This window comes from Aquisalimonas lutea (assembly GCF_030409225.1).
Taxonomy (GTDB): Bacteria; Pseudomonadota; Gammaproteobacteria; order Nitrococcales; family Aquisalimonadaceae; genus Aquisalimonas; species Aquisalimonas lutea.
Genome location: NZ_JAUFPK010000001.1, coordinates 1335428 through 1393098, shown reverse-complemented (window position 1 = coordinate 1393098; position 57671 = coordinate 1335428). Strand labels below are relative to the sequence as shown.

The 57671-nt window shown below is 62.5% G+C and carries 50 protein-coding genes and 2 pseudogenes (2 of these 52 running past the window's edge); 30 read left to right on the top strand and 22 right to left on the bottom strand.

Annotated elements, in window-relative coordinates; all coding sequences use genetic code 11:
* The 7 genes and pseudogenes from QWY84_RS06495 to QWY84_RS06465 form a co-directional block, all read right to left on the bottom strand.
* Positions 1–389: the 5' portion of a class II glutamine amidotransferase gene (locus QWY84_RS06495; protein ID WP_290201672.1), read on the bottom strand. Its footprint begins 361 nt before the window's first position; 389 of the gene's 750 nt are visible here — the first part of the coding sequence; it begins with the start codon at positions 387–389; the stop codon falls past the left edge of the window.
* A gap of 375 nt (positions 390–764) precedes the next feature.
* Positions 765–1049: pseudogene (locus tag QWY84_RS06490) on the bottom strand (type II toxin-antitoxin system RelE/ParE family toxin).
* A gap of 272 nt (positions 1050–1321) precedes the next feature.
* On the bottom strand, positions 1322–2152 hold the full coding sequence (locus tag QWY84_RS06485; RefSeq protein ID WP_290201671.1) for a hypothetical protein: 831 nt from the start codon (positions 2150–2152) through the stop codon (positions 1322–1324).
* Positions 2149–2601: a putative periplasmic lipoprotein gene (locus QWY84_RS06480; protein WP_290201670.1), complete on the bottom strand. Its 453-nt coding sequence runs from the start codon at positions 2599–2601 to the stop codon at positions 2149–2151. Before QWY84_RS06480 ends, QWY84_RS06485 begins: the two co-directional genes overlap by 4 nt.
* A gap of 17 nt (positions 2602–2618) precedes the next feature.
* Positions 2619–3842 (bottom strand): COG3014 family protein, encoded by a 1224-nt coding sequence (locus QWY84_RS06475; RefSeq protein WP_290201669.1) that lies wholly within the window; start codon positions 3840–3842, stop codon positions 2619–2621.
* Entirely contained in the window at positions 3826–4479 is a 654-nt protein-coding gene (locus QWY84_RS06470; protein WP_290201668.1) for an LpoB-related protein, read from the bottom strand. Before QWY84_RS06470 ends, QWY84_RS06475 begins: the two co-directional genes overlap by 17 nt.
* 108 nt (positions 4480–4587) lie before the next feature.
* Positions 4588–5976 (bottom strand): hypothetical protein, encoded by a 1389-nt coding sequence (locus QWY84_RS06465; RefSeq protein ID WP_290201667.1) that lies wholly within the window; start codon positions 5974–5976, stop codon positions 4588–4590.
* A gap of 357 nt (positions 5977–6333) precedes the next feature.
* Between QWY84_RS06465 and QWY84_RS06460 the strand changes: the two genes are divergently transcribed.
* Both QWY84_RS06460 and QWY84_RS20065 read left to right on the top strand, forming a co-directional pair.
* The gene (locus QWY84_RS06460; RefSeq protein WP_290201666.1) at positions 6334–6555 is read left to right on the top strand and encodes a hypothetical protein; all 222 of its coding nucleotides are present in this window, start codon (positions 6334–6336) and stop codon (positions 6553–6555) included.
* Between the two features lie 23 nt (positions 6556–6578).
* Positions 6579–6746, top strand: coding sequence for a helix-turn-helix domain-containing protein (locus tag QWY84_RS20065; protein WP_353959883.1), 168 nt, complete (start codon positions 6579–6581; stop codon positions 6744–6746).
* A gap of 72 nt (positions 6747–6818) precedes the next feature.
* On the opposite strand, the gene QWY84_RS06455 is transcribed toward QWY84_RS20065, so the two are convergent.
* A complete protein-coding gene (locus tag QWY84_RS06455; RefSeq protein ID WP_290201665.1) occupies positions 6819–8444 on the bottom strand; it encodes a methyl-accepting chemotaxis protein in 1626 nt (541 codons plus the stop codon).
* Between the two features lie 740 nt (positions 8445–9184).
* Between QWY84_RS06455 and QWY84_RS06450 the strand changes: the two genes are divergently transcribed.
* From QWY84_RS06450 to QWY84_RS06430, 5 genes are all read left to right on the top strand, one after another.
* Complete coding sequence (locus tag QWY84_RS06450) at positions 9185–10255, top strand: ABC transporter substrate-binding protein (protein WP_290201664.1); 1071 nt, start codon at positions 9185–9187, stop codon at positions 10253–10255.
* Positions 10252–12336 carry a putative bifunctional diguanylate cyclase/phosphodiesterase gene (locus QWY84_RS06445; protein WP_290201663.1) on the top strand — a complete coding sequence of 695 codons (2085 nt, stop codon included), beginning with the start codon at positions 10252–10254 and terminating at the stop codon, positions 12334–12336. The genes QWY84_RS06450 and QWY84_RS06445 overlap by 4 nt, the downstream gene beginning before the upstream one ends.
* A 56-nt stretch (positions 12337–12392) precedes the next feature.
* On the top strand, positions 12393–14123 hold the full coding sequence (locus tag QWY84_RS06440) for a DUF7125 family protein (RefSeq protein WP_290201662.1): 1731 nt from the start codon (positions 12393–12395) through the stop codon (positions 14121–14123).
* Between the two features lie 5 nt (positions 14124–14128).
* The gene (locus QWY84_RS06435; protein WP_290201661.1) at positions 14129–14422 is read left to right on the top strand and encodes a circadian clock KaiB family protein; all 294 of its coding nucleotides are present in this window, start codon (positions 14129–14131) and stop codon (positions 14420–14422) included.
* Positions 14423–14891: 469 nt separating this feature from the next.
* On the top strand, positions 14892–15989 hold the full coding sequence (locus QWY84_RS06430) for a GGDEF domain-containing protein (RefSeq protein WP_290201660.1): 1098 nt from the start codon (positions 14892–14894) through the stop codon (positions 15987–15989).
* A 403-nt stretch (positions 15990–16392) separates the two neighbouring features.
* Here QWY84_RS06430 and QWY84_RS06425 read toward each other — a convergent pair whose 3' ends face one another.
* The gene (locus tag QWY84_RS06425; RefSeq protein ID WP_290201659.1) at positions 16393–18237 is read right to left on the bottom strand and encodes a sensor domain-containing diguanylate cyclase; all 1845 of its coding nucleotides are present in this window, start codon (positions 18235–18237) and stop codon (positions 16393–16395) included.
* Between the two features lie 861 nt (positions 18238–19098).
* Here QWY84_RS06425 and QWY84_RS06420 point away from each other — a divergent pair.
* The 3 genes from QWY84_RS06420 to QWY84_RS06410 all read left to right on the top strand — a co-directional run bounded on the left by QWY84_RS06420 (position 19099) and on the right by QWY84_RS06410 (position 20261).
* The gene (locus tag QWY84_RS06420; RefSeq protein ID WP_290201656.1) at positions 19099–19374 is read left to right on the top strand and encodes a DUF5666 domain-containing protein; all 276 of its coding nucleotides are present in this window, start codon (positions 19099–19101) and stop codon (positions 19372–19374) included.
* A 351-nt stretch (positions 19375–19725) separates the two neighbouring features.
* Entirely contained in the window at positions 19726–19938 is a 213-nt protein-coding gene (locus QWY84_RS06415; protein ID WP_290201655.1) for an antitoxin MazE family protein, read from the top strand.
* On the top strand, positions 19935–20261 hold the full coding sequence (locus QWY84_RS06410) for a type II toxin-antitoxin system PemK/MazF family toxin (RefSeq protein WP_290201653.1): 327 nt from the start codon (positions 19935–19937) through the stop codon (positions 20259–20261). Before QWY84_RS06415 ends, QWY84_RS06410 begins: the two co-directional genes overlap by 4 nt.
* 177 nt (positions 20262–20438) lie before the next feature.
* Here the strand turns inward: QWY84_RS06410 and QWY84_RS06405 are convergent, their stop codons facing one another.
* The 10 genes from QWY84_RS06405 to QWY84_RS06360 all read right to left on the bottom strand — a co-directional run bounded on the left by QWY84_RS06405 (position 20439) and on the right by QWY84_RS06360 (position 29679).
* Positions 20439–20945 (bottom strand): TRAP transporter small permease, encoded by a 507-nt coding sequence (locus QWY84_RS06405; protein WP_290201651.1) that lies wholly within the window; start codon positions 20943–20945, stop codon positions 20439–20441.
* Positions 20946–20961: 16 nt separating this feature from the next.
* Positions 20962–22269, bottom strand: coding sequence for a TRAP transporter large permease (locus QWY84_RS06400; RefSeq protein ID WP_290201649.1), 1308 nt, complete (start codon positions 22267–22269; stop codon positions 20962–20964).
* A 78-nt stretch (positions 22270–22347) separates the two neighbouring features.
* Entirely contained in the window at positions 22348–23442 is a 1095-nt protein-coding gene (gene dctP, locus QWY84_RS06395) for a TRAP transporter substrate-binding protein DctP (protein ID WP_290201646.1), read from the bottom strand.
* A gap of 78 nt (positions 23443–23520) precedes the next feature.
* On the bottom strand, positions 23521–25149 hold the full coding sequence (locus QWY84_RS06390) for a class I adenylate-forming enzyme family protein (RefSeq protein ID WP_290201644.1): 1629 nt from the start codon (positions 25147–25149) through the stop codon (positions 23521–23523).
* Positions 25140–25973, bottom strand: coding sequence for a FadR/GntR family transcriptional regulator (locus QWY84_RS06385; protein ID WP_290201641.1), 834 nt, complete (start codon positions 25971–25973; stop codon positions 25140–25142). The genes QWY84_RS06390 and QWY84_RS06385 overlap by 10 nt, the downstream gene beginning before the upstream one ends.
* Positions 25974–26128: 155 nt before the next feature.
* The gene (locus tag QWY84_RS06380; protein WP_290201640.1) at positions 26129–27142 is read right to left on the bottom strand and encodes a zinc-dependent alcohol dehydrogenase family protein; all 1014 of its coding nucleotides are present in this window, start codon (positions 27140–27142) and stop codon (positions 26129–26131) included.
* A 59-nt stretch (positions 27143–27201) separates the two neighbouring features.
* The gene (locus QWY84_RS06375; protein WP_290201638.1) at positions 27202–27603 is read right to left on the bottom strand and encodes a type II toxin-antitoxin system VapC family toxin; all 402 of its coding nucleotides are present in this window, start codon (positions 27601–27603) and stop codon (positions 27202–27204) included.
* Entirely contained in the window at positions 27600–27836 is a 237-nt protein-coding gene (locus QWY84_RS06370; protein WP_290201635.1) for a type II toxin-antitoxin system Phd/YefM family antitoxin, read from the bottom strand. The genes QWY84_RS06375 and QWY84_RS06370 overlap by 4 nt, the downstream gene beginning before the upstream one ends.
* Before the next feature lie 536 nt (positions 27837–28372).
* Entirely contained in the window at positions 28373–28732 is a 360-nt protein-coding gene (locus QWY84_RS06365) for an XRE family transcriptional regulator (protein WP_290201633.1), read from the bottom strand.
* Positions 28733–29304: 572 nt separating this feature from the next.
* On the bottom strand, positions 29305–29679 hold the full coding sequence (locus QWY84_RS06360; RefSeq protein ID WP_290201631.1) for a type II toxin-antitoxin system Phd/YefM family antitoxin: 375 nt from the start codon (positions 29677–29679) through the stop codon (positions 29305–29307).
* 1309 nt (positions 29680–30988) lie between these two features.
* On the opposite strand from QWY84_RS06360, the gene QWY84_RS06355 reads away from it, so the two are divergent.
* The 3 genes from QWY84_RS06355 (at position 30989) to QWY84_RS06345 (ending at position 34833) form a co-directional block, all read left to right on the top strand.
* A complete protein-coding gene (locus QWY84_RS06355; protein WP_290201629.1) occupies positions 30989–32494 on the top strand; it encodes a peroxidase family protein in 1506 nt (501 codons plus the stop codon).
* 70 nt (positions 32495–32564) lie between these two features.
* Entirely contained in the window at positions 32565–33647 is a 1083-nt protein-coding gene (locus QWY84_RS06350) for an alpha/beta hydrolase (RefSeq protein WP_290201627.1), read from the top strand.
* A gap of 118 nt (positions 33648–33765) precedes the next feature.
* The gene (locus QWY84_RS06345) at positions 33766–34833 is read left to right on the top strand and encodes a lipase family protein (RefSeq protein ID WP_290201625.1); all 1068 of its coding nucleotides are present in this window, start codon (positions 33766–33768) and stop codon (positions 34831–34833) included.
* 807 nt (positions 34834–35640) lie between these two features.
* Here the strand turns inward: QWY84_RS06345 and QWY84_RS06340 are convergent.
* The gene (locus QWY84_RS06340; protein ID WP_290201624.1) at positions 35641–36627 is read right to left on the bottom strand and encodes a site-specific integrase; all 987 of its coding nucleotides are present in this window, start codon (positions 36625–36627) and stop codon (positions 35641–35643) included.
* Positions 36628–36885: 258 nt separating this feature from the next.
* Here QWY84_RS06340 and QWY84_RS20060 point away from each other — a divergent pair, with 258 nt between their 5' ends.
* A complete protein-coding gene (locus tag QWY84_RS20060; RefSeq protein ID WP_353959882.1) occupies positions 36886–37221 on the top strand; it encodes a type II secretion system protein N in 336 nt (111 codons plus the stop codon).
* Between the two features lie 86 nt (positions 37222–37307).
* A pseudogene (locus QWY84_RS20055) lies at positions 37308–37436 on the top strand (hypothetical protein); the annotation flags it as partial.
* Between the two features lie 57 nt (positions 37437–37493).
* On the opposite strand, the gene QWY84_RS06330 reads toward QWY84_RS20055, so the two are convergent.
* Positions 37494–37763 (bottom strand): acyl carrier protein, encoded by a 270-nt coding sequence (locus tag QWY84_RS06330; protein WP_290201621.1) that lies wholly within the window; start codon positions 37761–37763, stop codon positions 37494–37496.
* Positions 37764–37974: 211 nt separating this feature from the next.
* Between QWY84_RS06330 and QWY84_RS06325 the strand changes: the two genes are divergently transcribed.
* The 13 genes from QWY84_RS06325 to QWY84_RS06265 all read left to right on the top strand — a co-directional run bounded on the left by QWY84_RS06325 (position 37975) and on the right by QWY84_RS06265 (position 54920).
* Positions 37975–39537: an acyl-CoA ligase (AMP-forming), exosortase A system-associated gene (locus QWY84_RS06325; protein WP_290201620.1), complete on the top strand. Its 1563-nt coding sequence runs from the start codon at positions 37975–37977 to the stop codon at positions 39535–39537.
* Between the two features lie 2 nt (positions 39538–39539).
* Complete coding sequence (locus tag QWY84_RS06320) at positions 39540–40772, top strand: pyridoxal-dependent decarboxylase, exosortase A system-associated (RefSeq protein ID WP_290201618.1); 1233 nt, start codon at positions 39540–39542, stop codon at positions 40770–40772.
* Positions 40773–40956: 184 nt separating this feature from the next.
* Positions 40957–41862 carry a VanZ family protein gene (locus QWY84_RS06315; RefSeq protein ID WP_290201617.1) on the top strand — a complete coding sequence of 302 codons (906 nt, stop codon included), beginning with the start codon at positions 40957–40959 and terminating at the stop codon, positions 41860–41862.
* 136 nt (positions 41863–41998) lie between these two features.
* Positions 41999–43027 (top strand): XrtA/PEP-CTERM system-associated ATPase, encoded by a 1029-nt coding sequence (locus tag QWY84_RS06310; protein WP_290201616.1) that lies wholly within the window; start codon positions 41999–42001, stop codon positions 43025–43027.
* A 905-nt stretch (positions 43028–43932) separates the two neighbouring features.
* Complete coding sequence (locus tag QWY84_RS06305) at positions 43933–44550, top strand: XrtA/PEP-CTERM system exopolysaccharide export protein (protein ID WP_435372972.1); 618 nt, start codon at positions 43933–43935, stop codon at positions 44548–44550.
* Positions 44551–44642: 92 nt separating this feature from the next.
* Complete coding sequence (locus QWY84_RS06300; protein WP_290201614.1) at positions 44643–46220, top strand: XrtA system polysaccharide chain length determinant; 1578 nt, start codon at positions 44643–44645, stop codon at positions 46218–46220.
* Positions 46217–47146 carry a P-loop NTPase family protein gene (locus QWY84_RS06295; RefSeq protein ID WP_290201612.1) on the top strand — a complete coding sequence of 310 codons (930 nt, stop codon included), beginning with the start codon at positions 46217–46219 and terminating at the stop codon, positions 47144–47146. Before QWY84_RS06300 ends, QWY84_RS06295 begins: the two co-directional genes overlap by 4 nt.
* On the top strand, positions 47124–48722 hold the full coding sequence (locus tag QWY84_RS06290; protein ID WP_290201611.1) for a TIGR03016 family PEP-CTERM system-associated outer membrane protein: 1599 nt from the start codon (positions 47124–47126) through the stop codon (positions 48720–48722). The genes QWY84_RS06295 and QWY84_RS06290 overlap by 23 nt, the downstream gene beginning before the upstream one ends.
* Before the next feature lie 113 nt (positions 48723–48835).
* A complete protein-coding gene (locus QWY84_RS06285) occupies positions 48836–50368 on the top strand; it encodes an exosortase C-terminal domain/associated protein EpsI (protein ID WP_290201610.1) in 1533 nt (510 codons plus the stop codon).
* On the top strand, positions 50358–51446 hold the full coding sequence (locus QWY84_RS06280) for a GNAT family N-acetyltransferase (protein ID WP_290201609.1): 1089 nt from the start codon (positions 50358–50360) through the stop codon (positions 51444–51446). Before QWY84_RS06285 ends, QWY84_RS06280 begins: the two co-directional genes overlap by 11 nt.
* Positions 51447–51491: 45 nt before the next feature.
* Positions 51492–52637: a glycosyltransferase family 2 protein gene (locus QWY84_RS06275; RefSeq protein ID WP_290201608.1), complete on the top strand. Its 1146-nt coding sequence runs from the start codon at positions 51492–51494 to the stop codon at positions 52635–52637.
* Positions 52616–53782, top strand: a complete 1167-nt coding sequence (locus QWY84_RS06270; protein ID WP_290201607.1) for a DegT/DnrJ/EryC1/StrS family aminotransferase — start codon at positions 52616–52618, stop codon at positions 53780–53782. The genes QWY84_RS06275 and QWY84_RS06270 overlap by 22 nt, the downstream gene beginning before the upstream one ends.
* On the top strand, positions 53775–54920 hold the full coding sequence (locus tag QWY84_RS06265) for a glycosyltransferase (RefSeq protein WP_290201605.1): 1146 nt from the start codon (positions 53775–53777) through the stop codon (positions 54918–54920). The genes QWY84_RS06270 and QWY84_RS06265 overlap by 8 nt, the downstream gene beginning before the upstream one ends.
* A 10-nt stretch (positions 54921–54930) precedes the next feature.
* Here the strand turns inward: QWY84_RS06265 and QWY84_RS06260 are convergent, their stop codons facing one another.
* Positions 54931–55575 carry an arsenate-mycothiol transferase ArsC gene (locus QWY84_RS06260; RefSeq protein WP_290201604.1) on the bottom strand — a complete coding sequence of 215 codons (645 nt, stop codon included), beginning with the start codon at positions 55573–55575 and terminating at the stop codon, positions 54931–54933.
* A 45-nt stretch (positions 55576–55620) separates the two neighbouring features.
* Here QWY84_RS06260 and QWY84_RS06255 point away from each other — a divergent pair, with 45 nt between their 5' ends.
* Together QWY84_RS06255 and QWY84_RS06250 are read left to right on the top strand one after the other, a co-directional pair.
* Positions 55621–56781 carry a carboxylate--amine ligase gene (locus tag QWY84_RS06255; RefSeq protein ID WP_290201602.1) on the top strand — a complete coding sequence of 387 codons (1161 nt, stop codon included), beginning with the start codon at positions 55621–55623 and terminating at the stop codon, positions 56779–56781.
* Positions 56782–56812: 31 nt separating this feature from the next.
* A protein-coding gene (locus tag QWY84_RS06250) for a glycosyltransferase family 4 protein (RefSeq protein ID WP_290201601.1) crosses the window boundary here: on the top strand, positions 56813–57671 show its 5' portion. 422 nt of this gene lie beyond the right edge of the window; only the first 859 of its 1281 coding nucleotides appear in the window; its start codon is at positions 56813–56815; the stop codon falls past the right edge of the window.

The window sequence follows — 57671 nt, the reverse complement described above, 5'->3', positions numbered from 1 at the left end:
TGCACCGTACTTTCAAACGCCGGAGAGAGGGTACTCCTTAGCGGGCCGCGGACCGCAGTGCTGAAGTCCTCGATGAAACCGTTGTGCAGGAAAAGCATGCCGTCGCCGCTGAACGGTTGCGTATTAGCGTAGCCACTGGAGAGAGGGTCCGTGGCGCTACGGACGTTCGCCAGCCAGGTGCGGCTCGCTAGAGACCGACCAAGACTCTCCAAATTCGGCTCTGCCCATGCAGGCAGGAGGCTCCGATATACCGCGGGTTGCCCATCCTCCGGATACCATCCGAACCCGATCCCATCAGCGTTGACAGTTGCCGAAAGGGTCTCCTGTGGCGCGTGGGCCTGCTGAATGAGACTATGAGGCGGTGTCAGCAGGAACTCCTCCAGCCTCACCGATCTCCCCGTATAAGCGGCCAATCTGCACACGAAAATTTCCTAAAGTCATACAACAAAGCAAAAAAATAATACGAAACCTACGCACGGCCAAGTAGGCGCAAACAAGCGCTGAGGCCCCCGGATAACTGACCGGTCAAGAGTCGAGAATTCCGGTCTGTGCGTGGTCTCGTCGGAACTCCTCCGGGGTGCAAATTCCCAAGTAGCCATGCGGGCGGTCACACTTGTATTCGCATCGCGAGACGGCCTTACGGGTGTTTTACTTTGTGACCATCATCCGGATAGCAGACGTTGGTGCGACCGAAGTCATCGGCGGCATCGGGTCCGCATCAGGCCATGATGGGACCGGTTTCAATGTGAGTGTCACGTGAGGTATCAGTCGATATCCATGGCGCCGTGAAACACGCCAAGGATGTCGACGGCCTCGCTACGCTTGATCAAGTACGCGATCCGATAGTGGCCGTACTGGAGAATGCGGATCTCGCCGGCTGGCAGCGATTCTTAGCGGTGCCCCATCTCCGGGAAATCGCTCAACATCTGAGCTTTGCGATAGATGCCCTGTACTACACGGCCAGCGACCGCTGGATCATCGTGGGCAATGTAGTGGTGGATGTCCTGCAGCCAACGCTGTGCCTCCCTCGTCCAGTGCAGCTCTGCCACGACCGGATGCGCTCCTGCATCTCCTGATTGCTGACTGTGCGGCCAGCGTCTGAATCGGCAAGAACGCAGTCAATCATCCTCGCGAACGCCAGTTCGCGGGGGAGCTCCACGTAAGAGCTGTCCTCTGGCTGGGCTTCAATGATCCTAACCATGTGCTCTTTCGGAGTCGCCACAAGTCTCTCCTCGCCAGGACCGACCTTTTCAGTGTACTCCCGCGAGTTTGGGCGGCGAAAGCTGGTTGTCGCTGCAGAGCGAGGGCACGAGATCCCGAGCTATAGCCCACTCATGCCTGCCAGCGTGAGCAGCGCCAGCTCGCCGCCGATAGCACCCAGCGAGACCGGTCGTTCCCGACGCTCAAAACCCTGCGCCGTGGTGATCCACCGCGGCTCCGCATCGCCTTCCTCTGGCGGGACGCCATTGGACGAGAACAGCGCCTGCACGCTGCCGTCGGCCACTGAGAGCACGGTGATCCGGAAGCGGTCAGGCCCATCACGACGCAGCTCCACCACGAAGTCCGCGTGCTGGGCCAGCGAGCGCATTTCCAGCCGCGCCAGGTCGGGCGACAGGCGCGAGAAGCTGCCGTCTTCCAGGGCATTGTCGGTGATGCGCATCAGAGCGCGCCGATCGAGCACGCGGATCCCGGCGCCGCGCAGGCGCTCGACGAAGCCCGCTTCCAGCGCGAACGCGAGCCGCGCCGAACCGGAGTTATCCCTCGGGCCGCCCCGCGTCTCGGACTGGGCCGCGAGGCTGAGCTCCGTATCCTGACGGGTGGCGCCCTCCGGGCCGTCACTGCGCACCGATTCGCTGCCCACCACGACACTGCGCTGGGTGCTGGCCCAGTCGCTGACCCGGTCGCCGAAGGCGCGATTCCAGTACACCGCCATGGCCGGGGGCGCGTCACCGAAGCGCTCGGCGAACGCTGCGAGAATGGCCTCGGCGTCGCGGGTCCGCCCGGACGTCTGCTGCTCGGCGGCCCGGGCCTGGCTGGTCAGCGGCCCCTGGGCCGGCGCCATCATCGGCGCCGGTGCGTGATCCTGCTGGGCCAGGGCCGGGCTGCCGAGCAGCAGCACCATTGAGACTACGACGGCTGATCGACTCATCATCGCAGCTCCCGTACTTCCACCCGGTACTGCAGCGGCTGATCGCTGGTCGAGTACTCACGGTAGGCCGTCAGGCTGTTCGCCGAGGCAGTAAAGCGCTTCCATACGGCGTCGGCATCCGTGGGCACACCGTCTCGGTCGACGAAATGCGTGCGCGCCTCCAGGGTGTAGTCAGCGTCCGTGTGGTTGCGGATCACGGCGAACACCTCGGTGGTCCCCGTCTCGGTGCGCCGCTGGCCGTGCCGCTCCACGGACAGCCGATAGCGCCCGCCCTCCCCGAGCAGCCCGTCGCTCCAGGAACGCTGGAGGTTGTAATCGGTGAATACGACGCTGTTGTACTCAACCGGCTCGGTACGCTCCGTGAGGCGCTCGGAGTCGCTAGGCAATCCCTGGCACCCGACCACGAGAAGAAGGGCCGTGACCACGGCCGCGGTTTTCCGGATGATACGCATGCTGATCTCTCCTCGATTCAGTTGTCCTGGCGGGAGCTGATGTACGCCAGCCCGTTGCCCTGGTCGTCGAAGTGCACGGCCGCCTGCATCGGCGCGCCCACGGGCGTGCCGTCGTCGTCGACGAACCGCACGGCAAGCTCCTCGCCGGGGGCGACCTGCAGCGGCAGGATATGGAGCGTATCCGGGAGACTCGCCCAGTAGCGTGTGTCCGCGCGCACGTTTGAGGAAGCCGACAGCCCCTGAGCCGCAACGCTGACCAGCGTGACAGTGGCGTAGCCCGCGGCAAGCACGCCCCCTCCGGCAGCACTCAGGCCGGCCAGCGTGTTATTGCGGCTGATGTCGCTCAGGTTGGCACCGACCTCCGCCGTATCGGACTTGAACTCCACCTGGCCCTCGACAATCCGGTCGATGGCGCGCCCGCCGCGGGTGGACGCCTGGAAGAAGACATCCTCGATTGGGTAGAGCGGCTGCCAGCCGTCGCCGCTCGCCAGCTCGGCGCCTGTGTCGTCGAAGCCCCGCCCGCGCCGGTAGACGAGCTGGTAGTGGCCGACACCGTCGGCGAGTTTGCGCGGCGCCGTGCCCGTCTCGGCCACCAGCAGCACATTGTGCCGGGGCTCCGGGATGGGCGCGTCCGGCCGGAACGCCTGCAGTTCCTGGAAGTGCTCTTCGGCGAGCTGGGTGCTGCCCATCTTTTGCGCCGCCCACCCCATGAGATAGAGCAACGAGGCAAAATCGGCGCTGTGCTGCTCTTCCTCGGCAAAGGCGTCCTGGAGCAGACCGCCAAGAAAGCTTGCGCGGGCGTTGCCGTAATCGCCGTCCTGGAGAAACAGCAGCCCCAGGTAGAAATAAACCATTGAGCGCTCATACGGCTCGCCCTTGAAGTCCTTCTCCGCTTCCTCATACCAGCGGCTGCGCGCACGCCGGGCGGCCTCGTTGTCCGCGTAGACGCTCTCGATGTTCAACCGGGCCTCGTTGAACGCCCGCCGCGCTTCCGTGAAGTGGTCGTTGCGGTAGGCATGCAGCCCGACCTCCATGAGGTTGAGGACCTCGTTGCGCCGGCCCTCCTCGTAGAGGGTCTGGTAGTGCGAGCGCAACGCCGGCGGCTGCGCAGCCACATGGTCGCGCTGCGCCTGCGACAGAGTCGCACTCTCGTACTCCTTGGGTCCGGTGGCGCACGCGGCGAGGAGCACCCCTGTACCGGCAGCGACCAGCAGGCCGTACCGGTTAGCGATACAGGACATTGTCCTGCGCGGCTTTGCGCATCTCATAGAGGCCACTCCACACGATCGTGCCCAGTTCCAGGTCCACCATCTCGAATGTCACCTGCGTGTAGCGCGACTGCGTCTGGCTGTCGCGGTCCACCGCGTCAAGGGAGGTGATGCGCCCGCGCAGCCGGTAGTCGGCCCCCGCCTGAGCGGCGGTCTCCCGAATGGTGCCGCTGTCGACCACGCCGTCGCGCTTGGCGTCGCGCTCCTGCTGCACCATGTCTGCGGACTCGCGGGAGACGAAGACCATGCGCCCGTTGGCCGCGCGGTTGAGCTCGATACGCAGGCGGTCGGTGAGCTGGTTGGTGTTGATCACCGACGAGCTCTCGTTGTCCAGATAGGCGTTGTCGATGATCACCCGCGGCGGCACGTCGCGGCCCGCGAGCATGCGGTTGCGCAGCATGTCGCGCATCATCTCGTCGGTCATGGCGACCACGTCCTGGCTCTCGATGCCGACACCGCCCACCCGGCCGGTGGTCTCCGGGTCTTCATACACGGTTGGCGTACCCGCCACGTTCTCCACCTGGTTGCCGGCACAGCCGGCGAGCAGCGCCGCCGCGGCAACCGGTACAAGGGCACGCGCGGCACCGGCGGGAAGAGTGAATCGTGTCATGGCATCTCTCCGTTCAAAGGGATTCGTCGACCTGCGCCAGGAGTTCCTGGATCGCGGGATGGAGCGCGACGGTGACCGCCGCTAGACACTGAAAGGCGGGGTGGTGACTCACTGCACGCGCGCCACCGCGGCGGCAAACTCCGGATAGACGTCCACCGTCGCCCGCATGACCGCCTCCAGGTTCGGGTTGTCGTGGTAGTGCGCGATCAAATAGCGCGCCATGTGGTCCAGCGACGCGAACGAGCGATCCGAGGTCTCACGCAGGAAGGCCTCGCCGCCGATGGCGTCAAGCGCGGTCTGGCGACCCGCTTCCTCGCCGGCGGCGGAGCCGATAATTGCACCGGCAGCGGCGAACAGGAGCCCACCGGCGCCGCCCATGCCTTCGCCCAGCTCGCTCATCACCGCGCCCGCGCCAGCGACCCCGGCCGCCGCGCCCACCGCCGAGCCGGCGGTCGCGCCCATGGAGACGTTCTGCGCCTGGTTTACCCACTCCGCCACCGTGTCGTCGCGGGTGAATGGGCTCATGTAGCGCCCGGCGGTGCCCTCGATGACCAGGCCGCGGGTGCGTGCGCGCTCGTCCTCACTGATCTCGCCGCCCTGCTCGGCGAGAATGGCCAGGTACGGGCCAGGGCACGAGGCGGCCTCCTCGATGTGCTCCCCGTTCTGATAGCAACGCCGGAACCACACGCTTCGGTCGGCCGTGTTGTACGTGATCGCCCAGCCGTGGAAGGCGTCATCGAGCTCGCTGAACTCCTTCAACAGGTTGGCGCCCTGGTACATACGCACATCGCGTGAGCGCGGCGACGTGCGGGTGTTCACCCGCGTCGTCGCCGCACCGTTGGTCGGATGGCGGCGGAAGATCACCTGCTGCTCCACCTCGCCCGATGCACTGTAGTCACTGTAGTAATAGGCCGCGGCAGGCTCGGTTTTCATGGCCTGCAGCCAGAGGCCATCATAGGTGCCGGCCCGGAACGTGCCACCGGCGAACGTCCCCTTGGCGTTGGTGGACACGGCGAGAGCGGCGTGTTCACCTACCGGCTCGCCCGCCTCGAACGTTCCGCGCACGCGGTACGCCGTGTCGGAGAGTTCGGCATGCGAACCACCGGAGCCGGACCACTGGTAAATCTCCGGCAACCGCATGGAGGCGACGGCCTCCCCCTCAAGCCCGTCCGGCCCGCAGGTGCCCTCCAGGACCACGGCACGAAACGTGGACTCGTAGAACGTCACCTCGAACGCCTTGTGCCGCTCGTTCGCCCGGCGCATCTCCGCGGAGCGCTCCTCCAATGTCACACCCAGGGCCGCCCGGTAGGCCTGCTCCCGGGTCAGCTCGCAGACGCCGACGTCCGCCGATGAGTACAACGCCTCCTGCGACCGGCCGAAGCGCTCGAAATCGGCCTGGAACTGCTCTTGCCATGCCTCCAGCCGCGGAGTCCCAAGGGCCGGCGGTCCCTCCTCGAGCGAGGCCTGGTACTGCTGCCGATTCAGATCCAGAACCATCTGGGCTCGCTCTTCCGGCGTCGCCTGCGGTCCGGCACACCCGACGAGCAGTACGCACCCCCCCGTCAGCGCCGCCCAAGCGGGGAGCGCGCCCGTGCTCTTGTCATTTGTCACTGCCCTGCCCTCGTTGTTCTTGCCGGCATGGTTGTTGGTTGGTTCGATGCCGGTATGCGCAGAACTACCAGCGGCACGCAGAGAAAAAAAGCGAACCGAGTCGCAGTTTTCAGGATCCTGGAACGTACGTACCGGGCAATCCCCATTAATGCGAAGTCGTTCCGGACCGTGGGGAGAGGCGGGCGCCGTGGAGGTACGCTACGGGCGCCACCCCTTCGATCTTTGGACCAGTACCCTCCCTACATGGCCGATCATGCCGCACGCTCGGCCACCAATCCTTCAGAGAAATTGCAGCTGACCGAGCGGCTTCGAACCAGGATCACGGACCGTGGCGAATGGCCCAATGGCTTTTTGCGCACGTTGCGGACCGCCGTCGAAGAGAAGATTGCACGACGAACGACCGCATCTGCAGGATCAGACGAGGACGAACTCGAGAGTTTTGAGCAGCACCTCTTGGGGTTCTAACCCCTTGAAGCCGTTTACTACCTCTGCCGACGCTGCACGTTTTCGATGCCATCGCTCGGCCGAACAGCTTCTCCCGGCCGGCGGCGGAGTTCCGCATCAGCCATAGCGCTGTCAGTCACCGGATCAAGCAATTGGAAAACTGTCTGGGGAAACCCCTATTCGTGCGGGCAGGCCGGCGCCTGAGACGCTGACGTGGGTTGCCGGCGGTGCAGGGGCCGCTGGAGTAAGCGTGGCTGCGCCACTGCATCGCCGGTGTGATAGGTTCAGCGAACCCGGAATTCGCTGACCAGTTCCTGCAGCTCGGAGGCCAACCGTGAAAGTTCCTGACTAGCGCCGGTCGCTTCGTTTACTGCGGTACTCGTCTCAGCAGCCACCTCGTTGATGGAAGTCACGTTGCGGTTGATGTCCTCGGCTGTGGAGGACTGCTCCTCCACAGCACTCGCTACCTGACCCGCCATGTCCGTGATGCGGTTAACTACCTCGGAAATGCTGTCGAGCGCCGCCACGGTGCGCTGGGACTCCTGAACGTTGGTCTCAGCGCTCTCGGTGCCGCGCTCCATGACCTGCACCGCTCGCTGGGTGCCATCCTGGAGCTTCTCGATGATGCCGTCGATTTCACCGATGGAGTTCTGGGTGTTGCTGGCCAGGTTGCGCACCTCGTCGGCGACTACGGCGAAGCCGCGTCCCTGCTCGCCGGCCCGCGCTGCTTCAATGGCGGCATTGAGTGCGAGCAGATTGGTCTGCTCGGCGATGCCTCGGATAACCGTGAGGATGCGACCGATATTCTCGCCTTGCTGCTCGAGCTCCCGAATAATGTCGGCGGCATCGCGGACCTCCGAGGAGAGCTGATTGATCGCCTGGGACGATTCGGCCACCACCTCGCGGGCCTCGTCCGCCTTGGTGCTTGCCTCGTTCGCAGCGTCGGAAGTCTCCTGAGTGTTCCGCGCTACTTCCTGAACCGTGCTGGTCATTTGGTTCATGGCAGTGGCCACTTGGGCGGTTTGGTCGCTCTGCTTCTCGGCGCCCTGCCGGGTCTGTTCTGCCGTAGCCGACATTTCTTCCGCGGAGCTTGCAACACGGGTGGCAGCATCATTGATCCGCTGCATCATGCTTCGCAGCCGGTCGGCCATGCCATGCATGGCGTTGAGAAGCTGTCCGGTTTCGTCCCGCGCCGTACTCTCGCATGCCACTGTGAGATCACCGTTACGAATGCGGTTAGCTACGCCGACGGCGTGCTGCAGCGGTCGCGTCACAGAGGTGGTGATAAACCAGCCGGCACCGCCGGAGAGCAGGATGCCAGCGAGGGCACCTCCCAGCAGCATGTAGCGCGTTTGGTTCTCCAGTCTGGTAACCGCCGCGGAGCGCTCGGCGAGAAGCTCCCGCTCGATGTCGATGAACTCGCCGAGGGCGGCACGCATCTCCTGCATGATCTCCCGGCCTTCGCCCATGCCAACGGCCAATTCCCGGAACGCGGCGGTGCCGGGTTCCGCATTGGCGCGCGCTTCGACGCCGGGAGCAATGTGGTCGTTCATCCACGTATCGTACGCGCCTTCTAGACGGTCCATTTGCTCGTTGAGCCGCGGCAGATCCGACATCTCCTCGCGAAGCTGTTGGAACTGATTCTCTATCTGCTCGCGACCGCTGCGGTATCGCTGAAGAAACTCGTCGTTGCCGGTGGCCATGTAGCCGCGTTCGGCGCCCTGGATATTGAGCAGCGTCTGCAACGTGTCGTCGGCATACCCGATGACGTCGTACGTGTGCTCGTTGATATCTACAGCGTCCGTCGTGCGAGCAAAGTTGATCAGAGCCACGATCACGACTGCCACGAGTATGGCAATTACAAGGGCGTACCCGAGCCCGAGACGCACGCCGATCCTGAGGTTGTTCATCGCTTGTCCCCGAAACTTGGCAAGAACTTATATCGTCTTTCGCGACGCTGCGGACCCAGGTGACCGTATGGCCGCAACTTGCATCGCAGGGATCGGCAAGAAAGATCAGAACTTGAGAGTAGCGGAGTGCTGCCCCAGCCTCATCCGCCGGGGTCCGAGGAACTCGCCGACGCTTTCCTCGGTTCGATCATAGCCGCTCACCGCAGTCGCCTTCATGGTGTGCTGTTACGGGTCGTCTCCACCGCCGTGACAGAGACCTGCTCCGCTGCGGCCACTATCTGCGACGCCTCGGCGGCGATGGCAACCGTCTCAGCGCCCGGCGCAACGATCTGCGGCGCGCTAGCTGCGCAGTGCGGGGCGCTACGCCAAGCATTGGGAGATTCTACGGTAACGCCTTGTCCGCGCTCCCAGGGCTCGTGAGCGCATCCCAACGCGCAATCCGTTTGATAACGACAATGGACAAGCTATAGACTTTCCAAAGGTGTTTCATGGCAATCTTGACAATGTTTTCCTCGATTCCGTCAGCAGGTCCACCCGCGTTTATGCCATAGGTTCCCTTCTTGCCGCTTACGTCTCGCCAACCAGGTTCTGAACGTCCTCCGCCGCCTCCGTGGCAGGGTGAAGATCCTCCCAAATCAGAAGCGTTTCGACACGGCCGATGGCCCCGCCGTGACGGAGTTCTTCATCATCGACCAAGGTTAACCGCCAATCCCTGGGCGACGCTGGGTTTTCGTCGGGAAATGGGCTCGCGCACGCAGTTATGTTTCACCCCGGCCCGGTTAGCCGGAGTCCTCGCTGCACGTTGTTTCGCATGCGTCATCGCTTTGATCGCCGGTAGTGCCGCCATCGCGAACGACCTTGGCGAAGAGGTTCGCGTCGCCGGCGTGTCCTATCTCGGTGACCTGCCCACGGTCATCGCGGACCGCCGAGCATTTTTTGACACCGAGGGGCCCACCATATCGGTGGCGTACTCGGCGTCGGGGCGAGAGAACCTGGCGCGCCTGCGCGATGGAGAGACCGATTTCGCCCTGATGGCGCTCACGCCTCTCACCCTGGACTTCATCGCCGATAAAACACCCGGCCAGCCCGATGATCCGGTGATCCTCGCAAGCCTGGTGCACTCCACCCGTCTCAACCAGGTTGTCACCCTGGATGGTTCCGGTATACGCAACCCCGAGGACTTGCGCGGCCGCCGCGTTGGGCTCATGCGCGGAACCAACGCGGAGTTCATTTGGTGGCTGTTCGCGACCTACCACCAAATTGGGCCTGACGATGCGGTGTTGAGTGACCAACCCACGTCGGCACTAGCCGATGCTCTGGTCGAAGGCGATATTGACGCAGCAGTGCTTTGGGAGCCCTGGACGTCGCGGCTCCGGGAGCGCGTCGGCGAAGGCGTCCGCGTTCTACCAGGGAGCAACCTGTACACGGCGAAGTGGGTGCTTGTCACACAGCGACGCACGGTCAATGAGAACTCGGACCTCGTCCAAGCCCTTTTAGCGGGCTATCAGAAAGCAATCGCTTTTATCATCAACGAGCCAAATGTGGCCCTGCGCGCCTACGGGCGCCACACGGGACAGGAGACTCGGTACGTGGAAGACCAGTGGCAAGCACTCGACTTCCACTTGAACCTGAACTGGACGGTAATCGCCACCATTCAACAGCAACTGGACTGGGCGCGGAGCGCGGGCTACGAGATGGCTAATCCCGAAGTGCGCGTTCGCGACCTCATCGAAGCGGGACCACTGCGTTCTCTTGCCCCCGGCGCCGTCGGCGTCCCCAGTCATACCGGAAGCCGCGAGACAGTGCAGTGAGGCTCATCAACCTCTCCATTGCCAGCATTGTCTTCTGCCTTGTCGGCCTCGTTGCGCTCGCCGTGGTCGCCGTGGCAAGCATCCAGCGAATGGAGACGAAAAACGCCGAGATCGCGGAATTGCTTGAACTCAACAAGCGGATCGACGACATCTCTGCCGCCAGCGACAGCCTGCTGCTCTTTGGCGCCGATCCGGATTTGTGGGAGGCGTTCCAGGCCGACCTCCGCCGGATCGAGGAGCGCCTGGAGCGCTTCGACACGTCCTACCCCAATGCAGCGCAGGGTGCCAGGCAAATCGCCCTTATCCACGAGGTGCTACGCTCCGCCGCGGCGAGTGATGCACAGCCGGCCTCACCCGAAGGCAACCGGTCCAGCCGTGCATTGTCGCCGCTGGACATCTCGGCGCGCAGCCGCATTATCATGAATCAGATCGCAGGCCACGGTGTTGCGCTCGACCATGCCCTCGATCGACTGGTTCGGCAGCGCCGTGAGGACATCGCCCAAGAGTCGCGCTGGATTACCGGGACGTTCGCGGGCTCCGCCCTGTTGTTTGGTGGCCTTTGCGTCGCCGCCTTTGGCCTGATCCATCACCGCCTTGGGGGTCCGGCACACTCGATCGCGCAAACCGTCAACCGGGTGCGAAGGGGCAACTCGGGCGCAAGAGCGCGGATACGGGGCACCGACGAAATGGCGATGCTGGCCGCCAGCTTTAACGATTTGCTCGATGAGCAGGAGCAAGCGCGAGCACGCCTGGACGAACAGCAGGAAAAGCTCAATCGGCTTGCCTACGACGACCAGCTCACGGGTCGGCTCTCCCGCAATGGTTTCATTCGAGCGGTCACCGAGCGATTGCAGATGGAGGGCTGGCAACGTTCTGCCTCCATGGTGATGCTGGACATCGACGAGCAATGGAACATCAACGATGCCCATGGTTACGCCGCCGGCGATGCCTTCCTCGTCCGGGTTGGCGAACGCCTCATGAGCGCCGCTGGCGAGAACGCCCTGGTCGGTCGTGTTGGCGGCGACGAGTTCGTCGTTTTCCTTCCTGCGAACCATGAGGCATCTGCGGGCGAGATGCGATCAGCGTTGGGTGCGGCCTTTGATGTCCCGTTTTCATTGAGCGGCCTCTCCGTTGAAGCGAATGCCCATTTTGGATACACCGAGCTCGGTGACCGACAACGGGACCCGGAGACACTCCTGCGGGAGGCGGAACTCGCGCTGTTCCACGGACGTGCGAACGCCAGCGGCCAGTGGTTCGCCTATACGGAGAGCCTCTATGAGACAACGCGCCAGCGCATCGACATTGTCCAGGAGCTCCGCAATGCGCTCGTCAACAACGAATTCGAGCTTCACTTTCATCCGAAAGTCGTCCTAAAGACCGGGGAGGTGGCCGGCTGCGAAGCGCTCGTGCGCTGGCACCACCCGGAGCGCGGGTTGCAATCACCGGCAGTCTTTGTCGAAATCGCCGAGCAAAGCCAGCTCATGATTCCCATCGGGGAATGGGTCCTGAACGAAGCCTGCCGGCACCTGCGTCAATGGCATGATGCAGGGTTCAATGTGGGCCACATGGCCGTCAATGTCTCCCTCGTCCAGTTCCAGGTCGGCGACTTTACGCAGACCGTTCGCGACGCGCTTGAGCGCCACCGACTCTCACCCGACGCGCTCACGCTCGAGATCACCGAGAGTGTCTTCGCACTTGAATCGGCCGAGCTGCTCGATCAACTGCGCGAGTTGCGTGAGCTGGGCGTGCGTTTGTCACTGGATGATTTCGGTACGGGCTATTCGTCGCTGATGTACTTGCAGAAATACCCGTTCGACGAGATCAAGATCGACAAGGGGTTTGTGCGCGATATGCTGGAGGATCGCTACAGCCATGCAATCGTGCGCATCGTAATGAACCTCGCCGAAACCCTTGAGGCGAGTGTCATCCCCGAGGGCGTCGAGACGAAGGCGATGCAGGACGCCCTGATTGCTCTGGGATGCCATGTCGGTCAGGGCTTCTACTACAGCGTCCCCTTGCAGAGCGAAGACTTCCACTGGCTTCTGGAATGGCGCTCGCCGCTTCCCTTGCCGAGCGCATGACGGCTCACGGTTGAGAGCAAGCCATCAACACTTCGGCATATGCGATGGAATCCATCATGACCACAAATGCATCGCGACTTATCAAACAGCCAACGCACATTGCCGGACTCGACGCACTAACCGTAGGCGGCCTTCCCGCTAGCGGGGCCACTCTGGTTATCGGGCAGCCATCAGCGGGCAAGACGGTTCTCGGACTGCAACTGCTCGCCGAATCCCTTGATCACCAAGAGGGCGGGATCTTTGTCTCCTTCGAAGAGTCCCAGGAGCAAATCCGCCGCAGCGCCGAGTCCTTCCCCTGGGGGGCCGGCCTGACGAACGCCGACAACGTCCAGTTCATTGACGCCCGCCCGCCGCTGGATGCGACGGCGGCCGGTGCCTTCGATCTGGAAGGCTTGCTCGCACTCATTGCCGCGCAAGCCGAACAACGCCCCACCGCATGGGTCGTGTTTGATGGCATCGACCAGCTCCTGCGCATGCAACCCGATGAGCACACGGCGACGCTGCAGATCCGTCAACTCGACACGTGGTGCCGGGACAAGGGGCTCGCCGCTATCCTCACGGCGAAGCAAACGCACGCCGGCCGAACCGAGGCCGCATACCTGGAGGGCGTCGAGTTTCTACTGTCCACGATTCTGGTTCTGTCCACCGAGCTCGTGGGACGGCGACTCAACCGCCGTTTTCGCATCGCGAAGTACCGCGGTAGTGCCCACGAGACCGATGAAGTCGCCATGGTGCTCGATGATGACGGCATCCACCTGCCCTACTCGCCGCACGGGGAAAACACGCAGAGAGCGCAGTCCGTCCGCGTCGGCTCCGGAATCGCCCGTCTCGACAGCGTCCTCGGCGGGGGCGTCTACTGCGGCTCAAGTATCCTGATCTCAGGCCAACCCGGCACGGCAAAGACCACGCTTGCCGTGGGCTTCGCGCACGCTGCCGCCCAACGCGGCGAGCATGTTCTGTACATCAGCTTCGACGAGCTCGCCGATCGTATCGTGCGCAACGTCGCTTCGGTGGGAATCGACTTGCAGCCGGAAGTCGATAACGGCCTATTGCACATTGAGGCGCGGGAGGCCTGGAGTGCCCTTGTCGAAGAGCACTACATTGCCATCGTCAACCTGCTCGACAAGCTCAACCCCGCGTGCGTCGTCATCGACCCCGTGTCCGCCTTGCTGAAAGCCAACAGCGCCGAGAGCGCGTTTGATACCACGGAACGCCTGATCGCCCTGTTTCGCAGGCGAGGGATCACAACCATCCTGACATCCCTATCCCAGCAAGGTGACGTCGACAACGAATCCACACTGAGCCATGTCTCGACACTGGCCGATACGTGGATCACGCTTGACTATCGCATTCACGGCGGTGAGCGAAACCGCGCCCTGTCGGTCGTGAAATCCCGCGGCTCCGCGCACTCCAACCAGGTCCGGGAGCTGTTGCTCTCGGACGCCGGGCCGGATCTTGCCGATGTTTACGAATATGGATCCCAGGTGCTCATGGGAACCGCCCGAGTGCAGAAAGAAAGTGAAGAGGCGGCGAAGGGGCGGGCACAACGTAACGAAAGGGAGCACCGTCGCCGCACCCTTGAACGGGAGTTGGAGGCCGCCCGTCTTCGTCGCCAGGACGCCGAGAACGAAGCCCAACGCTACCAGGACGAACTCGACCGGGAAGAGCGAGAGGCCAGAGAAGCGCAACAGGAAAGTGATACGCATCAGGACAGCGTCATTCGGCGACGCGACCCAAGCGACGAAGCCCGACCCTCGCCATACCGCCGGCGCGACGGGGAGAGCTAGGCACAATGTCCCAGGTTCAGAGCGCCAACACGACACTCACGCTATTCGTCACCGGGCGCGCGCCGCGCTCCGAGCGCGCCCGTGCTCATCTTCACGCGATACTTCGCGAAATCGGTCGCGACGTCGAATCCGTACGCGAGATCGATCTACTGCAGCAGCCGCTGCTCACCATCGAGTACGGGATCTTCGCCACGCCTGCCCTGCTACGCGAGGATACTGCAGACTCACGGACGATTCTGTATGGCGATCTGTCGGACAACGCGAGCCTTCGCCGGTTTCTCCTCGAAAGTGATCAATGAGCCTCCACATGGCGACCTTGGGGAGATTCCGTGACCCCAGCGCCCGGATCTTTCGCCTTGTAGGCGAAGGCCGCAACGTCGCCCGCCGTTACGCAGGCGCCGAGTAGCGCCCGGCTATTGCGCTCCTGATGACGCTTTACTGCCGATTCTTTGATTCCTTTGATACCGATGTGCACCAACCTAAGCAGTCAACAGTGCCAGTCGGCGATTCCTCACGCCGCACCCTCGACAACGCGACCGCCCATGTCGGCATGCGGACAGCCGGCTCCGAGGCGTGCTGTGACCGCACACCTCATCTGTCGCCGAGTTCTGCGAGGTGCATCACGCCGCTTTCGGAACCGTACCTGTAACGTTGTGACGTTTTGAAGTTCCGCTTCTTTGAAGAAGGCGAATTGCGCGCCACTTTAGTCGTAGCAACCAGCCTATCCACCTTCACGGCGGTCGCGCCCGCATCAAGTGAGTCCCTGCAGTGAACGATCGCCGTCGAGAACAGACCAAGTTCAAGCCGGTTCCACGTCTATGCCAATGGCTGCAACGACAATTCATCCACGAGGATCAGCGAACATCGTTGGTGAGCATCTTCCTGACGACTCTCGCAGCCGTTGCGTTTGTTTTCGGTATATCGAATCTCGTCTACTTCGATCTTTATCTTCTCGGTTTTATTGAACTGGCCTTTTTCGTTGGCATTGTCGCGGGACTCATCGATCTGCGTCGCAACAAGGCGGTCGATCGTGTCGCCTGGCTGACGGTCATCGCTTTCGGCGCGATTTCCTTGGTCTTCTACGTATACATTCAGGGTGCTTATAATGCGTCGATCTGGCTTCTTTGGTTTCCCTTCGTCGCCTTCTTTCTTCTCGGAACGCAACGCGGGCTCAGCGCTGTAGCCGTCTATGGCCTGATCGTCATCGTAATCGTTTTCCTGAACTTTCGGCAATGGCCGTCAATTAGCGAAGTTGAAACTCTTTCGAACATCTTCGGCGCTTTGGCGGCCGTCACCTGGATGACGTTCTACCAGGCGCGTATTACGGAGCAAGCCTACCGTCGCATCTCGGAGCTGGCGCACACCGACGTACTGACTGGTATCTCCAACCGGCGATCATTTGTCCAGCGGTTCGACACAGCCCGAGCAGCGCGAGCGAGCCGTCACCAGCGAGGCGCCTTGCTGTTGGCGGACATTGACAACTTCAAGGAGATTAACGACACCCACGGCCATGCAGCGGGTGACGCGGTCATCAAGGAAGTAAGTAATCGAATAGCCACTGCGATCCGGCAGGGCGATATTGTCGGCCGACTTGGGGGCGAGGAGTTTGGTGTGCTCCTATTAGACTGCGACGGTGACGAAGCCGTTGCGCGCGCGGACGAACTCCGAACCCGTATCGCCGGCGAGGCTATTGCAGACGAGTTCCAAGTTACCGTGAGTATTGGCGTTGCTTCGATGAACGGATCTCGCGATGAGTTTACCGCTGTGTTCGCCGCAGCCGATGAGGGCCTGTACAAGGCGAAGGCGGCTGGCCGCAATCGAACGGTGTTAGGTCATCCCAATAAGTCTCGATTTGACGCGCAGTAGTCTGAATGGGGTACGAATTAACTTTTCTTACCCCAATAGCGATTCAAATAGCGGACATCGATGGCGACCAGTTGACTGTCTTGTATGGGGCGTACTTCACCATCGCAAGACTAGCCGAAGAGATTTGACTCACAACCAGGCCTTCGCCCAGAACGCGCAGTAGGTCACGCAGCAGATCACCCGGAAGATGTCCAGGCTGCCGGTGAAGGCACCACGGAGGTCACGAAGGCTGCTGCCAAGAGCCAGTCAGCCGGTGACCTGCGCTTTGTCGCAGCAGAACCGCCATTCCGGATGCGTCCGGGTGGCGGTTTTTTTATGAACGTACGCCGGGCAGGAGATAGCCGCTGGACCCGTCAGTCCGTTCTGATTGGGGCAAAGATCATCGACTGCCGGCGGGAAGGAATTAGCCGCCGTCGAGCGGGACGGATTCGTTGCTGTCGCCGTCAAAGATTCCGATCTGTCCGGTTTGGCCACGCTTTGCTCGATACATCGCCATGTCCGCGTTCCGCAGGAGACTTTCTGCCTCGCCCTCACCGATTCGACTGATAGTGGCACCGATGCTGGCACCGATTCGCTGCGTGCTGCTGCCGACGACAATCGGCGTCGTGATCGCTTCCAGAAGCTTGCGTGCGACTTGCTTGGTCTCCGCGGTTGCCGCGTTGGCGCTATCACTGAGCCCACAGAGGACAACAACGAACTCATCACCACCGTACCGGGCAACCGTGTCCTGGTTGCGGACCGCTTTCTGGAGGCGGCGGGCGACCTCAATGAGAACGCGATCGGCCTCGACGTGGCCGCAGGTGTCATTGACGTCCTTGAAGCCGTCAAGATCAATGAACAAAACGGCGTAGGAGCCGGACGCCCAGGGAGCTACGTGCCGGCGTTGCTGCTCCAGCACCTGCTCCAGCGCAAAGCGGTTCGGCAACCCGGTGAGCGTGTCGTGCTGGGCCAGGTGCTCGACTTCGCGCTCTTTTCTCTTGCGCTCGGTAATGTCCTGAAAGGAGAGCATGATGCCGTAGCGACCGGGGTGGACGCGGATCTCGAAGTCCGCGCTGATGGACGCCAAATGAACCTCCAGGGTTCGGGACGCCTGACTTGCGACTGCGTCCTCATGGGCGCAGAGGAGAGCCGAGCGACGAAGCTGCGGAAAGGCGTCCCAGATCACCTGCCCGAGCAGATCCATCCGCGTGTGCCCGATCATGCGCTCGCAGCGCTGGTTGACGAAGGTAAAGCGCCACTGCTGATCCAGAAGGCACAGGGCGTCCGGGATGTTGTCGAGCGTATCGTGTAGTTGCCTGGCGAAGCTGCTCTGCCGTGCCTCTCCCGGCGGCGCTTTGCTTGTCTTCTGAATAATCCCTCGCACCGCGTCCACCGTGCCATCGGCACCGGTATACGGCCGCCCCAGAACACGGATCCATTTGTGCGCGCCCTCGCAGGGGTAGAAGAGCGTCTCGTCGAACGAGGTCCCTTTTCGACGGCAATCGTCCAGTGCCGTATCAAGTCGTTCGTGGCTCTCGTTCGGTAGAAGGCCGAGCAAATCGCTCATCTGGAACTCGTGATCCGACGGGGCGTCAAGCATCTCCCGGGCGGCCTGCGACCACATAGTTCGCCCTGAGAGGGTACTCATCTCCCAGGCGCCGATCGTTCCATCAGAGGCGTCGACAAGACGCGTCAGTTCGGGGTCGAGAGGGACCGACGCAGCCGACTCGGCGGCGTCATCACCATCGGTCGCCGTGGGGCGCGACAAGCCGCCATGGGGAAACACCTGCCCTGCGATTCGGTCCAGCGCGTCCAGATCCGCCTTGGTTGGCGCGGCCTCGTCCGTGTAGGCAACCAGCAGGACGCCGCGTAACCGTTGTGAGCGGTCGCGGAAGGTGACGGCGGCAAACGGGCATTGGATATAGCGGAAGGCGAGCGGCCCCATCTCCTTAGCCCTCTGGGGACTCGGCCTGTTGGTGTCCTGGTGGTCAGACTGGACATGCCCGGCGCCGGAGGGCGCGACGAGGATGCGTCGCAGACGCTCCCGGACGATGAACCGGCAGGTCGCCAGAGCCGTCCACGACGAGATGCGTTGGAGGTGAGCGTGCTTCTGGCAGACGAGATTGCCGTCCTTCCAGACCGCGACGAAGGCGCCGGCAGTGGAAGGCAGCGCGCATGCCTCCTCGACCAAGGCTTTCAGCGCCCCGGAATCGCCAAGGGGCCCGCGAGCATCTCGCCCGGGCGACGCCGCAGAAAACTCGCGTTCCACAACCATGATTCTTGTTGTCTCTCGAGACTACAGACGGACTGTTGGATCGCTCTTTGTCCTTGCCGCGCAGTGGCGCCAGCGCGGACCCGCGCACCTGGGCCGGCGCCCACTCGCAAACACAGGGCTCAAAGTGTGAAGTTTGTCACATTTTAGCGACAGCAAACAGTTGCGCTTGCCTTAGTTTGGACTTGCTGCGTCGCTGCGTTGCCGCGGGCGCTTCAGGTGGTCGACGGCATCAACGTTACTCCCAGCTCACTCCTCTTTTGGGAGGCACAGGGAAACCGTGGAAACGCGTAGACGCTTGGCGCGTTCTTGGCACCTTTTGGCGTTTTCCGTTGAGCCACAGTGGCTCTGGTTCGGCGAAAGGAGCACGTGCGGTTATGGGCACGTCTGCCCCAGCCTCGCTTGGACGCTCCGGATCGGTAATCGCCGCCAGTCCAAGGGCGGGACAAAGATCAGCCAAACAGACGCCGGCGCATCCGGACGGGTACCGCCGAGACAAAGTGGCGGCAGGGTAATCACCATGGAGATCAGTCGACGGTTCCTTGGGCGGCGGTTGCCCATGGGGGCTAGCCAGTACCGTGCCCCAAGCATCCTCACTCACGACCAAACAACCACGGCTTGGAGGCAGCGCGGGCTCGCGAAACGTTTCCTACCCTATGCGCGGCGACCTCTACCATGCCGGCTCCATATTGACCGCGGCGCTGACCTCGCTATAGCAGCGGACAGCGTCCAGGAACTCCCGACCGCTACGGGGGTCAGTCAATTATGAAGAAGTAAGCCGGCCAAGCGGAGATTTCCAGCGTAAACTGTTCGGGCAATATCCAGCCTCCGTTTATTGAATTCTAAGGAGGTGTTCCAGTGAAGAGTGCCTTTAGGCTTGGAATCGGGGGATTGTGCCTACTGGCGTGGTCCTTGCCAGTGGCCGCCGATGATCTTGAAGGACGGATCGAATCGGTCGACGGTGGGCAGGAATCTTTCGTGGTGCAGGGAATTCGTTTCTTCGTAACGGCAGAGACGGATTTTGACGATGGACTACGGCAGTTCGGCGATCTTCGGGCCGACCAACGGGTTGAGGTCGATTTCGAGTACCGCGAGGGCAGGCACTACGCTGAAGAGATCGAGCTGGAGGACTAGCTCGATCCAGCCTACTCGGTTCGAAACGAGGCCTCGGTCATGGTTTGTCCTCTGCGTACGGCGGCTTCAACGACAAGGCGCACCTCGCCTTATGCGCCGGAGCTACTGGGCATTACTCACGCGGCTCGATGTTAATTGCTCCGCGGAAGGTATCAAACTAGTCCAATTGCGGCGGACAAGCACAGCCGCTACGGGCACTGCTTTCGAGCACGGCTGCAAACCCTCGAATACTCTGACCGGACATCCTCCATGCCAGACACCTGCGCCGTCGCCCTGAATTCACTCGGTTAACGTGGAATGTCCATATGCGAGACTGTTGCATGTAACGATTGATGCGAGGCTCCACACATCATGACCGCATCCACCAACGAACGTGTCAGAAAGCGGCGAGCCGCGATGCGGCAAGCTGGGTTGCGCTCCATCCAATTATGGGTACCGGACACCCGGCGTCCGTCCTTTGCCGGGGAAGCGCGACGTCAGTCCGCCATGCTTCGCGACGAGCCGCAAGAAGACGACGTACTCAACTGGGTCGATCGTGCGGCGGACACTCAAGGCTGGAGGTGAAGCGCGGCGATCTGGTAACGGTTGGTGTCTCTGGTGACTACGGCAAACCTCGCCCTGCCGTCGTCGTTCAATCCGACTTCTTCGATGAGCATCCGTCCGCTACGGTGCTCCCGGTGACAAGATACTTTGGGGATACTCCCTTATTCCGCATCGAGGTAGCAATAGATAGCGACAGTAATCTCCGCACCCCTTCGCAGGTGATGGTCGACAAGGCAGTGACCGTGTCCAGGGAGAAGATCGGGGCGGTTTTCGGGTCGCTCAGTGCAGAAGCGATGCTTGCAGTCGATCGTTCCCTTGCCCTTTTTCTTGGGATAGCGAATTAGGAAGAAGAACCTGCCCGCAAACGGCGGCAATGCCGCCGTGGAACCGAGTACAAAGCCTACGGCCGAGAGTTGGCATCGGGGAGGTGCGGCTCATGGATCGCTTAGCGGCATTATCGGCCAGTCCGTCACGAGCGCAGGAGTGTGCTTTACTTCGCGTCGGCCCCGCTATCCCGCCGCTCACGGACGTCCCGTAACAGCGCGAATCACATTCTGGCCGAGTTGACGGAACATTTCGAGAAGCATCAGTCCGAATGCCAGAGGGACCATTACCAGCACCGGATAGATTGGCCAGTAGTCGCTTCCGATCTGTGCCTGGCGGCCTTCCACATAGCCATCCCAGGCAAAGACACCCGTGTAGTACAGAAGCGCCACGAAGACCACCGTCTCCACCGTGAGTACCACGCTCATCACAAGCCCCCGCCCACGCGGCGGCAGCGCCTCGCTGATGAAACCAAGCCGCGGAAACGTGTCCTCGCGGTGTGCCAGAGGGAGCGCCCAGAAGACGATCAGCGGAAAGAGGACGCGCTCGACGACGTTGTAGGATCCGGGGATCAGGTTCATGCCAAGGACGTAGCGACCGAAGACACTGATCACCGTGATCAGCATCATTGCCAGCAGGCACAGACCGGCCCCCACCGAGGCCAGCCCCCAGTCGAGCCGCGTGATCCATGTCCAGAATCTCACGTTACCTCCGGAGCCATTACCGAATGTGAGCCGGCAGCCAGGTCACGATTTCCGGGACCATGACCATGAGCGCCGACACGAGTACCGCGGCGAACAGCGCGAACACGAGCGTGATCCGGAAAACCGGCCCAACCGGAAACTGAGCCGCCGACGAGGCCGCATACGCCGACAGTCCAACGGGCGGCGTCAGCAGGCCGAGGGAGATCATGAAACACGCCATTACCCCGAACCACAGGAGGTTGATGTCGGCGGCATCGAGAATCGGCATGATGATGGGAATCAGCAGCACCATCACCGCGGCCGACTCCAGGAACAGGCCAAACACGAAAAATGCCGCGAGGAGCGCCACGACGACCATCTCCGGATTGCCCAAAAACGGCTCCACCGCTGCCAGCAGTTCCCTAGGCACTCGCGAGTAGGAGAGAAACCGACCGAAGATCTGGGCGCCAAGCACGATGATCATGACCATGCCGGTCACCTTCACGGAGTCCGACAGCGCATGTGCGATATCGCGCACTCCCACCCGCCGCATCACCAGCATGCCGACCAGCGCGGTGAATGCGCCCAGCGCACCCGCCTCACCGGCGGTGACGACCCCGCCGTAGATTCCCCCGAAGATCACGGCCATCAACACAAGGACGAAAGCAAATGCCCCCAAGCTGCCCTGTTCCGGGGCGTCGTCCTCGCCTTCCGGGGCATGGCCGTCCACCGCGTCGCCCCGGGTCTCGCCGAAGATGCGCAGACACAGAATGTAGACGACGATGCAGACCAGCGCCGGCAGCAGCGCGCCGATGAACAGGTGACCGATCGAGACCTGGGTCAGCGAGCCGTAGATGATCATGATGAGACTGGGCGGGATAATCGCGGACAGCGATCCCGCGATGGCGGCGAGCGCGACACTCATGCGGCGGGTATAGCCGAATGTCTCGAGTTGCGGTGAGGCCAGCGTGGCCAACGCTGCGGATGTCGCTGCTCCCGAGCCGGAGACGGCGCCGAGCAGTCCCCCCGAGACGACGGTGGCCACACCCAGCGGAAAGCGGCGATAGCCGGCCAACCGGTAGCCGACGCGGAAAAGGTCGACCACCACGCCACCGCGCAGCAGAAGATGGGCCATGAGCAGGTACAGAGGAATCAGCGACAGCGAATACGTGGAGGCCGTATAAAAAATATCCCGCGCAATAATCCCCTCGAACACCTGCGGGCCGATCCACAGATAGATCCCCACTATTCCCGAGGCGAACAGCACTGTGGCCACGTGCTGGCCGAGGACGAGAAACAGAACGAACCAGAACGCAACCGTCCAGACAATGAGATCTTGTTCCATCAACGCGCTCCGGCCAGGGATCACAACCCGGGCGGGGCTCCAACGGGGACCGCCCGGGCGCTTATGCGCTGCGACGGATCACACGTCCAGATCCAGGTAATCGGCAACGCCGTCGGGGAGTTCGCCCCCTTGCTCGATGATCAGCTCCGCCCACAGGCGTGCTGTTTCGCGAGCGGGATGACCGTCACTCTCCAGATCCTCGATCCAGTCGATCCAGGTCTGGCGGGCCGCGTCGGCAATGTGGTTCTGCATTGCCTCGGAGAGCTCTGATACCGGGACGAACTCGGCCCCGGCGGCCGCGGCGTCCTCGCGGACCTGTGCGTCCTGCTCTTCAATGTGCTGGGCGTTGGCTTGGGTGACGTCCCTGGCGATACGGTCCACGTGCTCACGCTGATCCTCAGAGAGTCTGTTCCATTGCTCTTCAGTCATGGCGATATAGCTCTGCCAGTGACCGATCGCCACGTCGGTAATGGTGTAGGTGAGCAGTTCCTCCAGTGAGTACGAGATCCAGTCACCCACCGAGAGAATGATGCCGTCGATGGTGCCGCGGGACATCGCCCCATACGCCTCGGCCGCCGGCATGGTCACTGGCGTGACCCCGAGCTGCTCGAGCACCACTGTGTGCAGTGCGGAGCCGGCTCGCATGGGCATGCCGGAGAAGTCGTCCGGCTCCTGCAACTCTTCCCCCGAGGTGGAGATCACATACGCCGATGTTGCGCCCAGCCCCCAAGCCTTCAGATCCTTGTCGCCGATCTCGTAGTCGTAGAACGTTTTGCCGTCTGTGATTTCTCGGTCCGAGTCCATCAGCGCCGTGAATGCCCGGGTCACCATTTCCGAATCGGTGCCGTAGGTCGGCAGTTGGGTGATGTCGGACAGCGGGAACTGCCCCTCGTGGTAAGGGGCCAGAAGGGGCGCGGCGACGTCGATCACGCCACTGTCCAGCGCGTCGCGCTCACCGCCAATGGAGACCAGTTCACCGGCATAGTAGCGGGTGAAGGAAATGTCCGTGTTCTCTTCCACGCGATCGGCGAATTCGTCCATGTGGGCGCCGACCCAGAAATGGTGCTTAGCCAGTCCCGCCGAAATGGTGAGATTCTGGGCGGACACACTGCCAAGACTCAGCGCCACGATGGCAACGGCTCCGGCAGCCGATTGCAGGGTTTGCTTGATCATGTCCTTCTCCTCCTCGCCGCTGCGGGCGTGTATCGTTATCGGGCACGGGCATCCCGCCGTGTGATCACGGCGTCGCGATTACGCACGTCCCTGCGCGCCCCCTCCATTGCTGACGGAAACCGTCAGTTCGTCCCGCAAAGCGCGCTTGAGCACTTTGCCGTTGGGGTTCCGCGGCAACGGCTCGCTGCGGAACGTATACCCCTCGGGAACCTTGTAGTCCGAAAGAGCCTCCGTGCAGTGCCGCCGGAGCACCTCGCTGCTCACTTCGGCCTCCCCCGTGATGACGAACGCGTGCACGCGCTCGCCCAAGACCGGGCAGGGCTGACCCACGACGGCCACCTCCACCACTGCCGGATGTGCGAGCAGTACGTTCTCCACCTCGGTGGTGAACACCTTGTAGCCACCGCGGTTGATCATGTCCTTCTTGCGGTCGAACACGTACAGAAACCCGTCGGCATCCATGCTCCCGATGTCGCCGGAGCGCCAGAAGCCGCCAATGAACTCTCGCGCCGTGGCCGCCTCGTTGTTCCAGTAGCCCGGGACCACCATCGGCCCGCGGATCCAGACCTCGCCGGACTCCCCCGCCGGGCGCTCTCTCCCGGCATCATCCATGACCGCGACCTCTGCGCACGGCAGTGGCGCACCGACACTGTCACCGCGGCCGGCTGTGTACGCCGGTGGCATCATGGTCGCCGGTGACGTGGTCTCGGTGGCGCCGTAGGCGTTCATGAGCTGGAGGTGCGGAAGCTTCTCCGCCAGTGTGTTGATCGTGACCTCCGGCATGGGAGCCCCGCCGTAGCCACCGATCCGCCACTCGGAGAGATCGTAGTGGTCGAACTCCGGGTCGAGCAGGCACAGGTTGTACATGGCCGGCACCAGAATGGTGTGGGTCATGCGCTCGCGGGCCGCCAGCTCCAGGAAACGTGACGCCTTGAACTCGCGCTGGATAACAAGTGTGCCGGCAGCACGGAGGGCCGTGCCGATGAGCGCGACCAGCCCCGTGACATGGCTCATGGGCACGGTAATGAGAGAACGGTCGCCGGGGCCGAGCCCCATGCCCCATTCGAAGTGCATGAGCGAGTGAATGATGCCGAAGTGCGTCAGCATTGCGCCCTTCGGCTTGCCGGTTGTACCGGACGTATAAAGAATCGCTGCCGTGTCTTCCTCGTCGACCTCGGCGGTATCGGTCTGCTCACCGTGCTCGAAAAGGGCTTCATAGGACGGTTCACTGGGCGTCGCAGTCACGCACAGCCGGTGCTTGAGCCCCGGCGCGTCCGCCTCCGAGGGTAGGCGATCCCGCAGCGCTTGCTCGTAGACCACCAGACGGGCCGCGGAATCCGACAGCATGTGCTGATAGCCGGGCTTCTGGTCCCGCGTGTTCATGGGAACCACCACGGCGCCAAGCCGCCACGCGGCTAGTACGAGCTCAACAAAGGGGGCACCATTATCGAGAATGAGTGCCACGCGATCGCCCACCCCGATACCATGAGCTGCGAGACCGGCGGCTACGCGGGCAACCCGCTCATCCAGATCCCGGTATGTCAGCCGCAGGCGATCGTGTACCAGCGCTTCACCACTTGTGGAGCGCGATAGCGCCTCCGGTAGCAGGCAGTTAAGGTTCGGCGGCCGGTCCTGGAAGCAGCGAATGACGCGGTCGCCGTAGTGGTTCTCCCGCCGCATGGGAGGGAACGCGTCGCTTAGCCACATGTGCGGCCTCCTCCGTGTACTTGCAGGCTGGCGGACACGACGTCAGGGTCGCGCTGTGGTGCGCGTGCATCGCACTCGGCATCCGGCATGCTCACCGGCTCATCGAGTGGCAACTGCGCGAGTTCGTAGCCACGCTGGAAGTCGATGACGTGCTTGTACATCCACTCGAAGGCGCGCTCGCCGTCGCCCACGCGAATGGCGTCATAGACTTCCCGGTGTGCCTCGAGCAGTCGTGGCCCCGCTTGTGGCAGCAGTGGAATCAGCGCCTCCAGCGCGGGTCGTAACAGCAGGCCGATGGGCTCCCGCGACAGACTCAACGCCCGGTTGCGGGCGGCCTCGGCCACCAGCGACTGGAACTCGGTATCCAGAGCCGCCGGGGACTCGCCCCGATCGATTACCTGCGCCGTTGCCTCCAGGTTCGCCGATAGCGCCTCGAGGTCCTTCGGCGTGGCGTGGAACGCAGCCAGCCGCGCTGCCAGGGGCTCCATGGCAAGAGCCACGTGCCATAGCTCGCGGAAAGTGACCTGGTGCATAACCAGCGCCCGGGAGGTTCGCGGCGTCAGATCGCTGTGCCGGGGCAGTGTTACCACTAACCGCCGGCGCCCTAATCGTTGCACCAGGCCTTCGCTTTCCAGACGGCGGATGCCCTCGCGCACAGTGGAGCGATTGACCTCGAACCGTTCCGCGAGGTCCATCTCCGTCGGCAATTGGTCGCCGGCCCGTAGCCGTCCGTCCAGAATTCGCCCCTCGAGCTCCCTGAAGACCTGCTCGTAGGCCGACGCGACATTGACCTTGCTTAACCCCAGCTCATCAGCGTTCGCCACGCGTTCCTCCCTGCAAGGACATCTGCCAGCTCGCGCCACGTTGTCGCTTTGTCCGTTTGTCGGACACTATGTCGAATAAATAGATACCACCAGAACGTCCGTCAATCCTGCGCCGCAATATTCCACGACAAAGGTCCTCGCACGCGGCCTCAGCGCTAAATCGTGAAGTCTAGGCAAATCTTGCCGATGTGCCTGGCGGATTGCATGCGCAGCAGCGCGGCCGGCACGGAATCGAACGGCAGCACGGTGTCGATGACCGGATGGATGCGGTGGCGCTCGACAAAAGCCGTCATCGCCTCGAAATGCGCCCGACTGCCTACGGACAGGCCAATGAGCCGCAGGTTCTTGCCGTAGATCGAGCGCATGGCGATCTCCTGGGAGAAGCCGGAGAGCACCCCGATGATCAGCACCTTCCCTCCAACCCGCGCCGCCTGCAGGGAGCGATTGATCGTCTCCCGGCCACCGAGTTCCAGGATGTGATCCACCCCGGCGCCACCCGTGACCTCCAGCGCGGCATCCTGCCACTCCGGGGTCGTTCGGTAGTTAATGAGATGGTCGGCGCCCCGCCCGCGGGCCTGCTCGAGTTTTTCGTCGCTGCTCGAGATCACGATCACCCGCGCCCCTAGGGCCTTGGCGAACTGCAGCGCGAACGTGGCCACGCCACCGGTGCCTTGCAGCAACACGGTCTCGTCCGCCTGCAATCCCCCTTCGACGACCAGGGCGCGCCAGGCGGTGAGCGCCGCGCAGGGGAGGGTCGCGGCCTCGATCATCGACAGGTGCTCCGGGACCGGTGCCACGGCCTCGGCATCGAGCACCATTTCTTCCTGGAGCACCCCGGGCCGCGGGCCGCCCAGGGGATCGCTGCGCTTCTCGGCTGTAGGCCCGCCGTCGATCCAGGACGGGAAGAACATCGGACAGACCCGATCGCCGGGTGCTACACGGGTCACACCTGTGTCAACTTCCAGGACTTCACCGGCACCGTCGGAAAAGGGAACTAGCGGCAGCTCATTGCCCACGCCCTGCCCCTGGACGGTGAGGAGGTCTCGGTAGTTCACCGAAGCCGCTCGCATGCGCACCACGATCTCCCCGGAACCCGGCACCGGCGCAGCCCGGTCGATTGCGGTGAGCGCGTCAATCCCCCAGTGACTCTGAACTTCCCAGACCTTCATGGCGGTCTCCTTGTCGAGAGGTGACGCGCCCCCTTGCCTCCACGGCGGACTACACCCCCCTACCAGATCGTCCGGACGTGCTTGTATGCCCGGATCTTGTCATCCGCCGTGACGAGCGGGGCATTGAAGTGCCTCGCTAAGGCGACGATCATGCGATCCGCCGGGTCTTTGTGAAACGCGCCTGGTAGGCGCGTGGACTCGACACCAATGCGATTGTCCACCGGCACAAATCGGAGGCCGTCGATGCTTGCAACCGTATCGAGCCAGTCATCCACACTCATGGTCAGTGCCAAACGCGCGCGGGCCACGAGCATTCCGATTTCCCAGGCCGAGATCGCCGACACCAGGATGACGCCCATCTCCGTTGCCTGCTCGGCCTCCATCGCCGTGTGGGCACTCCTGGAGAGCTGACCGTCACCGTTGACCCACCAGATGAGAGCGTGGGTGTCGAGAACGATCAATCCAACGCCTCCCAGTCATCCTCGGCCACCGGGGCCAACGGGTCCTTGAACTCCGCCACGCTCCCCCGGAGTTTCTCCAACGGCGAGCGCTGGTCGGCGCGATAGCGGCGGATCTCGACTGCTGGCTGGCCCCGGTCGGTGACCACAACAGGTTCGCCCGAGACTTCCACCTGCCGGAAATACTCAAGCGCCCTGGCCTTGAACTCGGACTTCGTTACCTGCTTTTCGCTCATGCTTCCACCATGACTATTCCCTCTAGTCACGACTATACGACATCCGCGCGACCGTGCCCAATCGTCACTCGATGGGACTCTCGTCTTGTACATCAATCCAGACCCGCGGATGGCGCGATGAAGTCGTCAATCACGCCACACGAACGCGGACTGCCGTACAGCCGGAGTTTTTACTCGCCTCTTCGAGTGCTCGCCGGGTCACAGGTCGCGATACAGGTGGCGAAGTCCCCGCCATCGGGTGGGGCATGTCCGCGACTGGGCCGTAATCGACCTCGTAGGCGCAAAGCGCCAATGGCCGGGTCTTCGGCAATCCCCTGCCGCGCCAAAAGCCAGGGCCGTCTCAATGCGCTCACTGGTATCGAGCACGACATCCCTTCGGCAATTGCAGCAGCCCACCCCCAGGATGTTGCGCTTGCCTCGGTGCTCGTGGAGAACGCCGAGTTGGCGTGGTGGACACGATGGACGACCCCCTCGGCCCGATCGCCATCGATCCGCAGCACCATCGATTCTCGGCTTTGATTCAAGGAAGAGCGTGTTTATGCGTACCCGCCTTCGGCAATGTGGGCAAGGTAGTCATGCACCTCGCCTGCTCGCCCGGCCACGACCAGCTCCTCGGCCGTGAGGTTGCCAAGCGGCGGGATCGGATACGAGCGGTACCAGGCCCACGCTGCACCCAACGACCCAGCCCAGGGTTCGATCCGCGTGAGAATCTCTGTCACCTGACGCAAACGCTGCTGGGTCGCCACGCTGCCGAGGCGATCCCGACGCGTGAGCGCCGCCCGGCTCAGCCCGATCGCACCCGCAAGCTCCGTCTTCGTAATATGGAGCTCACTGACCAGCTTGTCGGCCATAACGTAGCCGCCCTCATCGAAGAACGCTCCCAAGTTGTGTGTCATGACATCGCCTCAGGTTGACCTATTCCGCGACTTGGCCCGTGGCCTGGCTACGGCCGGTCGTTGGATCGCGACGGAACAGGCACCGAAACGGCGACGACGCAGTCCCGAATACGCTCCCATGCACGGCTCTCGAAGCCGGATGTCGTTCGTCAAACCGGGTCGATGCGTTTGTTCGTCGTCCGCCTTGATCCTGACGCCTGCCCAACTATATTTCATCGTCGGGAGTCCGCCCAGAATACGCCAGACTGTCCTGCCCTGCCGCCCACGGAGGAAGCGGATCGCCAATTCTCCAAGTCCGCTTCGAGCAGGGACCTGCCGCCCTCTACAGGCACTAAAAATCGCCTTGGAAGCGACTCCGCACGCCCACTGAGCCGAGGGCCGACAGGACCGGAAAACGCTGAATGAAACCCCAATTCGCCTGAATCCGGCACGAGGCCGCGGGCTTGCACCTGCTGAGCAAGGTCGTTCGATAGCCGGTAGATGCGCTCGTTGTTTAACAGCGCCTTCTGAACGGCCTCGAACGCCTGAGAACGCATCGGCTGAGGTCCTTGTGTTATCTATCGACTCGCGCCCTAGCCGAGGAGGGCTTCCATCTCGCGGCGGCCCTGCTCGCGTGCACGCTCTTCGGCGGCCTCGTCCTCTTCACGCGCTCGCTTGGCCTCGAGCAAAAACGTCCGGGTCGCGGCAAGCTCCTTGAACGCCTTGTTGAGCGAGGCTTCAGTGCGAGCATTGCTCTCATTGAGCTCTTCGACAAGACAGGCGAACTCATCGGAGCTCGGCGAGTATGCCTCGTTTATGACCGCCTGCCATTGCGCAATGGGGATGAGCACAGCAAGGGAGCGATTGTGCTTCCGGATGATATAGCTCTGCCCGGAACTCACCCGCTCGATGATCTCGCTCCAGTGGGCACGAGCCTCATAGCTCTGGATTTCCTGCGGGCTTTCCATCACAAACCCCCGAAACCGGTCGATTTACCACTCAAGTATAGCAACGCTTGGTCGACACCATGAGGATTCGACGGAGAACAGGCGGGAGGGAGGCAACCCGGCCCTCACAAGGTCGGGGTTGCTATAGGCTAAAGCCTGTGACCGCCCGGAGGGCGTGTACCCGCGGGTACAAAGGTGGAGTCGGTGTGATCGATTGCACAAGGCTGGACTGCCAGCACCGCGTGTTCGGTCGCCTGTATCACCCGCTTGCGCGGGCACATCGAGCGGGCTGGCCGGTTTATGGGCTCAATCTCGGGGCCGCGAACCATCGCCCCTGTACCCATGGGTACAGCCACAAGGATCCACGCAGACGCCTGCCTCCCGTCAAGTCCGACGAGGTACTTCCTGCATAGCCAGGCTACGACTGAAGGGCGCTACATACTCGGCGATCGCCGTAGGTCAGCAACGCAACACACCGGCCGGCGGAGCAGGCTTCAGCTACAACTCCCGGTTCTACGGAATCCAGTATGCGCCGTGATATCGCACCGCAATGTCAACGCCAGCAGGAAAGTGTACCCGCGGGTACAGCACCCCTGGCCGACTCTTCCCGTCGGTTCCGACGCGAGGGCGGCCGGGCTCTGTACCCATGCGTACACGCCGCCAATCCTGCCCCAATACTAAGGGAGTACGGTCTGCCAACCGCCGCTATGGCCAGCGTCACCTCTTCCCGAAAACGCACCTGTACCCGCGGGTACAACGAATTCTCAGTGCAGCAGATACAGCGGGTGCGCTACTCGAACAGATCCACCCCTAGATGCTCATTCATAACGGTGGAGCTGAGGCCCTGTTTGTACGATTACGCACTGCCTCGCATGCTCGGTTCGAGGACTGCACCCATGGGTACAGTCAGTGCCCGCGCACGCAAAAGCCAGTGCGTGTCGCCCTGGGAAGAACTCCCCAGATCTTCTTGGTCCGCCAGAAGGCGGCCTGGGTAGCAAACTCATGGAGCGATGCTGGCGCCTTCTGACCCTGAGCCATCAGCAAGTTCATTATTCGATTCTCCAAGGCTCTCGTTTGCGATGCATGTCCCGCCCCAGCACACGGACAACGGCTTCCACGCTGATTCCACAGGACAGCATGCCGGCAGCGCACAGGTATCAAGGCATTGCTATTGATTTTGTTCGCGAATCGGCCTTGATCTTGACGACCGCTTAACTATATTTCGTTTCAGGGATCCCACCCAGAATGCGTTCGCCATTCCTTCCGGCACGCAGAGGAAAGTGGATGGCGTATTTCCGACGAATGTGTTCCCAAACGGGGGTTCCAGATCATGTCCCATGCACAAAAAATCGAGATCGTAGCGCCGCGCTCGAAGCACTATCAGGGCCCGTTCGGGCGGATCGCACCCGGGCTTGCGGGCTGGCGTCCCGACGGGGTCAGCGATGATCACCTCAAAGACTACTTCAAGGATTTCACCGCGAATTTCATGACGGAGGCACCGGGCAAAACCCCCGGCCAGATCAGCAGTGACGAGACAATACGCACCGATCTCGATAATCGATTCGACTCCGACCTTCCGGCTGGCTACACGTATTTCGGCCAATTCATCGACCATGACATCACGTTTGATCCAACGGGGCTTACCAGTCGGCGGCTGGATCCGAATGGGCTGTTGAACTTCCGCACGCCCCGCCTGGACCTCGACAGTGTCTACGGCCGCGGCCCGGCGGATCAGCCTTACCTCTACAGCGGTGATAGGGACGCACTGCTGACAGGGTCAATCGACGGCACTCAGCGCCCCGACCTGCCCCGGATCGCCAACGCCACCGCCATCATTGGCGATATGCGCAACGATGAGAATGCCATCGTCGCGCAACTCCAGCTCGCGTTCCTGCTTGCCCACAACCGGCTCGTGCGAAAGGCGCGGGAGCTCCATTACGACCAGCCTTTTGAGGAGGCGCGGCGCGTACTCCAATGGCTCTACCAGTGGGTGGTCTGGCACGACTTTGTCGGCCGCATCACCAACGCCGCCATCCACGAGCACGCCTTCCGGCTGGACAACCACCCCGGCGGCCACGGCGAATGGGTGCTCGGCTACCCTGGGGTCTACAACTGGAAGCATCAGCCCTACATGCCGGTGGAGTTCTCCGTGGCGGCTTACCGCTTCGGCCACTCCATGGTGCGCAACAGCTATCAGACCAATGTCGGCCCCGAGGCCGGCTTCGGTGTCTTTATCCCGATCTTCGACACCACGGCCAACCCGCCGGACGACCTGCGCGGCTTCCGGGGACTGAGCGAGCGACGTGTAGTCCAATGGGACTGGTTCCTGCAAATGAGCTCCTCGTCAGGGCCGTTCCCGCAGCACACCCGCAAGATCGACACCAAGCTCGCAAACGCCCTTGCGTTCCTCCCGGAAAACGCCGACGAGCCGGCGTCGATCGACAACGTCCTCGCCGCCCGCAATCTGCTCCGCGGCGTGAGCTATGACCTGCCTTCGGGGCCGGATCTTGCCCGCTATTTCGGCCTCGAGCCCCTCGAGCTCGACGACGACGACATCCCGGCGCTTTGGTACTACCTCCTCAAGGAAGCGCAGACGGAGGGAGGAGGCTCGCGGCTCGGCTCGCTGGGCTCGCTGATCGTCTGCGCGACTTTCGCGGGCCTTCTCAAGGGCGATGGCAACTCCTTTTGCAACCGCCATCCCCGCTGGCGCCCGGAGAACGAGCCGCTGCTCGCCATTGATGGCATCACCCAGGACCCCGGGGCGTGGACGCTCGCCACCATCATTCGCCTGTCCGGTTTGCCGGTCGATGGTGCGAGCTTCGGCAACGGAAACTAGCTGCCGGGACTGGGGGCGCCGCAGCCCAACATCGCGGCGCTCCCAACGAGAACGCGTGATCGGAGGCGCCATGTACGTTGTCACGAACCGCCATGTCGATGAGTCGACGACCGGAGTTGCGCAGTTCGGCGGGCGGCCGAACGCGAAAGGGAACAACGAGCTGCGCCTCGCCGAGGTGAACAAGCACGGCCCCGGCTGGTCGGTGGAGTTCGTCGATGACCAGCTCTCGCAGGTCGAGGTGGACAACCTCATCCGCGAGTTCCATCTGCCCATCGAGAGCGACGCGCCGCAATACGGCAGTCTCAAGGCCGCCTGCGAGATCTTCCGCCGAATCCGGGACAACAAGAGCGACCTGCTGTTGTTCGTACACGGCTACAACAACGAAATGCGCGACGTCCTCGAGGCCGCACACCAGTTGCAGCAGCGCTTTGGTGTCGAGGTCCTCGCCTTCTCCTGGCCCGCCCTCGGCGGCGGCATCGAGGGCACGCTCAACTACAAGGCCGACAAGCGCACCGCCCGCGCCTCCGCCGGTGCCCTGGAGCGAGCGATCAAGATCATGCACGAGCGCTTCGATCTCATCACCCGGGGCGATCGCGACAGGCTCCGCGAGAAGGCCAAGAAAGAGCACCCGGACAACCCCGAAGCGCGGGAAGCCCGCTACGCGCAACTGGTCGAGAAACAGTGTCCGTTCACGATCAATGCGATGTACCACAGCATGGGCAACTATCTGCTCAAGCACATGCTCAAGAGCACCGCCAACGAAGGCAATCCACTGCTGTTCGACAATGTCGTGCTGTGCCAGGCGGACACCAATCACCTCGATCACGAGGACTGGGTGGACACGATCCGTTTTCGCAAGCGCCTATTTATCACCATCAACGAGGACGACCGGGCGCTGAACGCCTCCCGGCTGAAGCTCGGCTCCGACCAGCTCGCCCGCCTCGGCCACTACGCCAAGGACCTAACCAGCCGCCATGCCCACTACATCAACCTCACCAACGCCGCCCACGTGAAGGACTCGCACTCGCCGTTTGCGGAACCGGCGGAGAAAAACGACAAGCTCGCCACGTTCTTCCGGCAGGCGTTCTCCGGTGAAGCCGCCGAGCGGAAGCTGCGGTATTTCCCGGAAGGGAACTGGTACGGGCCACGTTAGGCGGCCACCGCCGGCCTCACCCTGGCCCCTCGGCGGTTTTACGGTACCGTGGGTGAGCTTGGCGTGCCCCGGGTCGCCGGCAGAGAGCGTGACAGATCGCACTGAAGGATCGCTAACGATGGCAGACTATTTCGACTCGCCTCGGATTCTCCAATGCCCGCCAGTCAAACGGGCGGCCTACTCCGATCGCACCGCGTGGATCCTCGCCGAGGTGTGCCGCCTCGTTTACGAACCCTTGCCCGCCGAGCGCGACACGGGTGCCCTGGTCCAGGAACTCCGCGAGGCCGTTCGGGGCGGGGTCGATGATGATGCCCTCGCCGCGCTACTGCGACGCGCCCGGGAGCACGGGAGCGAGGATGATAGCCCAATCGAATCCGCGCTGCGTGAGGGCGGCTTCCAGCTCCTCGACGGCTTTGCCATCGACGGCACCGAGGGCGTGATCATCCGCCTCGAGGCCACCGACACGTTCGAGGGCATGCTCGTGGTCGCTTTTCGGGGTACGCAGCCATCGGTGGCCGATATCGTCACCGACATCAAAGCCAACCTGGTTGCCGCACCCGACGGTGGGCGCATCCACGCCGGCTTCCAGGAGGCGTTCGATCGGGTCGGTGAGCGCATCCGCAAGGCACTCGCGGAGCACCAGGGACTTCCCGTCTACTTCACGGGGCACTCGCTCGGTGGAGCGCTCGCCCTGGTCGCGACGCGCTATCTCGGCTCCGACGGCGCAGGGGCAACCTACACCTTTGGTTGCCCGCGGGTCGCCGATGACGCGTTCTTCTACACAGTGAAAACACCCGTCTACCGGATCGTCCACGGCGCCGACGCGGTCGCCCGCATCCCCTTCGGTTATGGGCTGAACTTCGTGCTCGCGGGTCTGCGGGTCATCCCGATCAACGGCACCTTCGAGATCAGCGAATGGATCCGCAAGCGCTTCGTTGGCTACACCCACTTCGGCGATCTGGTCTTCCTCCGGCCCGGGCCCGTTGATTCGAACACCGGCACCACACCTGCCCCCGCCGCCCGGCTCGTCAAGCGCAGCCCGAATATCTTCTGGCGCGTCAAAACCACCCTGCTGCGCTGGATCGCCACGCGAGGTCGAGCCGGCGCGAGCGATCACAGTATGGAGCAGTACGCGCTCAAGCTTCGCGCCTATGCCGAGTGGCGTAACCCAGAGGAGCACCGTTAAAGCGCTCTCCACCTTACCCCGATCAGACGGGATCACTCGCTGGCTCCACTGGGGCCCGTCAGGCATGTCAACCCACCTTCACCCCTCAGAACGGGTACGCCGCGCTCACCCACACTCTCGGGCTTTCGTCCCGATCATCGGATTCCGGCTTATCCCGCCGGGTTCCGGAGTGACTCAAGCCGATGGAGTCTTCCGTTCCCTTGCCTCATCCAACGCACAGAAGACTGATGGCACTGGGGTAGGCACATGACCACCGGAAGCCATTGCTTCGAATGCACTCAACCGCGCATAACAAGCATCGCGGGCCGCTGTAGACAAGAATCCAAAGCCGCAGGAACAATACCGGGATGCGGAAGCGGCATTGGGGCAGCGTTCACCATGGCCGCGCGAGCTTGGCCGGGCGGATGGCCTCCGCCCGATCGCTCCCTGCATCGCCCCGGCGTTCAGCGGGCCGAGGCACTCCGTTACAGGGACACCTCACTCACGAGGGGGTAAAATAACGAGGAGCGCCTGACGCCCCCATTCTGTTGCTTGTTACTTACCTCGCTCCAAGCACGGCCTCAAGCGCCTGCGACAGAGGCCGCCACGGGCCCGATTTCGCTGTGCTTTGTTCTAGCCCGCAGAGCCCGGGGCGATGATTGATTCTGCCCGCCGAGGCCAAGCTCACCGTGAACGACACCCCGTGCCTTGCACCACTGCTGGCCACCATCCCTCGTAGCGCGCGCCAAGCCATCCAATCGGCTCGACCCTGCGTCCGCGCCGCGGCGCACCCGGTTGCCTTTGCCACACCACAATCGCTCCCACCGCTCATGCCGTGGCCGGCCCCTTGACCCCGCTCGAGTCCGGCTGTGCCCCCGGGCAGTAGGCAGGATTGAGTCGAGCCACTGCCGCGACGTCGTCCACATGGGGTACCACCAGGCAGCCGCCTGATCGGCCGGATCGCTTCTTGCCGTAATGGATCATCGCCGTCTCGGCCGAGGCGTGGCCCATCATCGCCGCAATCTCGATCGGGGAGAATCCGGCCGCCTTCGCGTCTGCGGCGAACTGATGGCGCGCCGAGTAAAGACAGTACGTCATTGTGCGCCGCGGCCACTCGCGCTTCTGGAGCCGGTTCAACGCCTGCGCGGCCTGTTTCTCTGCCTTGTCCGCGTCGTATTCGCGAACGACGTCGTCGAGAAAAGCCGTGATCTTCCCGCGCACATCCGTCGACAGCTCCCCAATGTACAAATGACGATACGGTCCGAACGCGCGCTCGGTACTGCGCTCGGACAGCCGTTCGCGATACTTCGCATTGGGGCAGCACAGCCAGTCGGGTCCACACTGGTATGCCCCCCACCACTCCCTGGGTCGCAACCCCGTGGCGCGGCCAATCACGAGCCAGATCATCGCATACCGTACCCAGAATTGACTCCGCGGCGAGGCCTCAACCGCCTTGGTCAGTCTTTCAAGGTCGGCGTCCGGGAGCTTTTTTATCACCCCGCGAGACGACCCTTGCGCCTTGATCTCGTAGAGTGCATCGACGAACCACTGCGGCGCGTCAAAGCGCTGGTAATGCCTCAACGCACACCGGTAGCTCATCCAGCTCGCCGGAGCAAGCCCCTCTGCCCATTGCACCAGAAAGCTGTAGAATAAAGACCAGTCCTCATACCAAGCGCGTTCATACTCCTCAGCAAAACGACGAACCAGCCGCGCCAGTAGTTTGGCGTAGTGTTTCTCCGTTCCCTGCCCGGGCTGCAAGCAAATCTCCCGGAGGGATCGCTCCGTCTTTGCTCGCGCCTTCGTCAGCGCCTTCATGCACACCTCCCGATCTCGCGGGCATCCACCATCGAGCCCGGGACCAGCATGCAACCGGCCTACGACATAAGGAATGTCACCCGGCATCGCCTCCGGCAAACAGTGGCCCGAGCGCGCGCACGGATTGCACGCGCCCGGGCGGCGACCTAGCCTCCGTGGTACGGATGGTGCCTGTCGCCGTTGACGTGGCCGCTCCGTTCAACACTGAGAGGGATCGACGCCGGGCCTGTTGCAGCGCCTTGCACCCCCGTCATCGTCGTGCTGGTAATTGCGCTCGCGCACGCCGCGGCGCAACTGACCCGGAGGATCCTGCCTGCACCGGCGCCCGACGCGCCGCCTCCCGCGAGGGGGCGCGGTCTCCGCGGAGAGCACGGGGCGAGCGACACGGCATCGGAGGCGATCGCACGCTGGCACCTCTTCGGTCGGGCGCAGGCGGCGGACGGCGAGCGCGACCAACGCATCGATGCCCCGGAGACGCGGCTCGACCTGCAGCTCAACGGGGTGTTCTACAGTCCCGACCCGGCGCGATCCCGGGCGATCATCAGCGGGAGCTCGCGCGGCACCGAGCGCAACGGCGTCGGCAACAACACCTGAACTGATCTAATAGCGGCGGCAGCGACTACCCCACCACCCTCGGTGGACGCCTCAATGCATTCATCCAGCAGGCGGTCATCGAGGGCATGCAGCCAAGGCGCGTCGATGGTGTGGTCAACTGGAACAACGCCAGCATCAGTGCCGCCGATACATCCATTGCGCTCAGGAGTTTCGCCGCGCAACTGAGCACGGGCGATGATCGCGCAATCATGCGGGCGATGCGCAACACCGAGCCCGGCCCGCTCGAGGTCCGCGGCGACGTCGAGCTGCATTCACCCGGAGTCGACACCCTGCCCGTCACACTTGCGCTGGACGAATGCCAACAGAGAACCGACGGTCTCGAACGTCTCGGCGGTGATGTCCTCGTCGTCCACCGTGATGCCGAAATGCTCTTCGAGCGCCGTGACCAGCGAGACTACTGCCATGGAGTCGAACTCGGGCACGCCACCGAGCAAGGGCGTGGAGTGCTCGAAGTGCCGGGCCCGGCCTTCGAGCGCAAGAGACTCATCGAGGATGGTGTTGACTTCGTCTAGCGTGGGCATGCGAACTCAGTCCCGGTTCAATGGGCTACCGTCGGTCGGCGGAGATGGCTTGCTGTGGCGACGGTTCGGATTATCAACGGCCCATGGGCGGAGATCAACGACGCGGGCGTCCATGGTAGCCTGAGCACCTCAAGCTCACTGTCGATGCAGTCGCAAAACCGCAACCAGTTTGGTGTCGCGTCCACCCCACACGACCTCATTCAACGGCGCCATGACAACGCTTTTCCACGACATCCCCTCCCGGGCAGCGCAGTGGCAACCGGACACGGTCGCGTTGCGTTCGCGCCACAGTGCCATGACGTTTGCGGCACTCGACGAGGCGGTGCGAAGGGTGGCCGCCGGGCTCTACCACCGCGGCCTGCGCGCCGGACAACGGGTCGTGGTCTATCTGGACAAACGCCCGGAGACGGTTGCAGCCCTGTTCGCGATCACCCGCGCCGGCGCGATCGCGGTCCCGGCAAATCCAGCCCTGAAACCCCGCCAAGTAGCGCACCTGCTCGGCGATAGCGCCGCGCGGGGGTTGATTACGTCCCGGCAGCGATTGCAGCTTCTCCGCGAAGCCGAGGCGCTCGCCGGCTCCCATCTTCACCCAACGCTCACCACTGCCGTGGATGACGCCACTGATGGCTGGAGCGGCCTCCAGGATGACGCCGCCTCCGCTGCCCTGCCCCGTCGCGTGGAATCCGACCCGGCGCTCATTTTGTACACGTCCGGCAGCACGGGGTTACCCAAGGGTGTAGTGCTCAGCCACCGGAACCTGATCGCAGGCGTGGAGAGCGTGGTCGAGTATCTCGATATCACCGCCGACGACCATCTCGTCGGCGCACTGCCTTTGAGCTTCGACTACGGACTCAATCAGATCACCACGGCCCTGTACGCCGGTGGTCGTGTCTATCTCTATGACTACCTCTGGCCGCGGGAGCTGCTTCACGTTATCGCTGACGAGCACATCACCGGCTTTGCAGCCGTCCCGCCCCTTTGGAACCAATTAGTCCAGGAGGACTGGCCGGAGACGGTGGGCCGAAGACTTCGCTACATCACCAACTCCGGCGGCAAGCTCCCCGCTGCCACGCTGCAGCGTTTGCAAGCGGTATTGCCCACCACACAGATTTTCCTGATGTATGGGCTCACCGAAGCATTCCGCTCGACCTATCTCCCCCCGCAGGAGCTATCGCGGCGGCCAGATTCCATGGGGCAGCCAATTCCGAACGCGCGCATCCACGTCGTACGCCCGGACGGCACCCCGTGCGAGGCCGGAGAGACCGGGGAACTCGTCCACGCCGGGCCGCTCGTGGCACTCGGCTACTGGAACGACCCCGAACGCACGCGCGAGCGCTTTCGGCCCGCCCCAGACCAGCCCCTTGAACTCCCACAGGCCCAAACCGCGGTGTGGTCCGGTGATCTCGTCGTCCGGGATGAAGCGGGTTATCTCTACTTCCGAGGCCGGCGTGACGAGATGATCAAATCTTCTGGCTACCGCATCTCGCCGACGGAGATCGAAGAGGTCCTCCATGACGCCGGGCTGGTGAGCGAAGTCGCGGTCATCGGCGTGACCCATCCGGTGCTCGGCGAGGGGATTGTCGCCGTCGTCGTGCCTCGGCCCGATGTTGATGAGACGACGCTGCGATTGGTCTGTCAGAAAAACCTGCCACGTTACATGGTACCGGGCGCCATCGTCGTGCAGGCAACGGCCCTGCCACGAGGGCCCAACGGCAAGATCGATCGCGCCGGCCTGCGTGAGCGCTACCAAGGCCACTTCGACGGAGAGCACTAACCATGGCCACTGGCGAGCACGACCCGCGCATTCCCCCGCCCTTCCAACAGGCCGAGCGGGTCCTCCGGTTCGGTGACCAATCCATCGACGTGTTGGCGAACGAGCTGGGCACGCCGTACTACGCCTACGATCGGGCGGCGATCGAGGCGCGTGTACAGGCGTTACGCCGCCACCTGCCTCAGCGCGTTCGGCTCAGCTATGCCGTCAAGGCCAACCCCATGCCGGCACTGGTGAACTTCCTCGCCTCGCGCGTGGACGGCCTGGACGTCGCATCCGCCGGCGAGGCCGAGCGGGCTCTTGCGAGCGCAATGACGCCGAGCGCGATCTCGTTTGCCGGCCCGGGCAAGCGTGACAGCGAGATCGCGCAGGCCGTGCACTCCGGCATCACCATTGGCCTGGAATCTCGGCGGCAAATCGACACCGTCGCCGCCGAGGCCCGCGAGCAAGGCAAAACGCCGCGAGTGAGCTTACGGCTCAATCCGGACTTCCGGGTCAAGGGCTCGGGCATGCACATGGGCGGCGGCCCTCAGCCGTTCGGCGTCGACGTTGAACAGGCCCCGGAGTTTCTACGCACGATCCACGACGAGGGCCTGCATCTCGCCGGCATACACATCTTCGCCGGCTCGCAAAACCTCCGCGCGTCGGTGATCGCCGAGGCACAACGACGCAGTCTCGACCTTGCCCTCGAACTCACTCACGAGCTTTCGCACGCGCCGGAGTTCATCAACATCGGCGGCGGCTTCGGCATTCCCTACTTCCCGGGTGATGTGCCGCTCGATCTTGCCACCGTCGGCAAGCACCTCCACGCCCTGGACGAAGAACTCGCCGCGGCCAGCCCCGACACCCACCTGGTCGTCGAGCTCGGCCGCTATATCGTCGGCGAGGCGGGCGTCTACGTTACGCGCGTCATTGACCGCAAGATCTCCCGGGGACAGGTGTATCTCATCACCGACGGCGGCATGCATCACCACCTCGCCGCCTCCGGCAATCTCGGGCAGGTGCTGCGCAAGAACTACCCCGTGGCGATCGGCAATCGCCTGGACGAGCGTGCGGAAGAACGGGTCACCATCGCGGGCCCGCTATGCACGCCGCTCGATGTCCTCGCCGACCGCGTGTTTCTCCCTCGGGCGGAGGTCGGCGACCTGGTCGTGGTTTTCCAATCCGGGGCGTACGGGTTGACGGCCAGTCCCACGGGGTTTCTCGGGCATCCGCCGCCACAGGAGATCCTCGTGTGAACAACTCCGCCGGACCGGACTCGGCGTCGCTCCCGCGCACACCATCCACCGGTTCAGCGCAAAGGGTCACTTTGGCAACGTTCCGTCCCCTCGTCCGCATAAGCTCGCGATCCGCGCTTGCCGTTGGCGCACGAGCCCGGCAGGCTCGGGGCTGAGCCGAGAGGAATCCAACGAAGGAACGCCCGTGCCCGACTCTGTACGCTTTCGCATCGCCGCCCTGGTAATTATCGGTCTGATACCGCTGTTCTTCGTGGATCTCGGCACCTGGCGTCGCGCCTTCGCCCCGGAGCTGCACACTTTTGCTCACGTGGGCTTCTTTGCGCTGCTCGCCTGGCTGGCGATGCAAGCACCACCACTGCAATCGTACCGCTTTCCCGTACGCGGGGGCCTGGTGGTTCTGGCTGCCTTGGCCCTCGGCGGCACAATTGAACTCATACAGCCCTGGTTTGGCCGCTCGGCCGGACTGCAAGATCTCTGGCAGGACCTCCTCGGCGCGATGGCGGCCGTCGCGCTGAACGCGCCTACCGTGGCAACAAGGCGCGCCTTGGGCGCCGTCATGGCCGTCATCCTGGTCGCCGAACTCTATGCTCCCGCGATCTCCCTTTGGGACCGCGGCGTCGCACGGATTCAGTTCCCGGTACTGTCCGATTTCAGCACCACGTTCGAACATCGCCGTTGGTCGGCTGGCGAGCCCGACGACACCGTCGCCCGGATCGGGGAGCGCTCTCTTCGGGTCGATCTCAAGCCTGGCCGCTTTTCCGGGACAACCCTGCGCCGCTCTCTTGGCGACTGGAGTCACTACGATACGCTCGAGTTGAGTATCTACAATCCGGCAGCACCACTGAGTATCACGATATCGATTCGCGACCATGACAATGCCAAGCGGGGTGGCGAGTATAGTGACCGATTCAATCGTCGGTTCCTGCTCCGGCCTGGCTGGAACGACCTCGCCATTGCTGTTGACGACGTCCGCAATGCCCCGGCGCAGCGCCAGCAGCACTTGGATGATCTGGCGATGTTGGCCATCTTTACCGCGAATCTCGATGAACACCGCACCCTTTACTTGGACCGCGTGCGACTGAGTGAATAGGCTAGGTTGACCCCGGCTGGCAACAGAAAGCATCTCCGCATTATTCGACCTCGACTCCTCGTCTGTGATGGGAATGCTTATACAATATGGCGGGCTCAGCGAACTCACTTCCGATCACAACGGATACCCGGAAACCATGTACGAGGACTTCTACAACCTTACTGGCAAGCCCTTCCAACTCAGCCCGGATCCGGCGTTTTTCTTCAGCAGCCGCGGTCACAAGCGCGCCATGGCCTACCTCGAGTACGGGGTGGAGCAGGCGGAGGGGTTTATCGTGATCACCGGCGAAGTGGGCGCCGGCAAGACCACCCTCGTACGCAATCTCTTTGAGAACCTCGATCGTGACCGTCTGGTCGCGGCGCAGCTCGTGAGCACCCAACTGCAAGCCGACGACATGCTCCGCGCGGTGTGCTCGGCGTTCGGTCTCGATTTCCAGGGCAACAAGGCTGAGCGGCTGCTCTCGCTCGAGTCGTATCTGCTGCAGTGCCAGCGTGCCGGCAAGCGCTGCTTGCTCGTCGTCGACGAGGCGCAGAACCTGCCAGCGGAGGCCGTCGAGGAGTTGCGCATGCTCTCCAATTTCCAGACGGCCAATGGGTCGTTGTTGCAGAGTTTCCTTGTTGGCCAACCCGAGTTCCGGGCAACGTTGCAAAGCCCGTCGATGCAGCAGCTCCGCCAGCGCGTGATCGCCACCTACCATCTCGGACCTCTCAACGAGGCCGAGACCCGAGGCTACATTGAACACCGCCTGCGCCGCGTTGGCTGGCAGCACGACCCCACGTTCAGTGACGAAGCGTATACGGCGCTTCACCACTACGCGGGCGGCGTGCCGCGGCGAATCAACACGGTCTGTGACCGACTGTTGCTAATGGCTTTTCTCGAGGAGCTCCACCATATCGATACCGACGTCGTTGCCGAAGTCATCAGCGAGCTCGATGAGGACTTCGGTGTCCGTGGTGACGAAGACGATGAGGAATCGCTAGATGGCTTCGGCAGCACCAATGCGCGCGACCAGACCCAAGCGCTCGATGGCTCGGAGGGCTCGACCCACGCACGCCTCGAAAAGCTCGAAGCACGGGTCTCCCGCCTGGAACGGTATGTGGTCTACACCTCCAAGCTCTCGCGGCAGATCCTGACCCACGTCAATCGGAACAAGTCAACTAATTGATCAAGAAAGCATTCTCCCCGCCACATGCACTGACTAACCATTCATGACACCTCGATCACCCAGGGTGCAAATTGGAGTAGACCGCCCCTGCGATGGGGAAACATCGCCCAATCCAATCACTAGCCACCATTGGCATAATCGTCTTACTCGACGCAACGACGGCCTCATCAGCCAAGGAGTTTATCGGGTCTGGCGGTAATGTCCCGCGGGTTCGTTCACCGTTCGCTGGTGCTTTGCCACCAGAGATGTTCGCGACAATGATAATCTTCACCGGGTCCATCAGTGTGGCGGTGGCGGAGGAGGCGATAGCAATGATTCGATTACTGCCACCTCCCTCAGAGGTGACGGGTCGGTGACGCTGTAGTCAAGTCTGCGGAAACACGCGAGCACGGGTCACCGTGCATGCCGAGTGCCTCGGGCCGCTACGAGATTGGCTTCGGCACGGAAAGCGACAACTACACCACCTCCCTCGACACGATCAATACATCGGGCGACACTACCGACCTCGAAGGCGGCAAGTAGTACTACTTCGCGTTTCGCGTCCACGATGGCTCCTTCAATGACCACTCCGGCGAGCTGGGTACTGTGGTCAATTGGCGAGACACTACCGCAGAGCACACGCGCAAACACCGTGTGCGCACCCCTTGCGCACGACCACGCACCCCGAACGAGCCTGCCTGTCGCAGGAACCAATACACACCGTCCAACAGCACGCTTGGCTTTAAGTTGTGAACTAAGTCACACTATCATTGTGCGCATGAGCCGATATCACAATTCCCGGCCGGCTCGCTGAGGGCGTCAGCCCTTGTACATCAAGGCAAAGCACAGGATGATGGTACGCGGACTGTCACCTGTGGCAGACAACATGCTGGGCCGTAAGGATTTGCTAACAGGGAGAACGACCAATGGGGTGGGCTAGACTAATCGTGGTAGCGCTCGCTGTGGCGCTGGCAAGCGTTCTTACTGCATGTGAAACGACCGGCACCCCCGCCAACCGCACTGCGGACACAGGGGAGATGGGCGACTATGTGATTGGCGCCGGTGACTCGCTGCAGATCCACGTACGCAACAACGAGGACATATCGGTATCGCTGCCGGTGCGCCCGGACGGCAAGATCTCGGTGCCTATGGTGCGCGACGTGGAGGCAGCGGGGCGCACAACCTCCGAGCTTGCCGACCATCTTGAGCAGGAACTCTCCCGGTTCATCCGCGATCCCATGGTGACCGTTATGGTCACCGATTTCGTTGGCACGTACGCGGACCAGGTTCGGATCATCGGCCAGGCGGTTCAGCCGCAGGCGATCGCCTATCGTGAGGGCATGACCGTGCTGGACGCGATCATCCAGGTCGGCGGGCTCACCGAGTTCGCCGCCGGGAATCGAGCCAAGCTGGTCCGGGGAACGGGCAGTGGTGCACGGCGACTCGATATCCGCCTTGGTGATCTGATCAACGACGGAGACATGAGCCAGAACCGTGCACTACGGCCGGGCGATACGTTGGTTATCCCGGAGGCGTACTTCTGAGGCATTCTTCGCCGCTGACTTCGTCGAGACAACCTCGACGCGGCGTGGTGCGTGCCTAATGCGACGGACTCTTCAAGGAAGACTGACGTACCATGCATGATTTCTTCAACTTCATCCTCGGCGAATTGCGTGGGGCCTGGCGCTTCCGGTGGTATGCGCTCGGAGTCGCCTGGCTCGTCGCCCTCGCCGGCGCCTTTGTGGTGTTGACCATGCCCGATCAGTATCGGGTGGAAGCGCGTGTCCAAGTCAACACGGAGTCCATGCTTCAGCCGCTGCTGCAGGACCTCGCTATCGAGCCGAACCTCCAGGCCCGGCTCGACTTGATGACGGCCACCCTGCTCAACCGCGAGAATGTCGAGCGGATCGCCAACGAGAATGATCTTCTGTTGTCCGCTCGAACGCGTGGGGACGAAGTGCAGACGATCGAGAGCTTGCGACGAAACATCAGTATTGACCAGACCGAGCGCGAGCGCGTCTATCGTATTTCCTATCAGTCCAAGTCGCCGGAAACCGCTCAGGGCGTGGTTCAATCGGTCATGGATCTGCTTCTCGAAGAGGCCATGAATCTCACCATGTCTGATGCCGCTTCGGCCACGGACTTCCTTGAGCAACAGGTGAACGATTACGAGGAACGGCTCCGGCAAGCGGAGCAGCGGCTTGCGGAGTTCAAACGTGACAACGTCGGCATGCTGCCCGACCAAGGTGGGCGCGACTATTACCAACGCTTGCGGGCTACTGAGGACGAGATCCAAGAGCTGGAGACGCAAAAGCGCACGGCGGAGCGACGCGTGAACAGCATCCAGGAGCAGCTCACCGCCCTACGCACCGGGCAACGACAACCCGAGTCCGGCTCAAGTCCACGCGTTCAGGCGCTTGATGAGCAAATCCGTGAGAGCCGGCAACAGCTCGACAACCTGCTGCTGCGTTACACCGAGGAGCACCCGGACGTGGAGAACCTGCAAGCACAGATCGAGCGTCTCGAGGAGCGTCGCGAGGAGCTCGTTGCCGAGAGCGGCGGAGAGGGCGCACCGGAGCCGCGCGCGGTTGAAACCAACCCCGTGTACCAGGAACTCCAGATTCGGCTCAATGACCGCCAGAGCGAGGTCGCGGCCCTAGAGAGTCAGATCGAGGAAAAGGAAGACCGACGCGAACAACTCATCGCGCAGGTCGACGAGATCACGCAGGTCGAAACGCGGCTCACCGACCTGACCCGGAACTACGAGGTCGTCCGCGAGCGTTACCAGACGCTTGTGAACCGCCTTAACACCGCAGAGATGACCACTGAGGCTGATGCTTCGGGCGGACAGATGAGTATGCGCGTCGTCGATGCGCCCATCACGCCGGACAACCCGGAAGGGCCGCCGCGGGACCTTTATCTCCTAGCGCTACTGCCTGTGAGCTTCGGCGCGGGTGGCGGCTTCGCCTATTTGCTGCACCAGATTCGGCCGGTTTTCCAAGGCCGGGCGTTGCTCGCTGAACTCACTGGCCGCCCGGTACTTGGCTCGGTTTCGTTGGTTCTCACCCTTAGGCAGCGAAAGGCGAAACTAGCGGCGATCACCATCTTCGGCCTGGCAGCCCTGATGCTTGTTGCCGCGGGCGGAGCCGGTGCACTATTCGCGGATACCGGGGCTGAGCGGCTCCAAGCCATCATGGAGGAGATGCCGTTTTGAGCACGATTGAGCGAGCATTACAACGAAAAAAGCGGCACCAAGAGGAACCGCCTCCCAAGGCTTCCGCCAGCGCCGAGGCCACGGGAGCGGGAGCGGCGACGCCGCCCCCAGAAAGCCCCGAGAGTGAACCGGTTGCTACCGGCGAAGGGAAGGAGCTCGCCCGGGCGGGCTTTATTCCTCGTGGCCCTTTGCTGAAGATCGACATCAACCAACTCCGCCGGCAGAGCATATACCCACCGGCTTCGATGGAGGATCGGCTAGCCAACGAATACCGTCGCATCAAACGGCCCCTTCTCGGCAACGCCATTGGCCGTGGTGTCACTGAACTCGAACGCGGGAATGTGATCATGATCACCAGCGCCGTTGAGGGCGAGGGCAAGACATTTACCTCATTAAATCTGGCGCTGAGCATCGCACGGGATCCGGACTATTCCATCACTCTAGTGGACGGTGACGTGGCGCGACCGCACCTTACACGCGTGCTCGGTGCCCCCAACCAGCCCGGCCTGTTGGATTTGCTGTCTGATGAGACACTGGATCCCATGGATCTCGTTATGCCGACCAATATCGAGACCCTCTCAGTTCTGACAACCGGGCACCGTCACGCCCTGAGTGAGGAATTGCTCTCAAGCGAACGCATGGCGCGGGTTGCCGCCGAGCTCGCCGAGCCGGACCGGCATCACATTGTCCTCTTTGATGCGCCACCGGTGCTGGCAGCCCCCGATGCAATCACCCTTTCCCATCACGTCGGCCAAATCGTGGTGGTCGTTAAGGCCTCTTCTACGCTGCGCCAGCAGGTCTCGGCCGCCGTGGACCAACTCAATCCGGACAAGGCCATCAACATGGTCCTCAACCAGTCCCTGGGCGGGCCCGGCGGCGACCAATACGGCGGCTACTACGGCTATGGATACGGCGAAGACCACTAACAAGGGCAACGCGTCCATGGGTGCAAACACAGCTACCACTGGCAGTTTTATCCGTATCGCCGCCGCCTGCGCACTGACGGCCGTGGGATTCGCTGCCCTAGCGGCCCAGCCCGCTGCATCCCAGACCCGCGGTGAACTCCGGGGCGCACTCGCCGACGATCAGGAACTCCCCGAGACCCTCGCCGGCTGCCGCCTGCCCCTTCCCGGCGGGCGGGACCGCGACAGCGGCCTGTCCGAGCAGTACATCAGCGACCGTCAAGGCCAGCCCTATCTGTTCGCCCCCTCGCTCACGGCCCGGCAGACCTACACTGATAACGTCACGCTGGCACCGGAGGGCGAGGAAGAGTCCGACCACATCACCCAGATCATTCCGGCGTTAAGCTTCTGCCACGTAGGGCCCCGCATGCGCACCCAGGTGGACTATCAGGCCCAGCTCCTCCACTACTGGGAGGACTCTGACCGAAACGATGTCTTCCACTCCGCCAACGTGAACAACACCACCACTCTGGTGCAGGATGTGCTGTTCCTGGACCTAGCCGGCCGCTTCGATCAGCAGCCCAGGACCATCAACGGCGCCTTTACGGAAGACAACGAACTCGTTACCGGCAACCGGCAGGACACCACCACCCTGCGGGCCAGCCCCTATGCGTTCCAGGACCTAGGGCCACTGGGCGATTCGGTGACCCGCTACGAATTCCGGCGAAGGATGTTTGACGACGCTTCGGACACCACACGCCATATCGGTAGCTTCAACGTAACTAGCCCCGGCGCGGCGGATCCGTTCTCCTGGCAGGGCAACATCCGCACCGAGCGGGTAACCCGGGATGATCTCGACGATCCCACCTACTTCGACGACGCCTTCATCGAGCTGGGCTACCGCGCCATCGGCCGCCTGACCCTGTTGGCCCGGGGCGGACTGGAGACGGTGAACCGCGCCGACGGCACCCGCGACCGCTTCGGCAACGAGTACTGGGAGGCCGGCTTCCGCTGGAGCGACGCGCGCACCAGCGTCGAGGCCCGCTTCGGTGAGCGTTTCTTCGGCGAAACCTACTTCGCCGCTATCAGCCGCCGAAGCGGGCGCTTCACCGCAAGCCTCGACTACCGCGAGACTCAGGAAATCCCGGAGCGCGTCGGCGCAGGCGTCCCCCAGTACATACAGGAACTGGAGGAATTCGGCCTGATCGACGTTCCGGAACCGGAACTCACCATCACTAAGCGCCTGACCGCCTCGGGCACCTACGAAACCGGTCTCTCCACCTTCCGCGTCACCGCGTACGACGACCGCCGGGAACTGGTGATCTCGGAGGAAGAGCGTCGCCGCTACGGCGTCAACGCCTCCTGGCAGTGGCGCTTCGCCCCGCGCACGACACTGACACCCAGACTCACCTGGGAGCGCATCGACAACCGCGACGGTGAACTCGACACCCTGCGCGGCGCACGCCTGAGCATCGCGAGAATGCTCGATCGCAGAACCCAGGCCGGTGCCACCATCCGCCGCCAGGACCGCATATCCGATACTGCCGACCGCGAATACGTTGAAAACGCCATCACCTTGGAGCTAACAAGACTGTTCTAATGCTGCTCCAATGGATCACCGTCATTCGATGAAATCGCCATTATCGCGAGCGGTGTAAAATAATGACGTGGGATGCAAGAAACCACACATGAACTAACCGGACAATACCGGCCATGGCCACAACCCAGACCTCAATCCGCCAGCCCCTCCTCCGCGCCGACGTCGCCGTTGCGATAGCCGCGCTTGCCTTGGTGACGCTGGTGTTCTGGGAGCCGGTCAGTGCCCTGCGTAACCGATGGCTCTTATTTGATCAAGCCTACTCCCACGGTTTCTTCGTTTTCGGGCTATCCTTGTTCCTGCTCTACCGCGTATTCCGTGATCGGCGATTCGGCCTCAACCCCAGTGTCCTCGGCGTCTTGTTGGCAGCGCTCACCTCGCTTTCCATCACCCTCGCAAACGTTGTCAATGTCCAGATTCTTCAACAGCTCGGTGTGGTTTTCCTCTGGTGGGCCGTCATCGTTGCACTCCTAGGCTGGCGCGCAGGCTGGCACCTGGCATTGCCGATCGGGTTCATCTACTATGCCATCCCGGTCTGGAACGTCCTCACCGAACCCTTGGTTTACGCCGCTGTAGAAGTCAATCAGTTCCTATTGGGTTTTCGTGGCATTCATTTCCGGGTGGATGGAGCCTTCATTCACCTCCTGGATGTGGGGATATTCGAAGTAGGTGACGCCTGCTCGGGGCTGCGATACCTGGTTATCGCACTCACGTTGGCCACACTGTTCAGCGCCTTGAACTTCACACGCGTCCGGGAGTGGCTGATCCTGCACGCCACCGCGATTGCGATGGGGCTCTTGGTCAACTGGGTGCGGATCTTCGTCATCATTCTCGTGGGCTACGAGACAGAAATGCAGAGTGGCCTTGTCGACAACCACGAATTGTTCGGCTGGATTCTGTTCGTGGTGGTACTAGTGCCGTTTTTCTTCATTGCGAATCGGCTGATGCATCGCTCGCCGGTGCAGTCCCCCATCTCTGATCCGACAGCCAACGCACGCCGCTCAAGCAACCCGCTTGGGCGCTCGGCCATCGTCAGCGCCCTGCTCGTGTTTGTCGTCGCGGGACCGATGACCTACCTCGGTGTGTCCGCGCAGCCAGCATCCGGAGACACCCGCATCAACCCCCCAGAATCCATCGGCGGCTGGAAACTGCACGACAATGTGCCACGAAGTGCCTGGCGCCCGCAGATGCATGGTGCAGATAGGACCGTGACGGCAACCTATACAAACGATGGAAACCATCTAGATCTCGGCATCTGGTACTACGCCACTCAAACCCAAGGCAGCGAACTCGTCCAGTACAACAATCGGCTCTATGACTCCGGCGAGTGGCGTGTCCGCGAGCACAGCAGCGAGGAAGTCAATGGAGGTGGATCCTGGGGTTTGATGGTACTTGAGCACCGGCACCGCAACCAATCCGTTGGCGTTGGTTATGGCTACGAGGTCGCCGACCACTGGACCCACAACCGGCTCATGGTGAAAGTGAACATGCTCCAAGGCGCCCTTACAGGACGGCAGGACGGAAGCCTAGTGACCCTGTCCATTCCATGCGCCGACGGAGACTGCCAGGACGCGCTGGCAACGCTACGCTCTCTACTGCGGAGCGACGCCCCGGCTGCCATCATTCAGAGCACACTGAATGCTGGTTAAACGACGAGGCGCATTACTTCGAGATCGGGCGACATTGAGATGGCTGAGCGCCGCAGAGCACGATCAAAGATTTCAGGTCGCACGTCGCAACGGCGAGGCGGTGCCGATCGATGCGGCCCTGTTTGCACCCGGCAGTTCCGGCGAAAGCGGATCCGATAACCTCTTGGCACTGACACTGGGGCCGGAGGGCGATGATGCCCAGCCCTGGCTGGCCCTGCGATCCTCCCGTAGCCGCCTGCTCCCTCTTTATTCCATCTGGCGTGTCCCTCGCTTCGGTCGTGGCCTGGAGTTGAACAAGGCCAAAGCCTGCCTTGAGGCGCTGGTTACAGCCAGTCACGAGTACCCTGTCTTGCGTTGTCGGCTACGACTGTTCGATTGGGATGCGAATCACCGCCAGCGGCTGCGCGAACTGGTCGTTCAAAAGGGCTTCTCACCGGCCAGGACTACCGAAAATTACACGAACACAACCCTCATTAACCTCGATTATCCGTGCGAGGAAGCCCTTTTCCTGAGCCTGGGGTCAACCGCACGGCGCGATGTCCGGCGGATCGAGAGGCGGGGCTTGACTGTCGCACCAATCTTCTCATCCGGCCTCTCGCCTGAGTTGGTCCGTATTGAAGCCGAAACGCGAAGGCGCACCCAAGGAACCTACCCAATACAGCATTGGGCGCGCTGGCTGGAGGCCGCAGCAGCCCATCCCGATGCCGTGCGAATCAGTGTGTTGATGGATCCGACTGCCGGGAACGCCATCCTGGCCTTTGCCCTCGGCGTCTCACACGGTGATCATGTGGAGTACCGGGCGGCCGCATCCACACGCCCGGACGGGAGGAGTATACCCTTGGGTTATGGGCCAATGTGGGATCTCATACGGTGGGCCTATCAGTCAGGGCACGTAATGTTCGATTTCGGCGGAATCACGCATGACCACTCGCCGATGGCCAACATAAGCGCATTCAAACAGCGCTTCAGTCGGAACGTCGTGCGCGTTGCCGAGGAGTTCGAGCTCGAGCCCCACCCGATTGCAGCAGGCGTCACGAGAGTTTTGGGGAGAAGCATCCGGCGTCTCACCCGCAATTGAAGCACGGAAAATCGTCCAACCCATAAAACGAAAGAATCTATCCGAATGCTGGAACTCCTTCTGAGTGCACTCCTTCTACTAGCGGTCTATAGCTACTTCGGCTACCCAGGCATCCTCCTGATCATGTCCAAAGGTGGCGGAAAACCGGTTAGAGACACCTCTGAAATTCCCAGTGACCTGCCCCGCGTCTCTCTGATTATCACAGCGCACAACGAAGAAAGGCGCATCGCAGCCAAACTGGATGAGTGTCTGCGCTGTGACTACCCGAAAGACCGCCTGGAGATCATTGTCGCGTCTGATACTTCGACGGACGCCACTGACACGATCGTAAGACAGTACCGGGAGCACGGCGTCAGACTCGTGCGGGCCGAAGAACGCCTGGGCAAAGAGAACGCTCAGTCACTTGCGATCTCAGCAGCCAACGGCAACATCCTGGTCTTCTCCGATGTGGGTACCACACTCCTGCCTGACGCAGTGACGAACATTGTGGCACCGTTTGCCGACCCGGAAGTCGGGGCCGTCTCCAGCGAGGACTCGTTTTTGACACAAGACGGCTCTATCGCCGGCGAAGGCCTGTATGTTCGCTACGAGATGTGGCTGCGGAGACTGGAATCCCGGGTTTTCAGCCTGGTCGGCTTGAGCGGGAGCTTTTTCGCGGTCCGCCGCGACGTCTGCACGGATTGGGATATCACCGTCCCGAGCGACTTCAATGTTGCGCTGAACGCGGTTGGCCATGGCCTGAAGGCCATCAGTTCGCCCCGGGCCCGCGGCTATTATCACGACGTCAAGGATCCGAAAGCCGAATATGGCCGCAAAGTCAGGACCGTTCTCCGTGGCATGGCAGCCCTTGCGAAGCGGTCAGACGTATTGAACCCTCGGCGATTCGGCCTTTTCTCCTGGCAGGTCTGGAGCCACAAGGTGGCGCGCTGGGCAACACCGTGGTTCCTGGCCCTCCTTTTCATCGTCAGTGCAATCGCCGGGAACACAAGCGGATTCACGGCGATCCTGCTCGGTGGCCAGCTAATGTTCTACGGTGCGGCGCTTGTCGGTTACTTTGTTCCTGCCGCACAGTCGATTGCCGCCGTACGTATTGCCTTTTTCTTCTGCCAGGCGAACATCGCCATCATGCACGCGACGCTGCGCTACCTGAAAGGCGAGCGGGTTACGGTATGGAAGCCGACGCGACGGTGACCATGCGGCGGGCACTACGACCAGCGGGAGACCGCATCCGGCTGCAGCGCGACGGGGATAACTCCTGGTTGCCCGGAAGCAGGCGCCTCACTCTGTACGATTCCGGCACCAGCGCCCTCGCCGCGGCCCTCACCATCTTCGTGACTGGCGCCAAGAGGAACGTACCGGAAGTTCTGATGCCCGCTTACGCATGCCCGGATCTTCTCGCTGCCACGCAGCATGTCGGGGCCCGCACCCGCATGGTCGATTTGGAGTCGAACCGGCCCTGGATGGATCTGGCGGCACTGGAGGCATCGATTACCGACAGCACCGCCGCCGTTATCGCGGTGAACTTCCTCGGCATCCCCGAGCGCATCGAGCAACTGCGCGGCATCCTATCCCGCCATAATGTGCCACTGGTCTACGACTGCGCCCAGTCCTTCGTCGACGGCATCAGCACCACAGCGGACACAGTGGTCCTGAGCTTCGGCCGCGGCAAGCCGGTCAGCCTGCTCGGAGGCGGTGCAGTGCTGCGGACACGGGAGGCGCCGCCAACCGTCGCGCCGTCCCCCGACAACTCGGCTGAGTGGACATTCCGGCTCAAGGCGAGGCTCTACAATCTGCTGGCCCATCCGCACCTGTACTGGATCCCGCAGGCCATGCCCTGGCTGGAGTTGGGCGCCACACGGTACGAGCCCCTCAGCCACATCCACGGGGCGCCCCCCTGGCTCGGGGCCTACATCAATGCCAACACCCACGGGCAGCGGCAGCCCGCACCGGAGATGCAAAAGCGGCTCCACGCGTTCCTGGGTAGCCTTGGTAATACCCACTACCTGGATCTCCCCACGCTCTGTGGTACGCCACCGGAACAACGCCTGCTGCGCTACCCGGTGCTTTGCAGTACTCCCGAGCTGAGAGAGAGAACCGTCGCCCACATGCAGAAGGCGGGGCTCGGGGCGTCCGTCCTCTATGCCCGACCACTGCCGGAGATCGAAGGCGTGAGCGAAGACATGTTTAGCGGGAACCCAGAGGTACCCAACGCCCGCTCTTTCGGGCAGCGCCTTCTCACCCTACCAACCCACGAGGATGTCGCGCCGGCGGATGTGGACGCAATGAAGCGGATCATGGCCCGGCTAACACGGGAACAGGACACCAGCGATGGATGACCGCCCCTCCAGCACAAGCGGGCAGGAGATCCGCTGCCTACACCTGGCCTCCGGGGATCTGTGGGCCGGCGCCGAGGTACAGATCTACAATCTCCTCGTGCGGCTGCAGCGGATGGACGGCATCCGACCCCATGCCGTATTACTCAACGACGGGGAGCTCGCGGAACGGCTCCGTGCGGCCGGGGTGCAGATCACGGTACTGGACGAGCGGCGCCTGTCGGGGTGGCGCATTTTCCGGGAGCTTGTGGCGATTATCCGGCGGGAACGGGTCGGGATTGTTCACACTCATCGACTCAAGGAGCATATTCTCGGTGGCGTCGCGGCCCGAATCTGCGGCGCTATTTCCCTGCGCACGGTACACGGCCGCAGCGAGCACAGAATTCGTCGCTGGGATGCCCGACGATACATGCTACGTACTGCGGACCGAATGACCGCCCGTTACCTGCAGCGAGACATCGTCGCTGTCAGCGAGGTGCTCGGCGACGAGCTGCGAGGCACGTTTCCGCGACGGAAGGTCACGGTGATTCCGAACGGAATCGATCTGGCCACCGCCACGGACTTGGCAACTCGTCCGGAATCCGTGGCACTTCAAGATCGCGCGATGGATATTGCCGTGGTGGGTCGCCTTGTACCGGTGAAACGCATTGATCTGGTCATCGACATAGCGAGAACCCTATCACTCCAGGCACCGGGCAAATTCCGCTTTGTCATCTATGGCGACGGCCCCCTTCGGGAAATACTCGAGGCGCGGGTACGGGACGAGTTGCCCGAGGGCATGCTGGTATTCCGCGGCTTCAGCACAAACCTGCTCTCTGAGCTCAATCGGCACGATGCCCTGCTAATCGCCTCCGATCACGAAGGGTTACCAACCAACCTCTTGGAAGCTTTGGCCCTCGGAAAACCCGTCATTGCACGTTGCGTGGGCGAAATTCCTTTAGTGCTCGGAGATGCGTTTGCCGAGCTATGCATTAATGGCGACTGTCCGGCCACCTTTGCTGCGAAACTCATCGACCTCAGGGAGCGATTGATCGCCGGCGCCTTTTCACCCGAGTCCCTGCGTGCGCGCGCTGAGCTCTACGACGCCGACGTTTGTGCCGAAAGGCACCGACAGATATATGAAGCGAGAAAGAACGGCTGAAGTGCCATCATCAGGATGCCTGCAAACGCGACATTTTCATGCGGTGGCAGACATCCTCCAGAGCAATGTCAATGAACCCATAGCAGCGTTCAAAGACTTCCGGAGAGGCGCCGAATGGATCCGGTAAATAGGGAATGTGCAGACCACCCCAAAGTCCCAGGAGGGTGACCTGGCTCCCCACCTCCCTGGAGATGTTCCGAACCGCGGACGCATAGGCGGGCGTCATCGCAATCAATAAATCCGCAGGGTCAAACGCGACATCCTCGGCCCGCCGCGTCAGGGCTGTCTCCATGTTAACTCCACGCCGTGCGGCGATCGCCAGCGCCGTGTCATCCACTCTCAGGCCACTGGTCGCATGCAGCCCGAACGAGGTTGAATCCACTCCAAGCAAGCTCGCCCGATACTCCGCGTAGGGGCTACGACAGACGTTGCCGGAACACACGAACACCACTCGAGCAACCCGGCCCCAATCAACGTCCCAATAGTCCCGATAGCCACCGAGCATCCACCACAACGTCGCGCGAGAGACACGGGCGCGCTTACGCCAGCTACCGCTTGAGCTGAGTTCGATCATCCGCTGGAAAGCAGCGCTGGTTCTAGTCATCGGTGTTTGGTTTCGCCATACTGCCGCCGAGTTAAAGAATCTACCACCCATGCCCAGTCGCTTCCCAGTTCTTACTGATCTTACCGAGGCACACGGATGCACGAGATACTGGTCCTTGACGCCAACGAGCGAAGCGCCCTTGCGGTTACCCGCTCCCTGGGGAAGCTCGGGCACAGGGTCATCGCCGCCGATACCGGATCAGCGAGCCTGGCAGGTGCATCACGATTCGCAACGCGCCGGCTGGCGTACCCCGACCCCTATAGCTCGCCATCCGCTTTCATCGATTTCGTTGTGGCCATCGTCGACAAGGGGGATGCGGATGTCATCATTCCCTGCACGGAAGTGACCACGTATCTGTTGTGTCAAGCCTCGCAGCAATTGCAAAACGTCCACCACTACTTACCGACGTTCCCGGCATTTGAAGAACTGTCGGACAAGGGCCGCCTTTTTGCTCGAGCCTCGCACGCCAACCTCACGATTCCTGAAACGGTCTGGATGGAGCCGGGCTCTGATCCGCTCTCGGATGCTCGCAATCTCGGCTTTCCCGTAGTCATGAAGCCGTATCGCTCGAGGATACTGGACGGCAATGGCTGGCTGACCACCAGCGTGAAGGTTGCGGACTCAGAGAAATCCTTGACGCGAATTCATCAGCAATCGGAGAGTTTTCGCCGTTTCCCCTGGCTGCTGCAACAATTCATTCCCGGCCACGGGGCCGGAGTATTCTCCTTTCACGTACCGGGAGAGGAAACGCGGTATTTCTCGCACACGCGCATCCGAGAGCGCCCTCCCGGAGGGGGAGTCAGTGTATTATCGGAGAGTGCGCCGGTCCCTGAGGATATGGTAGGAATAGCGACGCGGCTTCTGGATGTGGAGGGTTGGCGCGGCCCGGCCATGGTAGAGTTCCGGGTGGACCGGCACGGCACCGCGTATCTCATGGAAGTCAACCCTCGACTTTGGGGGTCACTGCAGCTTGCGGTTGACGCGGGATTCGACGTCCCCCGCATGCTCCTTGAAGGCGCGGTTCAGGGTAGACCCAAATGCACCGGCGAGTACGAACCCGGTCATCGGCTGCGCTGGCTGCTTGGCGATCTTGATCGTCTGTACATGGTATTTCGGAGCAAGGACCACACCTTAAACGAAAAGGCCCGGGACGCACTCCAGTTCCTGAATCCCGGCTGGCCCCGTACCCGCTACGAGGTGAATCGCCTTGGCGACCTGGGGCCCTTCTGGCATGAACTACGGCACTATCTAGGCTGAATTCAAACAATGGACCAACGGACGGCTTTCGATGAGTGAGCTTTCAGGACAGGTTGCCGCCGAGGCTGTCGACAGATCAAATGCGATTCCGCGACGTCGCATACTGTGGCTATCGCATCTGCTTAACTGGCCGCCGCGCGGAGGCGTTCAGCAACGCTCCTATTACCTAATGAGGGAGCTTGCGCGCTACCATGATGTTGAAATCATTGCATTCCGTCAGCGTGCCCAGCAACCCGACGATGCCAGCCGGCAGCAGGCTATTGACGCTCTGAAGGAGTTTGCAACGGTGAGGGAGGTCGTCGACCTACCCGAAGACACGACCTTTGGCGGCCGGAAACGAATGGCGCTGCGCTCCCTACTCCCTGGCGCACCCTACACGATTCGATGGGGAACAGCAGAAGGGTATGCCCGTGCGGTACAGGATTCGGTTGCGGAGTTTCAGCCCCAGGTGGTTCACTTCGACACGATCAGCCTTGCACCCTACCTGGCGGAGGTTGGAAACCTGCCCGCCATGCTCAACCACCACAACATCGAGTCGCAAATGATGCTGCGGCGCGCGGAGAATGAATCAAATCCGGCCAAGCGGCTTTATTTTCTGCAGGAGGGCCGACGCCTCGCAAACTACGAGCGCCGGGTGGCCAAACGCTTTCATGTGCATCTCACTTGCTCCGAACTGGACTCGCGACGGCTCATCGAGACGGTTGGCGACGTTGCTACTCAGGTAATCCCCAATGGGGTGGATCTGGATTACTTCCGTCCCGCGGAGGAGGACATCGCGGTCCGGCCGGATAGTCTGGTATTCGTCGGAGGGCTCACCTGGTACCCCAACATCGATGCCATGAAATTCTTTCTCAACGAGGTCTGGCCTTTGCTCAAGCAGCACCGCCCGG

Bases quoted from the DNA above. Each gene is read 5' to 3' on its own strand.
- QWY84_RS06485 (WP_290201671.1), bottom strand. From the start codon at position 2,152: ATGATGAGTCGATCAGCCGTCGTAGTCTCAATGGTGCTGCTGCTCGGC.
- QWY84_RS06480 (WP_290201670.1), bottom strand. From the start codon at position 2,601: ATGCGTATCATCCGGAAAACCGCGGCCGTGGTCACGGCCCTTCTTCTC.
- QWY84_RS06475 (WP_290201669.1), bottom strand. From the start codon at position 3,842: ATGTCCTGTATCGCTAACCGGTACGGCCTGCTGGTCGCTGCCGGTACA.
- QWY84_RS06470 (WP_290201668.1), bottom strand. From the start codon at position 4,479: ATGACACGATTCACTCTTCCCGCCGGTGCCGCGCGTGCCCTTGTACCG.
- QWY84_RS06465 (WP_290201667.1), bottom strand. From the start codon at position 5,976: ATGGTTCTGGATCTGAATCGGCAGCAGTACCAGGCCTCGCTCGAGGAG.
- QWY84_RS06460 (WP_290201666.1), top strand. From the start codon at position 6,334: ATGGCCGATCATGCCGCACGCTCGGCCACCAATCCTTCAGAGAAATTG.
- QWY84_RS06455 (WP_290201665.1), bottom strand. From the start codon at position 8,444: ATGAACAACCTCAGGATCGGCGTGCGTCTCGGGCTCGGGTACGCCCTT.
- QWY84_RS06450 (WP_290201664.1), top strand. From the start codon at position 9,185: ATGGGCTCGCGCACGCAGTTATGTTTCACCCCGGCCCGGTTAGCCGGA.
- QWY84_RS06440 (WP_290201662.1), top strand. From the start codon at position 12,393: ATGACCACAAATGCATCGCGACTTATCAAACAGCCAACGCACATTGCC.
- QWY84_RS06435 (WP_290201661.1), top strand. From the start codon at position 14,129: ATGTCCCAGGTTCAGAGCGCCAACACGACACTCACGCTATTCGTCACC.
- QWY84_RS06415 (WP_290201655.1), top strand. From the start codon at position 19,726: ATGACCGCATCCACCAACGAACGTGTCAGAAAGCGGCGAGCCGCGATG.
- QWY84_RS06400 (WP_290201649.1), bottom strand. From the start codon at position 22,269: ATGGAACAAGATCTCATTGTCTGGACGGTTGCGTTCTGGTTCGTTCTG.
- dctP (WP_290201646.1), bottom strand. From the start codon at position 23,442: ATGATCAAGCAAACCCTGCAATCGGCTGCCGGAGCCGTTGCCATCGTG.
- QWY84_RS06390 (WP_290201644.1), bottom strand. From the start codon at position 25,149: ATGTGGCTAAGCGACGCGTTCCCTCCCATGCGGCGGGAGAACCACTAC.
- QWY84_RS06380 (WP_290201640.1), bottom strand. From the start codon at position 27,142: ATGAAGGTCTGGGAAGTTCAGAGTCACTGGGGGATTGACGCGCTCACC.
- QWY84_RS06370 (WP_290201635.1), bottom strand. From the start codon at position 27,836: ATGAGCGAAAAGCAGGTAACGAAGTCCGAGTTCAAGGCCAGGGCGCTT.
- QWY84_RS06365 (WP_290201633.1), bottom strand. From the start codon at position 28,732: ATGACACACAACTTGGGAGCGTTCTTCGATGAGGGCGGCTACGTTATG.
- QWY84_RS06360 (WP_290201631.1), bottom strand. From the start codon at position 29,679: ATGGAAAGCCCGCAGGAAATCCAGAGCTATGAGGCTCGTGCCCACTGG.
- QWY84_RS06355 (WP_290201629.1), top strand. From the start codon at position 30,989: ATGTCCCATGCACAAAAAATCGAGATCGTAGCGCCGCGCTCGAAGCAC.
- QWY84_RS06350 (WP_290201627.1), top strand. From the start codon at position 32,565: ATGTACGTTGTCACGAACCGCCATGTCGATGAGTCGACGACCGGAGTT.
- QWY84_RS06345 (WP_290201625.1), top strand. From the start codon at position 33,766: ATGGCAGACTATTTCGACTCGCCTCGGATTCTCCAATGCCCGCCAGTC.
- QWY84_RS06340 (WP_290201624.1), bottom strand. From the start codon at position 36,627: ATGAAGGCGCTGACGAAGGCGCGAGCAAAGACGGAGCGATCCCTCCGG.
- QWY84_RS06330 (WP_290201621.1), bottom strand. From the start codon at position 37,763: ATGCCCACGCTAGACGAAGTCAACACCATCCTCGATGAGTCTCTTGCG.
- QWY84_RS06325 (WP_290201620.1), top strand. From the start codon at position 37,975: ATGACAACGCTTTTCCACGACATCCCCTCCCGGGCAGCGCAGTGGCAA.
- QWY84_RS06320 (WP_290201618.1), top strand. From the start codon at position 39,540: ATGGCCACTGGCGAGCACGACCCGCGCATTCCCCCGCCCTTCCAACAG.
- QWY84_RS06310 (WP_290201616.1), top strand. From the start codon at position 41,999: ATGTACGAGGACTTCTACAACCTTACTGGCAAGCCCTTCCAACTCAGC.
- QWY84_RS06305 (WP_435372972.1), top strand. From the start codon at position 43,933: ATGGGGTGGGCTAGACTAATCGTGGTAGCGCTCGCTGTGGCGCTGGCA.
- QWY84_RS06300 (WP_290201614.1), top strand. From the start codon at position 44,643: ATGCATGATTTCTTCAACTTCATCCTCGGCGAATTGCGTGGGGCCTGG.
- QWY84_RS06290 (WP_290201611.1), top strand. From the start codon at position 47,124: ATGGATACGGCGAAGACCACTAACAAGGGCAACGCGTCCATGGGTGCA.
- QWY84_RS06285 (WP_290201610.1), top strand. From the start codon at position 48,836: ATGGCCACAACCCAGACCTCAATCCGCCAGCCCCTCCTCCGCGCCGAC.
- QWY84_RS06280 (WP_290201609.1), top strand. From the start codon at position 50,358: ATGCTGGTTAAACGACGAGGCGCATTACTTCGAGATCGGGCGACATTG.
- QWY84_RS06275 (WP_290201608.1), top strand. From the start codon at position 51,492: ATGCTGGAACTCCTTCTGAGTGCACTCCTTCTACTAGCGGTCTATAGC.
- QWY84_RS06270 (WP_290201607.1), top strand. From the start codon at position 52,616: ATGGAAGCCGACGCGACGGTGACCATGCGGCGGGCACTACGACCAGCG.
- QWY84_RS06265 (WP_290201605.1), top strand. From the start codon at position 53,775: ATGGATGACCGCCCCTCCAGCACAAGCGGGCAGGAGATCCGCTGCCTA.
- QWY84_RS06260 (WP_290201604.1), bottom strand. From the start codon at position 55,575: ATGGGTGGTAGATTCTTTAACTCGGCGGCAGTATGGCGAAACCAAACA.
- QWY84_RS06255 (WP_290201602.1), top strand. From the start codon at position 55,621: ATGCACGAGATACTGGTCCTTGACGCCAACGAGCGAAGCGCCCTTGCG.